Annotated in this window: 48 protein-coding genes and 2 tRNA genes; 31 read left to right on the forward strand and 19 right to left on the reverse strand. The window is 50.2% G+C overall.

Going from position 1 to position 57,671, the window contains the following annotated elements; all coding sequences use genetic code 11:
* Positions 1 to 127 precede the first annotated feature (127 nt).
* The 3 genes from J7619_RS20700 to J7619_RS20710 all read right to left on the reverse strand — a co-directional run bounded on the left by J7619_RS20700 (position 128) and on the right by J7619_RS20710 (position 1,793).
* A tRNA-Arg gene (locus tag J7619_RS20700) sits at positions 128 to 201 on the reverse strand.
* An 89-nt stretch (positions 202 to 290) separates the two neighbouring features.
* A complete protein-coding gene (locus tag J7619_RS20705) occupies positions 291 to 1,070 on the reverse strand; it encodes an enoyl-CoA hydratase/isomerase family protein (RefSeq protein ID WP_291203075.1) in 780 nt (259 codons plus the stop codon).
* A gap of 18 nt (positions 1,071 to 1,088) precedes the next feature.
* Positions 1,089 to 1,793: a hypothetical protein gene (locus J7619_RS20710; protein ID WP_291203078.1), complete on the reverse strand. Its 705-nt coding sequence runs from the start codon at positions 1,791 to 1,793 to the stop codon at positions 1,089 to 1,091.
* Positions 1,794 to 1,920: 127 nt separating this feature from the next.
* On the opposite strand from J7619_RS20710, the gene asnS reads away from it, so the two are divergent.
* The 5 genes from asnS to J7619_RS20735 all read left to right on the forward strand — a co-directional run bounded on the left by asnS (position 1,921) and on the right by J7619_RS20735 (position 9,592).
* Entirely contained in the window at positions 1,921 to 3,357 is a 1,437-nt protein-coding gene (gene asnS, locus J7619_RS20715) for an asparagine--tRNA ligase (protein WP_291203081.1), read from the forward strand.
* Positions 3,358 to 3,438: 81 nt separating this feature from the next.
* On the forward strand, positions 3,439 to 4,572 hold the full coding sequence (locus J7619_RS20720; RefSeq protein ID WP_291203084.1) for a T9SS type A sorting domain-containing protein: 1,134 nt from the start codon (positions 3,439 to 3,441) through the stop codon (positions 4,570 to 4,572).
* Positions 4,573 to 4,668: 96 nt separating this feature from the next.
* Positions 4,669 to 5,880: a serine hydrolase gene (locus J7619_RS20725; RefSeq protein WP_291203087.1), complete on the forward strand. Its 1,212-nt coding sequence runs from the start codon at positions 4,669 to 4,671 to the stop codon at positions 5,878 to 5,880.
* 62 nt (positions 5,881 to 5,942) lie between these two features.
* Positions 5,943 to 7,895 carry an NADH-quinone oxidoreductase subunit L gene (gene nuoL / locus J7619_RS20730; RefSeq protein ID WP_291203090.1) on the forward strand — a complete coding sequence of 651 codons (1,953 nt, stop codon included), beginning with the start codon at positions 5,943 to 5,945 and terminating at the stop codon, positions 7,893 to 7,895.
* 29 nt (positions 7,896 to 7,924) lie between these two features.
* Positions 7,925 to 9,592 (forward strand): NuoM family protein, encoded by a 1,668-nt coding sequence (locus J7619_RS20735; RefSeq protein ID WP_291203093.1) that lies wholly within the window; start codon positions 7,925 to 7,927, stop codon positions 9,590 to 9,592.
* 147 nt (positions 9,593 to 9,739) lie between these two features.
* On the opposite strand, the gene J7619_RS20740 is transcribed toward J7619_RS20735, so the two are convergent.
* The gene (locus tag J7619_RS20740) at positions 9,740 to 10,183 is read right to left on the reverse strand and encodes a hypothetical protein (RefSeq protein WP_291203097.1); all 444 of its coding nucleotides are present in this window, start codon (positions 10,181 to 10,183) and stop codon (positions 9,740 to 9,742) included.
* 231 nt (positions 10,184 to 10,414) lie between these two features.
* Between J7619_RS20740 and J7619_RS20745 the strand changes: the two genes are divergently transcribed.
* From J7619_RS20745 to J7619_RS20790, 10 genes are all read left to right on the forward strand, one after another.
* Positions 10,415 to 11,530, forward strand: coding sequence for an acyltransferase family protein (locus J7619_RS20745; RefSeq protein WP_291203100.1), 1,116 nt, complete (start codon positions 10,415 to 10,417; stop codon positions 11,528 to 11,530).
* Between the two features lie 124 nt (positions 11,531 to 11,654).
* Positions 11,655 to 12,365: an ATP-binding cassette domain-containing protein gene (locus J7619_RS20750; protein ID WP_291203103.1), complete on the forward strand. Its 711-nt coding sequence runs from the start codon at positions 11,655 to 11,657 to the stop codon at positions 12,363 to 12,365.
* A gap of 174 nt (positions 12,366 to 12,539) precedes the next feature.
* On the forward strand, positions 12,540 to 15,599 hold the full coding sequence (locus J7619_RS20755) for a glycoside hydrolase family 3 N-terminal domain-containing protein (RefSeq protein ID WP_291203106.1): 3,060 nt from the start codon (positions 12,540 to 12,542) through the stop codon (positions 15,597 to 15,599).
* Positions 15,600 to 15,676: 77 nt separating this feature from the next.
* Entirely contained in the window at positions 15,677 to 19,825 is a 4,149-nt protein-coding gene (locus J7619_RS20760; protein WP_291203109.1) for a T9SS type A sorting domain-containing protein, read from the forward strand.
* A gap of 72 nt (positions 19,826 to 19,897) precedes the next feature.
* Positions 19,898 to 20,350: a nucleoside deaminase gene (locus J7619_RS20765; RefSeq protein ID WP_291203112.1), complete on the forward strand. Its 453-nt coding sequence runs from the start codon at positions 19,898 to 19,900 to the stop codon at positions 20,348 to 20,350.
* Positions 20,351 to 20,414: 64 nt separating this feature from the next.
* Positions 20,415 to 21,023: a superoxide dismutase gene (locus tag J7619_RS20770; protein WP_291203115.1), complete on the forward strand. Its 609-nt coding sequence runs from the start codon at positions 20,415 to 20,417 to the stop codon at positions 21,021 to 21,023.
* 127 nt (positions 21,024 to 21,150) lie between these two features.
* A tRNA-His gene (locus tag J7619_RS20775) sits at positions 21,151 to 21,226 on the forward strand.
* Positions 21,227 to 21,477: 251 nt separating this feature from the next.
* Complete coding sequence (locus J7619_RS20780) at positions 21,478 to 21,765, forward strand: Arm DNA-binding domain-containing protein (protein WP_291203117.1); 288 nt, start codon at positions 21,478 to 21,480, stop codon at positions 21,763 to 21,765.
* Between the two features lie 71 nt (positions 21,766 to 21,836).
* Positions 21,837 to 22,316 carry a site-specific integrase gene (locus J7619_RS20785; protein ID WP_291203120.1) on the forward strand — a complete coding sequence of 160 codons (480 nt, stop codon included), beginning with the start codon at positions 21,837 to 21,839 and terminating at the stop codon, positions 22,314 to 22,316.
* Positions 22,317 to 22,438: 122 nt separating this feature from the next.
* The gene (locus tag J7619_RS20790; protein ID WP_291203122.1) at positions 22,439 to 22,855 is read left to right on the forward strand and encodes a tail fiber domain-containing protein; all 417 of its coding nucleotides are present in this window, start codon (positions 22,439 to 22,441) and stop codon (positions 22,853 to 22,855) included.
* A gap of 176 nt (positions 22,856 to 23,031) precedes the next feature.
* On the opposite strand, the gene J7619_RS20795 is transcribed toward J7619_RS20790, so the two are convergent.
* Genes J7619_RS20795 through J7619_RS20810 form a run of 4 tightly spaced genes read right to left on the reverse strand, consistent with a single transcriptional unit; the run spans position 23,032 to position 25,424 of the window.
* A complete protein-coding gene (locus J7619_RS20795; RefSeq protein ID WP_291203125.1) occupies positions 23,032 to 23,367 on the reverse strand; it encodes a tRNA-binding protein in 336 nt (111 codons plus the stop codon).
* Between the two features lie 60 nt (positions 23,368 to 23,427).
* Entirely contained in the window at positions 23,428 to 24,297 is an 870-nt protein-coding gene (locus tag J7619_RS20800) for a nucleotidyltransferase domain-containing protein (protein ID WP_291203128.1), read from the reverse strand.
* Positions 24,298 to 24,333: 36 nt separating this feature from the next.
* Complete coding sequence (locus J7619_RS20805) at positions 24,334 to 24,951, reverse strand: DUF3885 domain-containing protein (RefSeq protein ID WP_291203131.1); 618 nt, start codon at positions 24,949 to 24,951, stop codon at positions 24,334 to 24,336.
* Positions 24,952 to 24,995: 44 nt separating this feature from the next.
* A complete protein-coding gene (locus tag J7619_RS20810) occupies positions 24,996 to 25,424 on the reverse strand; it encodes an EthD family reductase (RefSeq protein ID WP_291203134.1) in 429 nt (142 codons plus the stop codon).
* 199 nt (positions 25,425 to 25,623) lie between these two features.
* Here J7619_RS20810 and J7619_RS20815 point away from each other — a divergent pair, with 199 nt between their 5' ends.
* Positions 25,624 to 26,232, forward strand: coding sequence for a gluconate 2-dehydrogenase subunit 3 family protein (locus J7619_RS20815; protein ID WP_291203137.1), 609 nt, complete (start codon positions 25,624 to 25,626; stop codon positions 26,230 to 26,232).
* Between the two features lie 14 nt (positions 26,233 to 26,246).
* Entirely contained in the window at positions 26,247 to 27,962 is a 1,716-nt protein-coding gene (locus J7619_RS20820; protein WP_291203140.1) for a GMC oxidoreductase, read from the forward strand.
* On the opposite strand, the gene J7619_RS20825 is transcribed toward J7619_RS20820, so the two are convergent.
* From J7619_RS20825 to J7619_RS20855, 7 genes are all read right to left on the reverse strand, one after another.
* Positions 27,963 to 28,814 carry a DMT family transporter gene (locus J7619_RS20825; RefSeq protein WP_291203143.1) on the reverse strand — a complete coding sequence of 284 codons (852 nt, stop codon included), beginning with the start codon at positions 28,812 to 28,814 and terminating at the stop codon, positions 27,963 to 27,965.
* Positions 28,815 to 28,819: 5 nt separating this feature from the next.
* Positions 28,820 to 30,931, reverse strand: a complete 2,112-nt coding sequence (locus tag J7619_RS20830) for a glycosyltransferase family 39 protein (RefSeq protein WP_291203146.1) — start codon at positions 30,929 to 30,931, stop codon at positions 28,820 to 28,822.
* Positions 30,932 to 31,142: 211 nt separating this feature from the next.
* Positions 31,143 to 32,090 (reverse strand): D-2-hydroxyacid dehydrogenase, encoded by a 948-nt coding sequence (locus J7619_RS20835; protein ID WP_291203149.1) that lies wholly within the window; start codon positions 32,088 to 32,090, stop codon positions 31,143 to 31,145.
* A gap of 10 nt (positions 32,091 to 32,100) precedes the next feature.
* Positions 32,101 to 33,255, reverse strand: a complete 1,155-nt coding sequence (locus tag J7619_RS20840) for an ATP-binding protein (protein ID WP_291203152.1) — start codon at positions 33,253 to 33,255, stop codon at positions 32,101 to 32,103.
* A 146-nt stretch (positions 33,256 to 33,401) separates the two neighbouring features.
* Positions 33,402 to 35,783 (reverse strand): M1 family metallopeptidase, encoded by a 2,382-nt coding sequence (locus J7619_RS20845; protein WP_291203155.1) that lies wholly within the window; start codon positions 35,781 to 35,783, stop codon positions 33,402 to 33,404.
* 28 nt (positions 35,784 to 35,811) lie between these two features.
* Entirely contained in the window at positions 35,812 to 36,438 is a 627-nt protein-coding gene (locus J7619_RS20850) for a HupE/UreJ family protein (protein WP_291203158.1), read from the reverse strand.
* Between the two features lie 133 nt (positions 36,439 to 36,571).
* A complete protein-coding gene (locus J7619_RS20855; RefSeq protein WP_291203161.1) occupies positions 36,572 to 38,065 on the reverse strand; it encodes a M14 family zinc carboxypeptidase in 1,494 nt (497 codons plus the stop codon).
* Between the two features lie 281 nt (positions 38,066 to 38,346).
* On the opposite strand from J7619_RS20855, the gene hisH reads away from it, so the two are divergent.
* The 13 genes from hisH (at position 38,347) to J7619_RS20920 (ending at position 50,204) form a co-directional block, all read left to right on the forward strand.
* Entirely contained in the window at positions 38,347 to 38,934 is a 588-nt protein-coding gene (hisH, locus tag J7619_RS20860) for an imidazole glycerol phosphate synthase subunit HisH (protein ID WP_291203163.1), read from the forward strand.
* 21 nt (positions 38,935 to 38,955) lie between these two features.
* Complete coding sequence (gene hisA / locus J7619_RS20865) at positions 38,956 to 39,678, forward strand: 1-(5-phosphoribosyl)-5-[(5-phosphoribosylamino)methylideneamino]imidazole-4-carboxamide isomerase (RefSeq protein WP_291203165.1); 723 nt, start codon at positions 38,956 to 38,958, stop codon at positions 39,676 to 39,678.
* Between the two features lie 3 nt (positions 39,679 to 39,681).
* A complete protein-coding gene (gene hisF / locus J7619_RS20870) occupies positions 39,682 to 40,455 on the forward strand; it encodes an imidazole glycerol phosphate synthase subunit HisF (RefSeq protein WP_291203168.1) in 774 nt (257 codons plus the stop codon).
* Between the two features lie 92 nt (positions 40,456 to 40,547).
* The gene (gene hisIE, locus J7619_RS20875) at positions 40,548 to 41,189 is read left to right on the forward strand and encodes a bifunctional phosphoribosyl-AMP cyclohydrolase/phosphoribosyl-ATP diphosphatase HisIE (RefSeq protein WP_291203171.1); all 642 of its coding nucleotides are present in this window, start codon (positions 40,548 to 40,550) and stop codon (positions 41,187 to 41,189) included.
* A 13-nt stretch (positions 41,190 to 41,202) separates the two neighbouring features.
* Positions 41,203 to 41,538 carry a phage holin family protein gene (locus J7619_RS20880; RefSeq protein WP_291203174.1) on the forward strand — a complete coding sequence of 112 codons (336 nt, stop codon included), beginning with the start codon at positions 41,203 to 41,205 and terminating at the stop codon, positions 41,536 to 41,538.
* Positions 41,539 to 41,598: 60 nt separating this feature from the next.
* Positions 41,599 to 41,937: a phage holin family protein gene (locus J7619_RS20885; RefSeq protein ID WP_291203177.1), complete on the forward strand. Its 339-nt coding sequence runs from the start codon at positions 41,599 to 41,601 to the stop codon at positions 41,935 to 41,937.
* Between the two features lie 97 nt (positions 41,938 to 42,034).
* A complete protein-coding gene (locus tag J7619_RS20890; protein ID WP_291203180.1) occupies positions 42,035 to 42,439 on the forward strand; it encodes a hypothetical protein in 405 nt (134 codons plus the stop codon).
* Positions 42,436 to 43,209: a geranylgeranylglyceryl/heptaprenylglyceryl phosphate synthase gene (locus J7619_RS20895; protein WP_291203183.1), complete on the forward strand. Its 774-nt coding sequence runs from the start codon at positions 42,436 to 42,438 to the stop codon at positions 43,207 to 43,209. The genes J7619_RS20890 and J7619_RS20895 overlap by 4 nt, the downstream gene beginning before the upstream one ends.
* A gap of 149 nt (positions 43,210 to 43,358) precedes the next feature.
* Positions 43,359 to 43,547, forward strand: coding sequence for a hypothetical protein (locus J7619_RS20900; RefSeq protein WP_291203185.1), 189 nt, complete (start codon positions 43,359 to 43,361; stop codon positions 43,545 to 43,547).
* Positions 43,548 to 43,581: 34 nt separating this feature from the next.
* Positions 43,582 to 44,229, forward strand: coding sequence for a hypothetical protein (locus J7619_RS20905; RefSeq protein WP_291203188.1), 648 nt, complete (start codon positions 43,582 to 43,584; stop codon positions 44,227 to 44,229).
* Positions 44,207 to 47,587, forward strand: a complete 3,381-nt coding sequence (gene porU / locus J7619_RS20910; protein ID WP_291203191.1) for a type IX secretion system sortase PorU — start codon at positions 44,207 to 44,209, stop codon at positions 47,585 to 47,587. Before J7619_RS20905 ends, porU begins: the two co-directional genes overlap by 23 nt.
* Before the next feature lie 103 nt (positions 47,588 to 47,690).
* Positions 47,691 to 48,845 carry a type IX secretion system outer membrane channel protein PorV gene (gene porV / locus J7619_RS20915; RefSeq protein WP_291203194.1) on the forward strand — a complete coding sequence of 385 codons (1,155 nt, stop codon included), beginning with the start codon at positions 47,691 to 47,693 and terminating at the stop codon, positions 48,843 to 48,845.
* Between the two features lie 78 nt (positions 48,846 to 48,923).
* Positions 48,924 to 50,204 carry a pitrilysin family protein gene (locus J7619_RS20920; protein ID WP_291203197.1) on the forward strand — a complete coding sequence of 427 codons (1,281 nt, stop codon included), beginning with the start codon at positions 48,924 to 48,926 and terminating at the stop codon, positions 50,202 to 50,204.
* Here the strand turns inward: J7619_RS20920 and J7619_RS20925 are convergent, their stop codons facing one another.
* Positions 50,205 to 51,533: a deoxyribodipyrimidine photo-lyase gene (locus J7619_RS20925; protein ID WP_291203200.1), complete on the reverse strand. Its 1,329-nt coding sequence runs from the start codon at positions 51,531 to 51,533 to the stop codon at positions 50,205 to 50,207.
* A gap of 180 nt (positions 51,534 to 51,713) precedes the next feature.
* On the opposite strand from J7619_RS20925, the gene J7619_RS20930 reads away from it, so the two are divergent.
* The gene (locus tag J7619_RS20930; protein WP_291203203.1) at positions 51,714 to 52,577 is read left to right on the forward strand and encodes a DUF1080 domain-containing protein; all 864 of its coding nucleotides are present in this window, start codon (positions 51,714 to 51,716) and stop codon (positions 52,575 to 52,577) included.
* Between the two features lie 124 nt (positions 52,578 to 52,701).
* Here J7619_RS20930 and murA read toward each other — a convergent pair whose 3' ends face one another.
* From murA to J7619_RS20945, 3 genes are all read right to left on the reverse strand, one after another.
* Positions 52,702 to 54,009, reverse strand: coding sequence for a UDP-N-acetylglucosamine 1-carboxyvinyltransferase (gene murA, locus J7619_RS20935; RefSeq protein ID WP_291203207.1), 1,308 nt, complete (start codon positions 54,007 to 54,009; stop codon positions 52,702 to 52,704).
* 45 nt (positions 54,010 to 54,054) lie between these two features.
* The gene (locus J7619_RS20940) at positions 54,055 to 54,777 is read right to left on the reverse strand and encodes a DUF4290 domain-containing protein (RefSeq protein ID WP_291203210.1); all 723 of its coding nucleotides are present in this window, start codon (positions 54,775 to 54,777) and stop codon (positions 54,055 to 54,057) included.
* A gap of 92 nt (positions 54,778 to 54,869) precedes the next feature.
* Entirely contained in the window at positions 54,870 to 57,638 is a 2,769-nt protein-coding gene (locus J7619_RS20945) for a C25 family cysteine peptidase (protein WP_291203213.1), read from the reverse strand.
* Positions 57,639 to 57,671: the final 33 nt, after the last annotated feature.

A 57,671-nucleotide genomic window follows, 5' to 3' on the forward strand; every position in this document is an offset into this window, starting at 1 on the left:
GTGGTCTCGTAGGGATTCGAACCGCCCGGCGGCCCGGCCCAAACCTCCTGATCCGTACCGCGGTGGCGGGCCACTCAGGTGCGATGCAAACAAAAAGCGCCATTCTGACGAATGGCGCTTAATTCTGTGGTCTCGTAGGGATTCGAACCCCAAACCTTCTGATCCGTAGTCAGATGCTCTATCCAATTGAGCTACGAAACCATTTCCGAATCGGACTGCAAATGTAGGGGATGAATTTTGTAGTCGCAAATTCTGGGAGATAAAATTAACAAATTTTTTCTCAGAAAATGTTATCTACCCTGAAAATCAGGCTTTCTTTTTCCTAAAAAAGCAGCAATACCTTCCCGCACATCCTGCGTACCGAACAGCATTTCCTGACTTTCGCGCTCGTTTTCCAGCATTTGCGGCAGGTTCGAATGCATCGATTGGTTAAATGCGTGCTTCATGGCACCGATGGCGCGGGTCGGGGCGTGGCGGTAGTAGGTTACGAGCTTTTCAGTTTCTTCATCGAGGGCCTCGCGGGCGACAACGTGGGTGAGCAGGCCTATTTGCCGGGCTTCCGCGGCGGAAATGCGACGGCCGGTAGAGGCCAAATCGAAGCTGCGGGCCAGACCGATCTGCCTGGGCAGGAAAAAGGTCGCTCCGGCGTCGGGCATCAGACCTATTTGCACGAACAGCAGGCTCAGGTATGTATCCTCGGCGGCTACGATTACGTCGCAGGCCAATGCGAGTGAGCAACCGGCCCCGACGGCCAGGCCGTTCATGCGGCATACCACCGGTTTGGGGAGGTCACGGATGGCGGTGATCATCGGCTCGTAATATTCTTTCAGTATCTCACCCGCGCCTTTGCCCGACGCGGCCGCTTCTTTCAGGTCGGCGCCGGAACAGAATGCCTTTTCCCCAGAGGCAGTGAGGAGTACCACACGGACGGAATCGTCATCGGCGGCGGTCTGGATGGCGCTGGTGATTTCGGTAATGAGCGCGGGGCTCAATGCATGGAATACGTCCGGGCGATTGAGCGTAATGCGGACTACGCCGTCGCGGTTTTCGAAAATGAGGTTTTGATACATGCCATGAAGTGTTTTGTATCAAAAGAAGAAATAAACGGTAGCGCTACTGACCAAAAGTCCGCAAAATACGCCGGCGGCGATCTGCGAGGGGGTATGGGCATTGAGTTGCAGACGGGCGCTCATAAGCCAGCCGCCGATCAGTATAGTCAGCAGCAGTGGGATAAGCAATGCGCTTTCATCGAACCGGATCATCAGGCCGGAAAGCATCCCGATAGTGCCCCCAATGCCGGTAGCGTGCGCACTGATTTTCCAGAAATAACTGACCATCGCGATCAGCATCAGCGACAATGTCACGCTGGCCAGAATGACGGAAATCTGTGGTGCGAGTTCGCCGATCGGTTGAAGCTGCCAGCCGAAAAGATATGTGGCCAGCCCGTAAATGATCACACAGGCGATGTACGGAATGCGGCGTTCGGCGGCATCTTCCACATACAGCGAGGTGATCATGCCCATCTTTTTAAAATAGAACATCATGATCGCCGGCGCGATAAACGTATTCAGCCAAAGCAATAGCAGCAGGCTCCCCAGCGCAGGCAGTTCGAATGCGCTCACACCCACGAGGTCGGGCGCAAGAAAAAAGAGCAATCCAAACAGGTATGTTGTGAGTATCAGCGGATGGAAAACCACCGACAATATGATGGCAAGTCTGTTATTCAAGGTAATGGGGTCTTTAATCAGGATGATGCGGGTAAAATTACGTTGAAAACCAGACTGTACAATCATTGGGTTCCACAGAAAAGTAAGTTACAGCGCTAGAATAGGTTTTCGAGGCTGAATTTGTAATTTTGCGCCTCATTCGTAAAAAACCGGGCATCTCCCGGCTGACATTTTAAAGATTGAATTGAACAAAATGGGACCGTTGCAAATCAAAGACATTTTACAGACTGCGCCTGAAAACCAATCGGTTGTCGTAAAGGGCTGGGTAAGAACAAAAAGAGAAAGCAAAAACGCGATTTTTATCGCGTTGAATGACGGGTCGACCATCAATAATATCCAGGTAGTGGCTGAACCCGGTCAGTTTTCTGCCGAACTGCTCTTGACAGTAACCACCGGGTCGTGCCTTAAAGTAACCGGTGAGCTGATCGCTTCGCAAGGTGCCGGGCAAACGGTGGAGGTAAAAATTTCCGATATCGAGGTTTACGGAACGGCAGATCCAGAGGAATATCCTTTACAACCCAAAAAACACTCGCTGGAATTCCTGCGCGAGATCGCTCACCTGCGCCCGCGTACGAACACGTTCAGCGCGATACTGCGCATCCGGCATGCATTGGCGTTCGCGGTGCACCAGTATTTCAATGATAAGGGCTTTTTCTACCTGCATACACCGGTGATCACGGCTTCGGACGCCGAAGGTGCGGGTGAAATGTTCCGTGTGACCACGCTCGACCTGAACAACCTGCCGCGTACGGAAGAAGGCGCAATCAATTTCAAGGAAGACTTTTTCGGTCGTGAAGCTAACCTCACCGTTTCCGGCCAGCTGGAAGGCGAGCTGGGCGCAATGGCCCTTTCGAAGATCTATACTTTCGGCCCTACATTCCGTGCCGAAAACTCCAACACAACCCGCCACCTCGCGGAGTTCTGGATGATCGAGCCGGAAATGGCGTTCTTCGAGCTGGAAGACAATATGGACCTGGCGGAAGATTTCGTCAAAAAAGTGATCACTTATGCATTGATCAACTGTAAGGATGATTTGAATTTCCTGCAAAATCGCCTGACGGAAGAAGAAAAGAACAAGCCGCAAAACGAGCGTTCACTGCCATTGCTGGAAAAACTGGCGTTTGTAGTGGATAACCCTTTCGAGCGATTGACATACACCGAAGCGATCGACATTCTTTTGAAATCGAAGCCGCATAAGGAAGGTAAATTCCAGTTCCCCGTCGGCTGGGGTATCGATTTATCGAGCGAACACGAGCGTTACCTGGTGGAAAAGCATTTCAAAAAGCCGGTAATCCTAACCAACTATCCGCGCGAGATCAAGTCGTTCTACATGAAGCTCGATGAAGATGGCAAAACCGTACGCGCCATGGACGTATTGTTCCCGGGCATCGGCGAGATCATCGGCGGCAGCCAGCGTGAAGAAAGCTACGAGAAACTCCTCGGTCGCGTGAAGGAGATCGGCATCGACCCTGAAAACCTGTGGTGGTACCTCGAAACCCGCAAATTCGGTACCGCACCGCATTCGGGCTTCGGTCTGGGCTTCGAACGCCTCGTGCAGTTCGTGACCGGCATGGGTAACATCCGCGACGTGATCCCATTCCCGCGTTATCCGAAAAGCGCAGAATTTTAATTCTACAAGCTGTTACCTTTTTCATGGCTTTACGTAAAAAGTAAAGCAGTTAGTGTAAGTTTTACTTTAAACAACACGCATATGAAAAGGAACATACCATTCTTTGAAAGCAGTATTGTGGCTACGGCCGCGATACTGCTTTTTGTTTTTAATGCAAATGCGCAGGAGCCGTTCCACGTCAAATGGACGATGGATTACACCCAGGCAGGCGTTTCGGACCACGCTAATTTCACCCCGACGGACGCCGTCCTTTCCGGCGGCCCGAACACATTTACATTGCCTACCGTTTACAGCGGGGGCGATGCCATCGTGGTTGGGTATATTGTCAGGCCCTGGCCGGTAGCTTTTTCAACCTCGCGGTACATGGAGTTCACTTTTACGGCTAATTCATTTAAATACAACATTACCTCGATCGGCTTCCGCCTGCGCCGCTCGAACAATGGGCCCAACAGCATTAAAGTCCGGACGAGTATGGATGGTTTTGCAGCCGATCTGAATGCGTTCGTGATCAGCAACAATGGGACATTCAATACCTACAACATCCCTGTGGTTTACAATACCCTTTCGAACAACACCTTCACACTCCGCATTTATGCGTATAATTCGATCGACATTCATGGGACATTGTGGTTTGACGAAATCTCCGTAAACGGGGACGTTCTGGCCATTATCCTGCCGGTTGACATTACCTATTTCAAAGGTCATTCGGAAAGCGGACAAACTGCATTGGAATGGGAAACGTCCTGGGAAAAGAATAGTAGGGAATTTGTGGTCGAGCGTAGCGGCGATATGAAAAACTTCACGGCGATTGGAACGGTAGTCGCCTCCGGTGAAACCACCGGAAGAATCTCCTACGCATTCATGGACAATAACCCACCGGCGGGAATCAGCTACTATCGGCTAAAACTGATAGACCGGGACGGACGCTTCACCACCTGCCAACCGATTTCAGTTTCAGACCCCAGGAAATGGGCCGACATTCGAATCGCGCCCAACCCGGCTTCTTCCAAAACTATCAGCCTCATCGCACCCAATGGCTGTGACGCAATATTGACCCTCCACACGGCATCAGGCGCATCGGTCCCGTTCCGGCGCGAAGACGACGCACTCGGGCATATTCATCTTATCCCTATACGTGCGCTCGTTTCTGGCATTTATTTTGTTACATACCAAAAGAGTGGTCGAAAAGAACATTTGAAAGTGTTGGTTCCGTAAGGCATTCTGCGCTTAATTTGTAAGAGTAAAGTATAGAAAATGCTTCCGACCCGTCGTTAGCATAACAACGTTCCTATTATTAAAGGCCAAAAGCCTATGTTGAAAAAAGTGCAGCCGAAAGTGTGGTGGATGGCCATTGCCGTCCTGGTTATTTTGTTGATATCCTGGGGATTAGTCCGAAAAAGCAAAACCGATTCCCCGGACGTGGCCGTGTCTGGCAAGTCTGTCAAAAACCTCGATCCCGTACCGGTAACGAATCCTGATGCCGAAACTGCGGAGAAAATCGAGAAGATTCAGGACATTTTCAAGCGCAAAAGGAACGCCGGCTTCAACGGCAACGTGCTGATCGTTCAAAAAGGCAAAATACTTTACCAGAATTCGTTCGGCTTCGCGCACATGAAGGCGAAAGATACCCTTACGGCCGACTCGCGTTTCCAGCTCGCGTCGCTTTCAAAGCCCTTTACAGCGGTCGCGGTTTTGAAACTGATCCAGGAAGGCCGTGTGGCGCTCGACGATTCGGTGCAGCGCTTTTTCCCCGATTTCCCTTACCACGGCGTGAAGGTGGATATGCTGCTAAGCCACCGCAGCGGGCTGCCGAATTACATTTATTCGTTCAACGACAGTGTACGCCACGGGCGGAAATATCCGGATAACCTTGATATCATGGATTGGTATGCCAAAGTGGTGCCTACCCCCACGCCTTACAATCGCCCGGGCCGGTCGTTCAACTATTGCAATACCAACTACTGCGTCCTCGCCGCGATTGTCGAAAAGGTGACGGGCGATTCATTCGGCAAATACCTGAACAGCCAGATTTTCACCCCATTGGGCATGCAGAATACCTACCTGGTAACCGACACGACCATTGCCGCAACGAAAAACCGGACCGACGGCCACCAATACGGGCGCCGGTTGGAAAAGGATTATTACGATGAGGTCGTCGGTGACAAGGGCCTCTATTCAACCACATTGGATATTTACCGGTTCTACAACGGTCTCACCAAAGGCCTGATCATCGAAAAGAAACTGCTCGACGAGGCATTCAAGCCCCGCAGCTTCGAGCGTGACGGTATCCGCAATTATGGTTACGGCTTCCGTATGCACATCAAGGAGGATCATACGCCCCGGTTCATTTACCACGGCGGCTGGTGGAAGGGTTACAACACCATGCTATGGGTATGCCCCGAAGACGACGCGGTGATCATTGTCCTCGGCAATACGTATAACCGCTCCACGTACGACCTGCGCGAACTCCTGGAAGTTGTCCACGGTTCGGTGACGATCGACGATATTGAGAAAGACATCTAGCACTGTTTGAATTCGGCCGCGAATTCAGGATATTTGCCGAAATTAAACGCATTCCCGCACTTATGCCCGACACCGCATTCCACTTACCTGCTTTTTTGCTGTTGGGCTTGCCGTTTTCGTGCTTTTTGTTGCTGTGGATTGGTGGAAAAAGTCTAAATAAATTCGCAGGCTGGATCGGGGTATTGGTTACCGCGGCCGGGTTGTTCATAAGTCTCACTTCCACAGATCCCGGGGCAGATCATTTCCTCCGTTTTCAATGGCTTACCATCGGTAGCCACTCGATAGAACTCTCTTTTCGCTTCGATACGCTTTCGACGATGATGCTCGTCATCGTGCATTTCGTGGCTTTGCTCGTGCAGCTGTTTTCGACCGCCTACATGCACGACGACCGAAATGTGAACCGCTATTTTGCATTCATTCAGCTCTTCCTTTTTTCTATGCTCGGCATTGTCCTTTCGGGGAGCTTGCTGGTGATGTACATTTTCTGGGAGCTGGTGGGCCTGTCGTCTTACCTGCTGATTGGTTTTTGGTATACTAAAAAAAGACCTGTATGGGCTGCGCAGAAGGCATTTGTACTCAACCGCATCGGTGACGCCGCCTTTCTGACGGGCATTCTCATGCTCTTCTACTATATCGGTTCTACGGACTTTGAAGTGCTTTCCCTTGAAATCGGCACGATACCTCCGGGCATTTTAACTGCGATAGGCATTTGTCTTTTCGGAGGATGCGTCGGGAAATCGGCCCAGTTCCCGCTTTCAGGCTGGCTACCAGATGCAATGGAAGGTCCGACTCCTGTCTCAGCATTGATCCACGCGGCTACGATGGTGGCGGCGGGTATTTTTCTTTTGGCAAGAATATCCTTTTTACTCACTGTCGATGCCCGACTGGTAATCCTCATTATTGGAGCCATTACCATGGTTACCGGCGCTGTGAAGGCATTAAAAGGGTGGGATATTAAAAAAGTGCTGGCCTATTCGACGATGTCGCAGTTGGGGCTCATGGTCATGGCTGTCGGTTTTGGAAGCTGGCAAACGGCCTTGTTCCATTTGGCGACGCACGCATTCTTTAAAGCCGGCTTGTTCCTTTCTGCCGGCTCGGTGATTCACGCGGTAACTCCGGGTAATGAGTTACCCGGTTATGACCCGCAGGATATGCGAACAATGGGCGGTTTGCGCAAAGCGTTGCCTATTACATTCATTTGCTACATGATTTGTGCAGCTGCTTTGGCAGGATTACCATTCTTTTCAGGCTTCCTTTCCAAAGATGCCATTATCACGGAAGGTTTCCTCTGGGCTTCGGAATTTGGCGCGTTGGGCTACTTGTTTCCTGTGCTGGTCATTGCGTCGGCCGGGTTAACCGCATTTTATATGACGCGTCAGGTTTGGGTGGTGTTCTTTGGAGCAAAACGCTTCCCCGCGAGCGTACACCCGCATGAGTCGCCCGTGGCGATGTGGCTACCCATGGCGCTGCTTTCGGCATTGTCGTTGTTCTTCTGGTTTTCGGTTAATCCGTTCAATGCGGAGGGCTGGTTCCTGCAATGGATCGGCAAAGCGCATGGCGAGCATTTGGTTTGGGTACCGTTCGTGGCGAGTGCCGTTACATTTGTTTCAATTTTCCTGGCCTATCGTGAAACGAGTACGGATAATCCGTTCAGCGTGAATGATCCGATACCGGCCGGAGAGCCCGCTCAGCGTCCATGGAACTGGTTGCGCGGCTATTCCCATGAGCAATATTTCCTCATTCCTTTTGACCTGACCGCGAAGTACCTCAAAGCCTTCGAAAAAAATATTGTCGACGCCCTCGTCGATCTGATTGCAAAAGGCAGCCTGGTGTTCGGGCACTTCATTGCCTGGTTCGACAGGATATTTGTCGACGGTGCGGTACACCTGGCCGTCTTCTCTATCCGCTCCGCGGGGCAGGCTGCGCGGAATATGCAGAGCGGCCGGATACAGTCGTATTACATCGTGACGGTAATGGGCGTCTTTTTGTTGATATTGTGGCTGGTTGCGATGTAATGCAGCCCGGCCGGTTAAATTAATGCTTGATGATTGATCATATACTCACCTTCTTAATTGCCATACCATTACTCGGCGCCGCTGCCGTCGCATTCTGGCCGGTCGACAGCCAGCATAATTTCCGGCTCATCGCGCTGGTCGCATTGCTGTTGGAGGTCGTGGTTGTTGCGGTATCCTATTTGTCATTTAGTAGTCAGGAGGCTGCGCTGCAACTTTCGGAAGTCCGCGATTGGATCACGCTCCCGATCGGTTCATTAGGAGTTGTTTCCATTGATTATGCGCTGGCTGTGGACGGAATCAGCTTTCCGCTGGTGCTGCTGGCGGTGGTGGTATTGCTGGTGGGCGTTATCAGTTCGTGGAATGTCAATCACAAATCGAGGGCGTATTTTGGCCTGTACCTGCTCCTCAGCGGGAGCGTCATGGGTTGTTTCCTTGCGCAGGATTTCTTCCTGTTTTACCTGTTCTTCGAATTCATGCTCTTGCCGATGTACTTCCTCATCGGCCTTTGGGGTGGTCCGCGGCGGGAATATGCCGCATTGAAATTCTTTATTTACACATTCCTGGGCTCCCTGCTGATCCTGATCGTCATGATCGGCCTCTACCTGTCCGTGATCGATCCTGTGGAAACCGCCAGAATGGTAGGCCTCATCGGCCCCGAAGACGCGGTGCATCCCGACATGATCCCGCAGATCCAGCAATGGCTTTTTGATGGGAAGATCGCGCCGGAGCAACTGATTCACACATTTCGTTTCACCTACCTCGCCGACCCCGGTAACTACATCCCGGGCTCGATCCTGAATGTCGCGTCCGAGTTTTTCATCGCCGACATTCCGGTGCGCCTGCTCGCATTCTGGTTCCTATTCATAGGTTTCGCGGTGAAACTGCCCGTCGTGCCCGTGCATACGTGGCTGCCCGACGCGCACGTGGAAGCGCCTACGCCCATCTCAGTCGTACTCGCGGGGATTTTGCTGAAAATCGGTGGTTACGGCTTCATCCGCATCGTCGACGGCTTCTTCCCGGCCGAAGCACTGTACAGCGCCATTCCGCTCGCCATTCTGGGGATGATCTCCATTGTTTACGGCGGGTTCAATGCGTTGGGGCAAAGCGATCTCAAAAAAATGATCGCTTACTCGTCTGTATCGCACATGGGGTTCGTTCTCCTCGGGATCGCCGCATTCACACCCGAAGGTTTCAATGGCGCCATTTACCAAATGGTTAGCCATGGTATATTGTCGGCAATGCTCTTCTTGCTCACCGGCGTACTCTACGACCGTACCCACGACCGCCGCATCGATCATTACCGCGGCCTGATCACCGTGATGCCGCAATACACCGTCGTGACCGGCATCGCGTTCTTCGCGTCGCTCGGCTTGCCAGGCTTCTCCGGCTTCGTCGGCGAACTATTCACACTCATGGGCGCATTCCAGTCCGACGTGCTGCCTGTCTGGATCCCGGCGATATCCACATTAGGAATCGTCCTTGCCGCCGGCTACTTCCTGTGGACCTACCAGCGCATGTTTTTCAGCTCGTTCTGGTACAAAAACGCTACCACACAAGTGCTCACCGACCTCACGCGGAGGGAAACACTCATGCTCGTACCGCTGGTGATCCTGACAATCCTTGTTGGTATTCTGCCGGGATTGTTATTCGATTTATCGGGACCTACGGTTGAGGCCTGGTTGGAAGGCTTGAAATGACGGGTCAGGTGTTGTTAAAGATTATCACGGGTGGTCAGGGATTGTCATTAAGTAACCGGCATTCCTAATATTTAAGGATTCAAATCCAAAAATATCATGATTATTTTGGATTTGAACCAAATTATGATGCTTGATAGTGCCTAAGAGTTACCTCCCAAACAACTGATCAAAACTAAATCTCCCTTTCTTGGACAATGCTTCCAGCGTTTGCTGCTGATCAGGTGTTAGTATCTCAATGATTTCAATGCGCTTTTCTTCGGCAAGGCGTTTGCGGTCGCTTCGCTTGTTGTCACCGCGGCGTTTCATTTTCCTTTCCATCCTTGCATAACGGCGGTCGATTTTCCTGAGTTGTTTCTGCTGACGCTTCGTGAGTTGAAGCTGGTCGGCGTACTTGTCCATGTTTTTTTCGAGCCGGCGGTTGTTGAGCTTGCTGTTGGTAACCGCTTCGTCGTTCTGGAAGGTATCGTCGCTACGGCGAACGTCGCCGTTACGACGGTCTCCACCGCGGCGGCTTTGGGCGAATGAGCTGGAAGTTGCAAGGCTGCTCAGAAACAGGCCGAGGGCGAAGATGAGCGTCAGGATTCTTTTCATGGGGGTGGCAATGGGTTAAAATTCGATGCTTATAACGGTGGCTCTGCCGGCCATTATATATCGTCCCGGTTTTTCATTATCCGCGAGACTTATAGACTTATTCAAATAAATATAGTTTTAGCTGGAAGCACGGATGGTATTTTTTACAATCTTTACAGTAGTTGCTATTGGTTTTATTTCAAACTCCATTCTATTTTCCAAATTTTATTTCCCTACACCCTGTTTTGTCAGATGAAAGATAGTGCTCCTTCACAAAGGTTATTGTCCCTGGATACGTTGCGTGGTTTTGATATGTTCTGGATTTCGGGTGGCGAAGAGATTTTCCATGTGCTCGCCAAGGCGACCGGCTGGTCCTGGGCGATATTCCTGGCCCACCAATTTACCCACCCCGAGTGGAACGGTTTCCGTGCTTACGACCTCATTTTCCCGACATTCCTCTTCATGGCCGGTGTTTCGACACCCTTCTCGCTCGGGAGCCGCCTCGAAAAAGGAGTACCGCCTTCGCAGCTGATCCGCAAGGTGATCCAGCGCGGCATTATCCTCGTCATTTTAGGGATCATTTATAACAATGGCCTTTTCGAAACGGAATGGTCGCAGATGCGCTACCCGAGCGTACTAGCACGCATCGGGCTCGCGGGGATGTTTGCACAGATCATTTACCTTTATTTCGGTTACCGCGCACGCTGGATATGGTTCGGCGGGTTGCTGATCGGCTACTACCTGTTCATGATGTTCTATCCCGTACCGGGCTGCGGCGCCGGCCTGCTGACCATCGATTGCAACCCGGCCAGCTACATCGACAAAATGCTGATCCCCGGTCGTCTGCACCTGACTATTCACGATCCGGAAGGGCTCGTTTCGACGATCCCGGCCATTGCAACCGGACTGATGGGCATCTTCGCGGGTGAGTTACTGCGTACGAGCGGCGAAGTCATTTCTCAGAAAAGCAAAGTCACCTACCTGGTATTTGCAGGAATAATCAGTCTGCTGGTATGCCTCGTTTGGGATTACTTCTTCCCTATTAACAAAAACCTTTGGACCAGCTCGTTCGTGCTCTGCGCCGGCGGGTTCAGCACATTGCTGCTGGCATTATTCTACTGGATCGTCGACGTGCTCAATTACCGCAAATGGACGCTGTTTTTCGTAGTAATAGGCATGAATTCGATCGTGATTTACATGGTAGGTCGGCTCATCGACTTCGGTTATACTGCCCGAGCATTGTTCGGCGGCCTGCTCAGCTATTTCCCGCATTCGGTGGAGATGGTAGGTGAAGTAATAGCATTTATCGCGGTACAATGGGCGTTTATGTATTTACTTTACAAAAATAAGTTATTCCTGAAAGTGTAATGGATGCTCAGGAATAGTCACGAATGGTCAAGAATAGTCAGGAGTTGTCATTGAGTCAGGAATAGTCCAACATTCAATCATTCACACATTCACTCATTCACTCATTCACACATTCAAAATTAGCATGATCGAAGTCACCAATCTGACGAAGGTTTACGGAACGCAGCGTGCGGTCGACGGGATTTCATTTACCCTCAAAAAAGGTGAAATCGTGGGTTTCCTGGGCCCGAACGGAGCAGGGAAATCGACTACGATGAAAATCCTGACAGGTTACCTCAAACCTACCGAAGGCGCGGCCAAAGTTTCGGATTTCGATGTAATGCAGCAACCTATGCCCGCACGCAGAGCTATTGGCTACCTGCCCGAGCATAACCCGCTCTACCTGGATATGTATGTGACGGAATTCCTGCTTTTTTCGGGAAAACTGTACGGAATGCATGGCTCGGCATTGAATGCGCGGGTCGACGAAGTGATTGCGATGTGCGGGCTGGTACCGGAGCGCAAGAAGAAGATCGGGCAGCTTTCGAAAGGGTACCGCCAACGTGTCGGACTGGCGCAATCATTTTTGCACAATCCGGATGTGCTCATCCTCGACGAGCCGACCACCGGCCTCGATCCTAACCAGATCCAGGAAATCCGCGAGGTGATACGCACGGCCGGGAAAGACAAAACGGTGCTTTTCTCGACGCACATCATGCAGGAAGTAGAAGCATTGTGCGACCGGGTAATCATCATTAATAAGGGAAAAGTAGTAAGCGACTCCTCATTGCAGGCGTTGCGCGATAAGGGCGATTCACTGGAAGATATTTTCAAAAAGCTTACGCAGCAAGTTTGATGTTCCGACAGTAATTACCAAGACGATATTCGGCCAGGCAAATATTAGAATTGCATTAAAACGATATTTTGCAGGACTCAAAGTGCCGGAAAATTGTTATTATTGTAACTTTTGATATTCACTTATTGAAGTTGTAAAACCTAACATTCCCTCGTTAAGTCAGTGTTTTCAGGTATGAAAAATTGGTGGTTCGGCCGGTTTCGTGTTGTAATGATTGTAGTGGCGCTGGTGGTGCTTACCTCCATGGCATCTGTGGCGTGGAAAATGATGGCAGTCCAAACGGTGGCTGTCAAACCTGTACCTGTTGCTGTTACCGAACCGAAGCACAAAGCCCCTAAAAAACACCTGGATCCGGTTATTGTCCTGCCCGAAAACCAATGGGTGGACAGTACCCTCAAATCCCTGAGCATCGAGCAGAAGATCGGCCAGCTTTTCATGGTGGCGACTTTCTCGAACCGCGACGAATCCCATTACAGATACATTGACAAGCTGATCAACGATTACCAGATCGGCGGCCTGATATTCTTTCAGGGCGGTCCGGTGGGCCAGGCGCAGCTTACCAACCGCTACCAATCGCACTCGAATATCCCGCTTTTCATCGGTATCGATGGCGAATGGGGCCTCGGTATGCGCCTCGACAGCACGATTTCCTTTCCAAAACAAATGGTCCTCGGCTCGATCCAGGACGATCAGCTGATTTACCGCATGGGCGATGATATCGCACGTCAATGCAAACGACTCGGCATTCAGATCAACTTCGCGCCGGTTTCGGACGTAAACAGCAATGCGGCCAATCCGGTGATCGGTATACGTTCATTCGGAGAAGACAAGGAAAATGTCGCCCGGAAGTCGATCGCATACATGAAAGGATTGCAGCACAACCGCATTATCGCCACCGCGAAGCATTTTCCCGGCCATGGTGATACCGATGCGGATTCGCATTTCACCTTGCCCGTGCTGACGCATTCACTGGAGCAACTCAATAACACGGACCTATACCCGTACCGCGAGATGATCGCGGATAGCCTCATGGGTGTTTTGAATGCCCATTTATACATTCCCGCACTGGACAACACACCCAACCAGGCCAGCTCACTTTCCGACAAGGTCGTTTACGGCCTGCTGCGCAAGGACCTCGGCTTCCGCGGGCTGGTGTTTACCGACGCCATGAACATGCGCGGTGTGCTCAAAAACGGCAAAGCAGCAGACGTGAACCTCAAAGCGCTCGTAGCAGGCAATGACGTGCTGCTTTACCCCGAAAGCATTGCGGAAACGGTATCGCGCATTAAAGACGCCATTAACACGAAACAGATCAGCGAGAAAATCATCGACGACAAGGTTAAACGCATTTTGCAGGCTAAATACTGGGCCGGACTGAGCAAATACCAGCCTGTCGACATCAACAACCTGTATGCCGACCTGAATAGCGAAAAAAGCAAAGAGTTGTACCGCGAACTGTGCGAGGCTTCGGTGACAGTCGTGAAAAACGATAATAATCTGCTCCCGATCGGCTCGGTGATAGACAACAATATGGCGTCGGTAAGCATTGGGGAGGGCAGCAGCGTGGCATTCCAGAAAATGCTTTCGACCTACAAACCCATGCGGAACTACTCGTTTTATGACGGACCGTCGTCGCAGGAGCAAATCACCGAAATGCTGGGGTATCTGGAACCCTACAATACCGTTATTGTTGACGTTCATGGTATCAGTTCCAAACCCGGCAGGAATTATGGCGTTACCACCGGTATGGTCGATTTTGTGAACCGGCTCAAACAGCAAAACAAGAAAGTCATTCTTTGCCTCTTCGGTTCTCCTTACAGCATTCAGTTCTTCCCTGCAACCGATGCGCTGATTTGCGCCAACCAGGACGGGAAGGATCAGCAGGAGATCGTACCGCAGATTATTTTCGGCGCATTGAGTTCGAAAGGCCGTCTTCCGGTTTCGGTGCTGGCCTATAAAACAGGCGCCGGTGTGAATACTACTTCCATCAACCGCATTGCGTTCGGCACACCGGAGAGCGTGGGTATGGATGGTATTTCACTTAAAAAAATCGATGAAATCGCCACAGCGGCGGTGAATGACCATGTTTTCCCCGGCTGCGAAGTATTGGTGGCCAGACAGGGCAAGATTATCTATGAAAAACAATTCGGGGGGCTCAGTTACCGCACCAACGACCGCGTCACGCCCGAGACGATTTACGATCTGGCTTCGCTCACGAAGGTTTCGGCCACATTGCAGGCTGTCATGCTGCTTTACGACCGGAAACAGATCAGTCTGGACGAAAAAGCATCCAAATACCTCCCGGAATTGGCGGGTACCTCTAAACAGAACTTCACGGTCCGTGACCTGCTCCTGCACCGCTCCGGCCTGATCTCCTTCTATCCGTCGCTTTGGGACAGAACTAAAACCAGCGCGGGAGGCCTATTGCCTGAATATTACAGTTCGAAACAAGATACCGCTTATTATTTGCAGGTGGCACCCAAACTGTTTGCCAAAGGTGCATTACGTGATTCTGTATGGAATTGGGTGGTGGAATCGCCTATGAACAACCGCCGCGACCGGGCAGGAAATTACGGTTATTTGTACAGCGACCTCGGCTTTTTGACGCTGCAAAAAATTGTTGAAAGGATAACCGGGCAATCGCTGGATATTTTTGTGGCTGCCAATATTTACGAGCCGCTGGGATTGCCCTACCTCGGCTTTAACCCGCTGCGCCGCTTCCCTGAAAAACAGATCGCCCCTACCGAACAGGATTACCGCTTCCGCGGGCAATTGCTGCAAGGAACCGTGCACGATCAGATGGCTGCTATTGTAGGCGGGGTTTCAGGCCATGCCGGCCTTTTCGGTACAGCCCGTGACCTGGCGGTTTTGCTTCAAATGAATCTCTGGAAGGGCAATTACGCCGGAAAGCGCTATTACGAGCAGGCAACCGTGCCATTCTTCTCGCGCATGTACGACGAGTCGCACCATCGCGGGCTGGGCTGGGACAAGGCACCGGCCGACGGCAACAGCTCCTATGTTTCGCCTCAAGCGTCGGTTAACTCATTCGGCCACACCGGCTTTACCGGCACAATGGTGTGGGTGGACCCGGAAGAGGATCTCGTGTTTGTGTTTCTTTCCAACCGCGTCAATCCCGATGCCGAGAACACGGCGATCACTACCCAGCGTACACGTCGGAAAATCCAGGACGTAGTGTACAGTTCATTGATTCAACGGAAAAGCCAGCTTCCTTAAATCACCTTCAGCGTATTTGAAAAATATCTCTAACTTTACCAGTCAAAAGGTTAGCGGAAAGATATTTAGACAGATACATGAAAAAAACATTTATTAAAGAAAGTTTCCTTACCATTTTCGCCACGCTATTCTGCCTGGCAGCTTCATTCGGACAAACGACTATTACTACCGGGACCATTACCCCTTCACCCGCTTGCGCCGGGGGAGACATTTCTGTCCCTTACACCACCACAGGTACAGTAGCTCCGTCTGTTGTGTTTGTTGCTCAACTATCCGATGCAGCGGGAGCCTTCGGCGCGACTCCGATAGAAATAGGTACTTCCACCACATCGCCGATTACAGCAACTATCCCTCCCGCAACCGCTGCGGGTGCCGGATATAAAGTCCGCGTAGTCTCCAAACTGGCGGCAGTCATTCAGATTACAGGTTCGGAAAGTGTTGCGCTGCCTATCAATGCTACTCCGGCTGCTCCTGCGGTCGTTTCTCCTGTAAATTATACACAAGGCAATACTGCAACGGCTTTGTCGGCTACCCCTGCCACTAACTTGCTTTGGTACGATGGTCCAACTGGCGGAACCGGCTCGGCTACGGCACCGACCCCGTCAACTGCAGCCGCAGGAACCACTAGCTATTATGTATCCCAAAAGCCTGCCGGATGCGAAAGCGCACGAGCTAAGATAGATGTGATCGTTGCTGCTTGTACACCACCGGCAAAACCTACTGTTACTACGCCTGTAACATACACTGTCAATGATGCGGCAGCTCCATTAACCGCGACTGCAATAACAGGTGCTACACTCAACTGGTACGGAACCAATGCGAGTGGCGGGGCCGCTTCGCCCACAGCGCCAACACCATCCACCACAGCGGCGGGAAACACTAGCTACTACGTATCCCAAACTGTTGCAGGCTGCGAAAGTGCCAGGGCGGAAATTGTGGTCACCGTCAATGCCTGTACGCCTCCGGCCGCTCCGACTGTTTCAAACAAATCATATACAGTAGGTGATGCTGCTACTCCGTTAACTGCAACCGGATCTAATCTGAAATGGTATGGAACCGATGCAACAGGAGGAACCGCTTCTACCACGGCTCCAACCCCTCCAACCACCACTGCCGGAAGCACATCCTACTACGTGTCTCAAACTGTGGGCGGATGCGAAAGTGCGAGAGCACAAATCGTGGTCACGGTCAATGCCTGTACACCACCGGCAGCACCAGCTGTTACCAATAAGTCTTACACAGTAGGCGATGCCGCCGCTCCATTAACTGCAACTGGAACAAATCTGAAATGGTACGGAACCAATGCAACTGGCGGAAGCGCTTCCACAACCGCGCCAACCCCTTCAACAGCAAGCCCCGGAAGTACATCCTATTATGTTTCTCAAACGGTTGGTGGATGTGAAAGTGCAAGAGCGCAAATCGTGGTTACGGTTAATGCATGCACACCGCCAGCAGCACCTGGCGTAAGCGACATTTCGTATTGCCTTGGTGCACCAACTGCCAGTCTTACTGCCACAGGCTCCAATCTGAAATGGTATGCTCAGGCATCAGGGGGTGCAAGCTCACCAACAGCGCCTAAGCCTTCAAGTGCAGTAGCAGGCGTAACTAGTTACTTTGTATCTCAAACGGTAGGCGCTTGCGAGAGTGCACGCGCTGAAATCAAAGTAACAATCAACGAGACTCCAGCTCCGACAGCCTCCTCGCCAGTTGAATACTGTTTAAATGAAACTGCTTCACCGCTAACCGCAACCGGTAGCAACCTTAAATGGTATATGTCGTCATCTGGCGGCACCGCATTGACCGGCACACCAACGCCTGTCACTACCGCAGCAGGCACAACCCGCTACTACGTCTCACAAACCGTAAATGGCTGCGAGAGCCCGCAGAGAAAAGAAGTAGCAGTGATAGTTAAAAATCCGTCGACCGCGCCTACTGTAACTGCAACGGTTAACCTTTGCCAGAACTCGTCGGCAACAGCTTTGACGGCCAACGGTACCGGCCTGAAATGGTACACCAGCGCAAATGGAGGCACTGCATTGAGTGGCGCTCCTGTACCCGTTACCACCGCTGTTGGTACGACAAGCTATTACGTGAGCCAAACCTCTACGGGCTTGTGTGAAGGTCCGAGAGCAAAAATCGATGTGGTAATTAAAGATACACCTGCGGCACCTGCCGTTACCCCCGTTGACTATTGCGTTGGTGCGAAGCCCGTTGCATTGACCCCTTCGGGCGCTGCTTATAAATGGTATACAGGACCATCCGGCGGTACCGGAACCACCACCGCTCCTACGCCTACCGCGACGACTGTTGGCACAACTTCCTACTATGTTACCCAATCCAACATATATGGAAGCCTTACCTGCGAGAGCCCACGCGCGAAGCTGGATGTGACTGTCAACGCAACCCCGGCCGCCGTGACCCCACTATCGGAAGCCTTCTGTCAGGAGCGTGCAGATAAAAATTATACATTCCCTACGCAAGCATCGGCAGGTAATACATTGAACTGGTATACAGCAGCTACCGGCGGAACTGCCAGCACGACAACACCTTCAATTAACCTGAAAGAAGCGAAAGAAACGACGTACTATGTGACTCAGTTGAGTAACAAGGGTTGCGAAAGCACCAACCGGGTTGCGCAAAAAATCCTCGTCAAACCTCTCCCGGGCCTGCCGGGTATTTCACAGTCCCTGATCGAATATTGCCAGTTTGTCGCTGCGAAACCGCTTGAAGCGACGGCTGCTGCCAATGCAACATTGAACTGGTTCGGTACTGACGCAACAGGAGGTACTTCGAGCCCCAGCGCACCGACCCCGTCCACTGCCGAAGGCGGAACGACATCTTACTATGTAGCTCAAACGCTGGCGGGCTGTCTCGGCGACCGTGCCAAAATCGATGTCAAAGTAAACACGACGCCGAAACCTACCACACAGACATACCTCGAATACTGCCAGAACGCGAAAGCGCCGGTATTGGACGCAACCGGAAGCATACTGAAATGGTACCGCGAAGCCAACAGCAACGATTGGCAGGGCGTTCCTTTCACGCCGTTTACGGAAAAGGTTCAGGACTACTCGTTCTACGTGACGCAAACCGGCTCCAATGGCTGCGAGAGCCCGAAAGAAGAGATCAAAATCCATATCAAATCATTGCCTTCTGCGACGATTTCGGGTAACCCGACCATCGACCTCGGGCAGTCAGCGACGATCAATATCAAGTTCACCGGCGACGGACCGTGGATTTACATCCTGTCGAACGGCTTGACCGATACTACCGATCAGGCCAACCACCAGGTGGAGGTTAAACCGAGTACCACCACGAGTTACCTGCTCACCGAGGTTTCCAATGCTTGTGGTAAAGGTCCTATCAACGGTCTGGCGGTTGTTACGGTAAAAGTACCGACCATCAACTCGGGAAGCCCTTCCGTTTCCGAAATTTGTGCAGGCAAGGCATTCACTGTTCCTTTCCAGCAGTCGGGTGATTTCCCTGCCGGCAATACCTTCAAATTGCAGGTGTCCAAGGAAAATACAGATGCCAAATTCTATACCATTGCCTCGACGGCCACCGCCAATTCCGTATCGGCGACATTCCCGGATTCAACCAAGGGAGGAACCTACTTCCTGCGCGTGATCAGCTCAGGTGCTAATCCGGATTTCACCGTAAAAGGAAGCGTAAGCGCGATCACGATCAATGCAAGCCCGCTGCCGGTCGCCACACTGACAGGAACGCAAACGATCCTGGTGGGTGAAACTGCCGACCTGAAAGCCGACATCACCGGAAAAGCGCCGTGGACTATCACATTGAACAATGGAACAAAAGATACGCTGATCACCGCGAACGCAACACCTTTCACTTTCAAACTGGCCCCTAAAACAACAACTACCTACGCGATTACCAAGGTGACCAACGGTTGCGGTATCGGTACGGGTGTGGGTACGGCGAGAGTGCAGGTTGACCCGATCCTGGGTGTAGAACCACCGGCCCCGGCCGATTGGGCAAAGGTGTACCCGACCGTGATCAACGGCAAATGTACCGTTGAAGTAACCGGTACCATTTCGCCGAAGCAAGCAAAAATCGAAGTGGTGGACCTCAACGGCCGCCCGCGTTCGACCACGGCTATCAAACAACAAAAAACGGAGGTGGACTTTGCTAACTATCCCGCCGGACTTTATTTGTTGCGCATCCAGAATGGCAATCTGAGCACCGTTCAACGAGTGATGAAACCCTGATCATTGATTCAATAAAATACCACGGGACATTTGTTGCATTGCAATGGATGTCCCGTTTTCTTTACCGGCCATATGGACATACAGGCAGACATTACCGATCACTACTTTATGGAAGAAGCCCTCGCGCTCGCCCATAAGGCATACGAAGAAGGCGAAATCCCCGTGGGCGCAATAGTAGTCGCCAAAGACAGGATCATTGGAAGGGGGTATAACCAAACCGAGCGGCTCAACGACGTCACCGCCCATGCCGAGATGATCGCCATTACCGCCGCCGCCGACCACCTGGGCTCCAAATACCTCACCGACTGCACACTGTACGTGACCCTCGAACCTTGCGTCATGTGCGCGGGCGCGCTCTACTGGACGCAGGTGAAACGCGTGGTCGTGGGCGCGATGGACGACAAGCGCGGATTTTCGAGGATCGGGCAACCGCTTCTGCACCCGAAAACCAGACTCGTAACGGGCATTATGGCGACGGAATCGCAGCAGTTATTACTCAAATTTTTCAGGGAGTTAAGAACATAAAGCGGCATTCTGCTGTTAGCCTATCTGTCAAAACAATTTTTTCAATCATTAAACTACACTGAAAATGGCATTTACACTTGATCCCTTACCTTACGCAAACAATGCTTTGGAGCCGCACTTCGATGCATTGACCATGGAGATACATCACGACCGTCACCACCAGGCATATGTTACCAACCTGAATGCAGCAGTAACAGGCACCGAACTGGAAGGCAAAACCATAGAAGAGCTTCTGGCTGGCATCAGCAAAGCACCGGCACCTGTACGCAATAATGGCGGCGGTCACTGGAACCACACTTTTTTCTGGAAATCACTTTCATCGAATGGCGGCGGCGAACCAACCGGCGAGCTGGGCAAAGCCATTACCGCGAAATTCGGTTCATTCCAGGCATTCAAAGATGAATTCAAAAAGGCATCCATCGGCCGTTTCGGATCGGGCTGGGCATGGCTTATCGTAAAAGAAGGCGGAGAAATCGCCATCACTTCAACTCCCAACCAGGACAACCCATTGATGGACATCGCGGAAGTAAAAGGTACTCCGGTGATCGGCCTTGACGTGTGGGAGCACGCATATTACCTGAAATATCAAAACAAGCGCCCCGACTACATCGACGCCTACTGGAACGTTGTAGACTGGAAAGCTGCTGACGCACTGTACACTGCGGCTAAATAATCAAGCTCCGGCTTGCGAAAGGGTTTGTGGTTCGCAAAAATTTTCCAAAATTTTCTTGCAAGCTGCAAACCTTTTCCTACTTTTGTAATCCGAAAACGGGGCAGTCCAGCGGGATTGTCAAAAAAATGGAGGTTGTAGCTCAGTTGGTTAGAGCGCCAGATTGTGGTTCTGGAGGTCGCGGGTTCGAGACCCGTCTCCCTCCCTTGAAAAAAGTTCAAAGTCAAACAAAATGCCTGTAAATCAATGATTTGCGGGCATTTTTGTTTTTCAGACTATGTCAAAAAATGCAAAAATTCTCATGTTTTCAGTGAGTCTTTCGTGTAGTTCACTCACTTTGAGAAAAAGACTCACTGGAAGCGGCATAACAAATTGATAGACAACATGTTCACCGCATTGGCATCTTGACTGGCAAGCGTGGTAGCTCAATATTTAACCACTTTTAAACGCTTGTGTTATGTTGGAGAAAACATTCGGCCTGCTTTTCTATTTAAAGCTCGCCAGAAATCAGAAGGGAACAGTTCGCTACGTTTACCTGAGAATCACCGTCGACGGCAAGGTTGCTGAGCTATCCACCAAGAAGTTATGGAACACCGAAAGGTGGAATTCCTCAGTCGGACGACCAGCCGGAAACAAGGAAGACGCCAAAACGCTGAATGCGTACCTGGATATGCTCACCGCCAAAGTTTACCAGGCTAAAAAATTCTTACTGAGGATGACAAAGAAATTTCCGCCGAAGGCTTGAAAAACATTCTCCTTGGCAAAAGCAATGAAACCCGCACAATCCTTGAAGTCTTCGAGCGCCATAACGAGTAGATGGAAGCGCTGGTCGGCCAGGAGTTCGCGCCACTCACTTTGAAGCGCTACAAGACCGCTAAGGAGCATACTGCCTCCTTTATCAAGTGGAAGTACAAGAAGGACGATATGGAGATCAAAGACTTGAATTTCGAATTCATTACTGAATTCAATTTCTGGCTCCGCAGCGCACGAGGTTGCAACCACAACTCGGCGATTAAGTACATGAGCAATTTGAAGAAGGTTGTTTTGATCTGCGTTAATAACAAATGGTTAAAGAAAGATCCTTTTCAGGGCTTCAAGCTGACCAAGAAGGACGTTGTTAAGAATCCGCTGTCTCGGGATGAACTGAAACGGCTTACTGAGAAAGTATTTGAAGTAGAGTGGATAAGTCAGGTGCGGGATATCTTTCTATTCTGCTGCTACACCGGATTAGCTTACGTCGATGTGAAGCAATTGAAGACGACAGACATTGTTGTCGGTGTGGATGGCGAGCCGTGAATTGACACCACGCGCCAGAAAACGGATGCGCCTACACGTATTCCGTTATTGCCTATTGCGTCGCCCGTCAGGAAAACTCCCCATCCGGCGTACAGCTCCAACCCAATGCTAATGCATGGTCGGTGATATCCGATTCGACAAGGAAAGAAAACTTTCGTACAACTAATGGGACCCTGTTTCTGGAAAAGATCAGCAGAATGCGGCTTGGAAGCTGGAACTACAAGGGTCAGGACGTGAAGCAATACCGCCATTACGGCCCCATGGCACAGGACTTTTTTGCAGCCTTCGGGCACGACGAACTGGGGACAATCGGGGAAGATAAGTCCATTAACCAGGCCGATTTTGATGGCGTAAACCTGATTGCAATCCAGGCTTTAATCAAAGAAGTAGAAGCTTTAAAAGCAGAGAACAAAAGCCTGAAACTGGCAGAGGCGTCCATGAAAGCCGAAACTCAGTCACTGAAAGTGAAAATGGAGCAATTTGAAAAGCAACTTTCCACATTAATGGGCTCGGGAAACATTTCGACCGTATCGAGATAAGGGGATCCTATGCAGATCCCTATAAGACCACAGAATAAGCGCCATTCGCAAGACTGGCGCTTATTTGTTTCTAAACCTGGGAGATCGCTTTCCCCCAGTCACTCGCAAAGTCAGTTTATAATCTGATTTTTTCGAAAATTTCATTAACATTTTGGCGCAGTTACGGTAAAATACCCTCAACACGTCCTACTCCCATTAGGCACATTGCCCTGAACGGTCGTCAGCACAATATCCTCCTCGGCATCGGCAAAGCCCGTCACCAAAAATTCCGACATAAACTTACCGATCTGTTTTTTCGGGAAGTTGATCACGCCGACAATCTGTCGGCCGGGTAGCTCGTCCAATTTGTAATGTTTCGTGATCTGCGCGCTGCTCATTCGAATGCCGAATTCGCCGAAATCGACTTTCAGCTTGTAGGCGGGCTTACGCGCTTCCGGAAACTTGGAAGCTTCCAGAATTGTACCTACTCTCAATTCCACTTCCTCAAAGTCTGCCCAGGTAATTTCTTGCATTTTAGTAGTTCAATGGTTTTATTTCAAAAAGCAACAGCATGAAACGTCTTCCTGTTCCGGTCAGCCTGTTGTGAACTGCGCAATTCGTTCAGCGCAAATGCGTTCCGTCAGATCTTTCAAAAGCTTCGCCCGGTAGCCAAGATATTCCAGTTCTGCTTTTTCAATTTTATAATGCATTTCATATCGGGCGTCGATATAGGCTTTTTTCAGAAGCTGAAACAAGCGCTCTTCCTCACCGGAAGTTCTTGGAAACACAATTGCGAAATCGGAGCGGAGTTTTATGGTCTGATTTATAAGTTCTTCAATATCATGAAGTTTTGGTTTGTAATCCGTGAAAACGAGTAGCGTTGTCGTGCATAGCCGTTCAGTAGTTTGGTGCAGCAAAAAGGCAGCTTCTTTGTAATAAGCCGGATTATCTTCTCCCTTTTGAAAGTACATTTCGAAGCCTTCCAGGAAATGGCTCGCGGAGGTAAACCAATGTCCAAACTGTTCCTTTGCTTTAATCTGCCTTTCTTCCGGCTGCATATTTTTTGGCTCCGACAGTTTGAAATTCCCGGAATCAAATAGCAGTATTCCTTCCTTCAAAACATCCACAAAAAAATAGGAGTTGCCTTCAATCTTGTCATTCACAAAGCCAATGCTGTGCTGGATAATACTGGTTTTCGTAATTTCTTTATTGGCCGCCAGCTCCTTATCCAGTTCACGCCATTTCTTATCTCTTTTGGCGGAAAGCCTGTCCTTCGTTATTACCAAAATGTCAAAATCGCTCACATACTCATATTTCTCCTGATAATCCTCCACCCATTCGCCCCGCGCGTAGCTGCCGAAAAGGATGATCATTTCGGCTGGAACTCTTGCCAGGACGATTTCGACGAGGTTTTGTAGTTCTGTTTGTTTGTGTAATGGCAGGTGGGACAGGGAGGATTTCATGGTGTGTGCAATTGGGATAAGTCTTGGTATGTCGGCTTATTCGAATGTTTTTTCGATTTGTTCCCTATCATATTCCAGTATCCAGGCATTATGTGACGTAAAGATTGGTCTGATTGTCTCCAAATCATTAGCGATTATGTCAATCCCTCTATCGTCATACATATTAAAAATCAGGTTCTTTGTAATATTGATAAAATAAATCTCCTTACATGACAGGGCTCCGACATCGTCAAGCCTGGGTTGTCGCGGCCAAAAGTCGGTATGTCCAATCGCCATCAAAAGGTTCGAATAATTTATTTCGCCGGCAGTTGTTTTTACAATAGCTAGGTTTGTTAAATCTAAATAATCATTTGGATTATAAACTCTACTTTCTTTTGAATAGCCGATATCTGCCTTTTTTAGATTTTTAAGCTGCTTGAAGGCGTAGTTGGAAAACCGTATCTTCCTCCGTCTGAATTTGTAGTCCCTTAAAATCAAAAATACGTCGTCTGAGGTGTTGAACGCAGATTCGAAGATTGTAGTGGCGCGTCGGGTCATTTCTTCGAAATAGTCATCGCTGGTGGTGCTGCCAACTTGTAAATCAAAGCGAATTCCATAAGCCCAGTTATAAAACAAAGGGACTCTGAGCTTTAAACCCTTGAAATTCTTCTTCAAAAAATTCAGATATTCTTGCGTTACGGTCACAACTTTACAGCCATTTACTTCACCACCTCACTCACCAAAATCACCGGCGCCACATCCGTATAATTAGCGAAATCCGCCCGGATGGCGTCCCGGTTTGGCGCGATGGCTTTTTGGTATTCGCTGAGGCTTTTTACGTAGAATGTACCGATGGCCATATAGGGTAGCGGTTGGTTGGGAATGCCGCTGGAAATACCCTTTTCAATGGTGTATTTGACCAGATTAGAGCCCAGAAACCCGGCTACCATGGGCATGTGCTTCGTTTCGTAATACTCCATATTGAAAGTCTTGCCCTCGGAGAAAGGGTACATGACGGATATCTTAACCAAACCTTTCTCGTCCATGGTAACGGTGTGCTTTTCAAATTTTCCAGGCGGCTTTTCGCGGTTGAATGAAACAAGGCAAATAGCTAACAGCAGGACCGGAACAATGAGTTTAAACTTCATGACTAATTGGTTTTAAGTTACAGAATGATTGAATTGTGTTGAAATATAGTTAATAAATCACATTTTCAGGCAGTTCCGGGGACTGTCGAAGCGTAGATTTTGAGATGTCAATTATGGGTAAACGCAAAGACTGCAAAGCTTTTAAGATCGCTCGCTTTGCCATATTATACAGTCAATCGTCCTACCAAAAGCCCAACCCATGAACAGAAGAACCGCCATTACCCACGTCGCAACCATGCTGGGAGGAGCATTTTCTGCTCCGACGTTGCTGGCCATGAAGCGGTGGGAAGACCGCCTGCCCTCCGAAAGCTTTCCCACCGGGTTCAGTTTGACCGAAAACCAAAAACTGATCGTTGCGGAAGTCGCGGAAGCGATTATTCCGAAGACGGCGACGCCCGGGGCTAAGGATGTGGGCGTGCCGGCGTTCATCGTGATGATGTTGCAGGATTGTTACAAAACCCCGGAGCACAAGAGTTTTGCGGAAGGGCTGATTAAGCTGGAAAAGCAGCAATTTCTAAGCATGAATGCTGATCAGAGAAATGCATTGCTGGTGCAGGTCGAAGCCGATTCCGTGGAGGAAATGAAAGCCTATCAGGTGCAGCAGACCAAAATGGGCGATAATGAAGACCGGGAACAAATGGCGGCGCAGGCAAAAGGGTTACCATTTTGGCGTCTGATAAAAGAGCTCACGATGTTGGGATATTTTACTTCCGAACAAGGAATTAAATCTTCTTTTGAATATGTGCCCATCCCGGGAAAGTTGGAAATGATCAAGATGAAACCCAACCAGAAGTCTTTCGCCTACTAATCGCCCGTCTCACCATGAACTTAAATTTGAAATCAGACAAAACACATACGTTCGACGCGATCGTAGTCGGTTCGGGAATGACGGGCGGTATGGCGGCAAAAGAATTGACCGAAAGGGGTTTGCAGGTGCTCATGATCGAGCGCGGACGGGAAGTAAAGCATATTGAAGACTACGACACGGCGATGAAAGGCCCGTGGGAGTTCGAACACAGAGGAAGGGTTTCGATCCATTCGGCCGAAGAATACTGGGCAAACAATCGTTTCGGGACGCTGGCTAATGAGGAAACCGGCCCGTTTTTTACGGATGATAAAAAGAACCCATACATAGAAAAGCGACCTTTCGACTGGATCAGGGCATATCACACAGGCGGGAAGTCCATGCACTGGGGCCGGCAGTCGTACCGGATGAATAAGAAGGATTTTGAGGCGAATGCGAAAGAAGGCATCGCGATAGATTGGCCGATCCGCTACGAAGATCTTGAACCCTGGTACACGCATGTCGAAAAATTTGTAGGCATCAGCGGTCAGGCGGAAGGCTGGGAGGTATTGCCCGACGGTCATTATCTGCCAGCGATGCCGATGAGCGCCCCCGAACGCTATTTCAGGGAAACGATGATGAAAAAACTGAACCGCCCTGTTACGATCGGACGCGTCGCCAACCTTACCAAGCCGCAACCCTGGCATACGGACCTGGGCCGTGCGTCGTGCCAGTATCGCAGCAAATGTGCCCGTGGATGTCCATATGGAGCCTATTACAGCTCATTATCGGGCTCGATACCGGCTGCGAGGAAGACAAACAAGCTGACGGTCCTTCACGACACCATAGCCAGCGAGATCATTTATGACGAAAAAACGCAGCGGGCCAAAGGTGTTCGGGTGATTAACCAGAACACGATGGCGGTGGAAGAGTTTTTTGCCAAGATCGTATTCCTGAATGCCGGTTCGATGAATTCGGCGGCGCTTTTACTGAACTCGAAATCCAACCGCTTTCCCACCGGGCTCGGCAACGATAGCGATCAGGTGGGCAGGAATATCATGGATCATCATCTGGGTGTGGGTGCAAATGCGACGGTCGAGGGGTTTGAAAACGACTATATTTTCGGGCAAAGACCTAATGCATTGTACATCCCGCGTTTCCGAAACTGGGGTGCCGATAAAAAGGACTTCCTGCGCGGGTACGGGTACCAGGGCGGCGCGAGTAAATCGGATTGGAAGCGGGGCATTACGATGAATGGCTTCGGCGCTAGCTTTAAAGAAGATATGTCGCACCCCGGCACGTGGACGATGGGCTTTGGAGGCTTCGGAGAAATCCTGCCCGATCCATCGAACCGGATGTTTCTCGACAAAGACAAGAAAGACAAATGGGGCATTCCGATGATCGTTTTCGATGCGGCTTTTGGAGAAAATGAACTGGCAATGCGAAAAGATATGATGGCGTCGGCAGTGGAAATGCTGGAAGTGGCAGGGTTCAAAAACGTTACGGGATTCAACAGGCAGGACACACATCCGGGCCTGGGCATCCACGACATGGGAACGGCGCGCATGGGTAAGGACCCGAAAAATTCTGCTCTGAATAAATTCAATCAGGTGCACGCCTGTAAAAATGTATTCGTCACCGACGGGGCGGCTATGGTATCGTCCTCCTGCGTAAACCCGTCCATTACCTATATGGCTATGACGGCAAGAGCTGCTGATTACGCTGTGAAAGAATTAAAGCGGCAGAACCTTTGATCAGTTCCGGTTCCTGCCCAGAATTACCAATGCAATCCCTCCCAGGATAGCAGCGGACGCGATCACCAGGCCGAAAGTCACGTGTTCGCCCAAAATAAAAACGGCGGCGGTCGAGGCGATGACAGGTACGGTCAATTGTACGGATGCGGCTTGCGTCGCTTTGAGCGAAGGCAGGATGCTATACCAGATCGCGTAGCCCACACCGGAGGAAATGCTGCCGGATATGATGGCCAGGATTGTCCCCTGGGAATCCATGGAGCTGGTTAATGGAAGGAAAAGCAATGAAAGTGGCGCTGCTTTGAGGAAATTGCCGGCGGTTGCAGTCAGCGGGTCGCCTTGTTTACGTCCCAGGAGTGAATATGCGCCCCAGGCTATTCCGGCAACGGCCATGAGTAATGCGCTGTACGGGTTGGGGGCGTGTATTCCGGGTGCCACGAGGATAATCAAGCCTCCGAAGGCAGTTAGCAATCCGATCCATTGTGTAATGCGTAAATGCTCGCCCTGATAGAGCCCGGTGATAATCATGGTTGCCTGCACCGAGCCGAACAGAAGCAGGGCGCCGGTTCCGGCGGGTAGATTTACATATGCAAAAGAAAACGCAATGGCATAAGTCAAGAGGCTGAGAGCTCCCTGCCAGCTACCTGCGTTACGAAGCGTGCGCTTGCGCAACACGACTATCATACTGAGCGTCAATGCTCCGGCCAGTAAGCGGATCATCGTGAAAGTGGCCGGATCCGTGGAGGTTTGGCTAAGCGCGATCCGGCATAGGAGTGAATTGGCTGCAAACGCCGCCATGGCCAACGCTACCTGGAGAATAATCCGTATGGTTATCGATCGAGTAGCTCGGGTCATTTCATTTAAAAAGGATATTTCTCACAACTGGTCTTTTTCAGCTCCACCAAATGCAGCAACTCGCTGGAATAGATGCGCGCAATATTGCCTTTGGGAATGAACGAGTCGATCAGCGTCGGGTCGTCGGAGAGAATGTATTCGTAACAGAATTTTTTCTTCGCGTTTTTCAATGGGGCCAGCTCCTTCATGTAACGGATATAGTCCATCTGGCCTGGGCGCTGCACGTCGTTATCGGTGGCACTCCAAAAATGGTAGTAACCGACATTTCTGCGGAACATTACACCTACATTGCGATCGGCCGGGATATGCGGGCGGAGTTCTTTAAAGCTGAGGTAATTGTCGGGGTTGCTCAGAAAATAGGCCCTGTCACGGTTCATGGACAGGATATTGGAAGTACGGTCCTGATCGTAATAGCCCGCTTTTTCCAATAATGCGAACACCTTGGTCCTTTCAGCATAGTCGGGCCATCTTTTCAATGGATGGCAGTTGTCCTTGCCCGGAAATTCGTAGTATTCGCTCAGGTATTTTTCATAAACCTTTCCTACCTCGGCACTGCTTTCGCAAATCGCGATGGGAATATGGCCCAATGCTTTTCGTGTGACAAAATTGATGGAAACGAGTTCTTTACTCGGGTTACCGTATACGAATGGCAGGGAAGAAATCAATAGCGGAATGATCAGGTAGATCGCCTTCCACCGGAATTTCAGCGAGTACACGCACGCGATCATGATCGCGCCCATTGCGAACAGGGGCATCTGTGTACGCGTGCTCCACAGCTGGAATTTCATTAATGTACAAAACAACAGGAAACCTAGTGCCGAGCAGGCCCAGAACCATTTAATGTCCCGGTTCAGGGGCAGAAACAGCAGAAGTCCCCCCATGACGACGATCAACCAGAAATGGACCGTGTTCGGGATCATATCCTCATGCACGGAGTATTTGACCGAAAACGGGTCGACGCTCAGATCGGGATCGTTGATGTCCACACCAATGGTTTCGTGAAATGCCCTGATCTTGCTATCCAGTGCCTGGTTGAAGCTCGTAATAGGCAAACCGATGTTCAGCCCCGCGTTTTTGATCACATTGGATAGGGTATACACAACAGAATGCTTCTTGGCAGGCAGTTCCTCGGAAGCGAATGGCGTATTCTGCAACGGGCTCATCACATGCCCGAAAAGCGAATAGTTGCGGTAGAAGAAAGGGGAATACGTTATGGCCATCAAAGCGAGGGCCACAGCCAATACTTTCATCGCGTACGCGAAGCGGTATTGCAGCAGGATACGGACACCGAAATAGACCGCAAACGGAATAGCAAAAATCAGGATCGTGTATTTTGAAAACCCTCCGAATGCCAGCGATTGCATCATGGCTACCAGCGCCAACGGTGATTTCTTTTCCAGTAATTCAAAACCGAAATACACGAAAGCAATGAAGAAAAAGCACCCGCAAAGGTCAACCTGGGTGCTGGTGCTCTCAAAAATCCCGATAGGCAAGGTGAGAAAGCAGATCGACGCCAATAGTTGCCCGTCTTTGCCGAGGCCGAATTTTTTCGCGATCAGGCCGATCCCGCAGATCGAGCCGATGAACGCACCGAATTGGATCAGTCCGGAGAACTGATCGGAACCCGACAGGAGCACGGTGTCCAGCACAATATATTCTGCAAATACATTGAGATACAGCTGCTGCAAATGCATGGTCGGGAAGTGATCGAGGTTGCCATTGTAGATCCAGATCAGTATCCGGTTCAAATGGTACATGTGGGAGTCAAAGTTGTTCGGAGCGGCATATATTGCCAGGAACAGTAGTGGCAGCATATAAAGCAGCGCCACCGCCGTGATGACTATTTTATGGGTGGTTCCCAATCCTGCCAGTCGGAGCGCACCCTTCAATGCGCCTAACTTTTTCAGATCAATTTTTTCGGACTTATGCAGGTAGTAAACCAGCGCGGACGCTCCTAATGCCTCCGCGATCCAGAAAACCAGCGCCGATGTGGTGTTAATGGCGTTGAGGAACGAGGCTGTTTCGTTGTAAATGAATACAATGCCCGCGTTGGTGATCAGCGACAGGATAAATGACCGGCGAAGGTTGGTATAAACGCCCGTTTCGGTGGAGCGCAAAAAAAAGATTGCAAAAATACAGGCAAACGAAATCGGGAGTAAACAAATACCCATATGCGAAGTGTAAACGAACTGGAAAATGTCAGATTCCGGACCCTGCGCGGCTTATGCGCCCCGGAGTGTGATTTAACGGTGCTAAGGTACGCGATTATTCGGGCCCGGAACAGGATTTGTTAGTGTACGCGCATCACACACGTATTTTGTGCCTGTTTCAGGAAACCACATTACGCGGGTTTCCTGACTGAAAACCTTCCAGATTGTCGGCGACCATTTGAAGCAATCGCTGGCGCGCCTCGAATGTCGCCCAGGCTACATGCGGTGTGATCACACAATTCGGCGCCGATAACAGTGGATTGTCAGCCTTTGGTGGTTCTATCGAAAGGACATCCAGCCCTGCTGCCGCGATAACGCCATTTTTGAGTGCATCCGAAAGGTCCTGTTCGTGAATGAGCGGCCCGCGACCGGTGTTGAGGATAATCGCAGCGGGCTTCATTTTAGAAAGGCTTTCCCGGTTGATAATCTCTTTCGTTTCGTCGGTAAGCGGGCAATGCAGGCTGATAACGTCGCTTTGCTGGAATATTTCGTCCAGTGAAACCATTTCCACGCCTTCCGTCGGCACGGGGTGCTTCCGGTATGCGATTACTTTCATGCCGAAGGCCGCTGCGATTTTCGCGACCTGTGAGCCGATATCCCCGAGACCGATCAACCCCATGGTTTTGCCGGCCAGCTCGTTAAGCGGTGTTTTCCAGTAACAAAAATCGACAGAAGCTGCCCAGTCACCGGCAAATACGCTCTGGCTGTGCGTCTCCACGCGGTTCACGATCGCCAGCAGCAATGCGAACGTCTGCTGCGCCACTGAGGCTGGGCCGTAGGCTTTCACATTGGTGACGGTAATGCCCTGTTTTCTGGCGGCCTCGATGTCGATATTGTTAAAGCCCGTCGCCATCACGCCGATATACCTGGCCTTGGGCAGCTGCGCAAGCGTGTCGCCGGAAAGCACTACCTTATTGACAAGCAGTATTTCGGCATCCTTGGCCCGTTCCACAATCTCGTCCTTCGCCGAACGGTCGTAAATAGTCACATTACCCAGCTTTTCAATAGGCGCCCAGTCCTGGTCACCGGGGTTCAAAGTATATCCGTCGAGAATTACAATATTCATGAATTTGTGTTTAGATGTTTTTCCAACTTGTAACTGTGTACTGCGTCCGGGACTGATTGGTACTACCGCCGTATATTAAAGTCTTTCTTCCGGCATTGTTTTCGGAGATTTCGTTGAAGTAATTAAGCCCCGAGAAATGCTCGGTCATAATGGTCTGTGTTGATTTGATTTCGAAAATATCGTACAGATTGCCGTTTTGGGTAAGTAAATCGACCTCGTGGCCGTTGGAGTCGCGCCAGAACCAGTAGTCTTTATGCAAATAGAGGTGCTCGTTTTGTTTGTAGATTTCGGCGATGACCAAATTTTCAAAGATGTTTCCACGTAACGTGCTCTCGGCAAACGTGGCTGTGTCCCGAATTCCCAGAAGATGACACAATAGACCGGTATCATAAAAATAGATTTTCGGTGTTTTGACAACCCGTTTACTGAAATTCCGGTAAAACGGCTGCAATGGAAACGTAATGTAGCTGCTTTCAAGAATAGACAACCAGGCTTTTGCCGTGGGTTGTGATATGCCGCATTCATTGGCAATCGACGACAGGTTCATCAATTGCCCGATCCGAGCTGCACAAAGGCTCAGAAATGTACGGAACTGTCGGAGATCGCGAATATTTGCAAGCTCGGTCACATCGCGTTCCACATATGTCTGAATGTAGTTGGCATAAAATATCGTCGGATCAATACTCCGGTCGTAAATAGCCGGGTAAAAGCCATTAAGGCATACTTCCGGGAATGTGTCAGCCAGCAGGTCTGCGGATTTCATTTCGGCGAAGTCGAACGGAAGTAATTTAAAAAGCACCACACGGCCGGCCAGGCTTTGGGTGATGTTATTAAGCAGCTGAAAATTTTGCGAGCCCGACAATATAAATTGCCCCATTTGCCGTGACTCATCTACTATTGTTTGAATGTATGAAAAGAGGCCGGGTACTTGTTGTACTTCGTCAAATATCACGTGTTCAGAATATTCGCGCAGAAAGCCAACCGGGTCGTCGGCCGCGAATGCCCGATTGTCCGGATTTTCCAGGGATATATACCGATAGTCCTCGAAAATGGTTTTAAGCATCGTAGTCTTACCCGACTGCCTGGGGCCTGTGATAGCAAGTACCGGATATTTCCCGGTATGCTGCCTGATAACCGCTTCAATATGGCGTGTTACGAATGTCATAAGTGATTTATTATCAATGCAAATATATGCCTATTTTGAAATTACATGAATTCTATTTTGAAATTGCATAGACTTTATTTTGAAATTGCATAAAAAAGCCCTTCCAAATCACACTTGGAAGGGCTTTGAATATGGTCGGTATAACGCTAATTCTTGGGATCGGTACTAATCTTTGCGCCGCCTGCACCTTGCATTTGCATCGGGTTAGGCGTTTTTTTCTGCTGTTGCTGCTTGAAGATCTGGAATCGGGTCGGTTGTGCGATGCGCGGGAACGAATTGTTCTCGGTGTCGATATCGGCGATCTGCTGGTACGGGTCGAGCGTCCATTGAACCACTTTCTTTTTGGTTGAGATCACCTTATTGATCTGCACATCGTTGAAACGCCAGATTTCCGCAGGGAACACGGCCACGGAGTCGGTGCCGTCTTCGAAGCCCATTTTTACGATCACCGGCATCGGTACACCGCCCTTGTTTTTGATAGACAATGTGTAAAAGTTGGTGTTCTCCTGGATCAGCTGGCGCTCGCCGTCGGTCAATGTCGCCAGGTATTGCTCGTACTTCTGCTTGTCGGCGTCGGTTACCTTAAACGGATCGTAACGGTTATAGAAATCGGCCATGGTCGAATCCTGGGCAACCACGGTTTCGCCTTTTGTTTTGGCGTCCTGGATTTTGCTCATCGTCATTTTCTTGCGTGCATCTTCCTTGCGGGCGATCTCCTTCTCGATAGCCGGGTTCTGTGTGTCGATGCTGAACCAATCGACAGTTACCAGGTCCTGGTCAACAGGCTCGGTGCCATAGAACCAACCCTTCCAGAACCAGTCGAGGTCCACACCCGAGGCATCTTCCATTGTACGGAAGAAATCGGCCGGGGTGGGGCTTTTGAAACGCCAGCGGGTGGCATATTCTTTAAATGCGTGGTCGAACAGCTCGCGGCCCATAACGGTTTCGCGGAGGATGTTCAGCGCGGTAGCTGGTTTCCCGTACGCATTAGGTCCCAGGCCGATTACATTCTCAGCCGAAGCCATGATCGGGCTCAGTACCGATTTGTCGGACGACATGTATTCGGTGATCTGGTTTGGCTCACCGCGGCGTGTCGGGAAATTGTAATCCCATTCTTTTTCGGCCAGGTATTGGCAGAATGTGTTCAAGCCTTCGTCCATCCAGGCCCACTGGCGCTCGTCGGAGTTGACGATCATCGGGAAGAAGTTGTGGCCCACCTCGTGGATAATCACGCCAATCATGCCATATTTCACAGCTTCGGTGTAAGTACCATCTTCTTCCGGACGTCCGCCGTTGAAGCTGATCATCGGATATTCCATCCCGCCGCCTGCTACCGAATGGCAGGAAATAGCCACAGGATAAGGATATTCAAATGTGCGTGCACCGTAGGATTTCAAAGTGTGGGCTACTGCGCGGGTCGAGTATTGCTCCCATAGCGGATTACCTTCTTTGGGGTACACCGACATACACCAGATCTTGCGGCCGCTTTTGTAAACATCGCTCTGCATCGCGTCCCAAATGAATTTCCGGCTGCTCGCGAAAGCGAAGTCACGTACATTATCGGCTTTGTAGATCCAGGTTTTCTTGCCGGGGTTCTTGTTTTCACGCTTTTCTGCCTTTTCCGCTTCCGCCTGCGTCACGATCATGACCGGGGTTTTGGACGTTTCTGCTTGCTTAAGGCGTTGTTTTTGCGTCGCGGTAAGTACCTGTGCGTAGTTCTGGCATTCGCCGCTGGCTGCTACCACGTGGTCGGCAGGGACAGTGATGGCCACTTTATAATTACCAAAAATCAATGCGAACTCACCCTGGCCGAGGAATTGCTTGTGGTTCCAGCCATTCACGTCGTCGTAAGGCGCCAGGCGCGGGAACCAGTGTGCGATAAAATAATTGGCATTCCCATCTTTTGGAAAAAACTCATAACCGCTGCGGCCGTAGTATTCGGTGATATTGTAATTCCAATCCACGCTGAAAACAAACGGGGTGCCGGGTTTCATGACGATCGGCAGGTCGATGCGCATCATCGTTCCGTTGATCGTGAATGGTAAAGCCTTGCCGGCTTTATCCTTCACGGCGGTGATATTGTAGCCATATTCCACCTTGGGATCCAGTGAAGAGCCGCGGCCGGTGTTCAATGCTGCCAGCTGAGCGGTACTCATCCCTTTTTCATTGACGGTACCCGTACGCGAAAGTGCCGCGATGCCGTCTTTTTTGAATAGGTTCTGGTCAAGCTGCATCCAGATGTATTTCAGGTCATCCGGGGATTGGTTGTAAAAGGTAATGGTTTCCGTACCCGTAATGCGGCGGTTGTCGTCGTCGAGCTCGGCTCTGATGTCGTAGTCGGCGCGTTGTTGCCAGTATTCCCGTCCGGGTGCACCGGAAGCAGTCCGGTAGGTGTTCGGAGTGGGCAAGGTGGTCCCGAGCTGTTCAAAACGGTCGTTGGCCTGGTAATTGGGGGAGGTAGGGAGCTGCTGTGCCATGGTGCATAGCGACACGAGCAGCATTAGTAACGGGAGCAGCGTTTTTTTCATAGATCGTTGGTCATAGATAGTTTGGTTGTTATGAGTTTACAGGCATGCCTGCGAGTGTGCGGAAAAGTTCGTTGTTCAGGATCAGCGAAAGCGCCATTCCGAAAATAATACCGGATAATATCTGTATCCAGCTCAATTTCTGGACCCTCAGGAGCTCGATCATCGCAAACGCGATGACTAATATAATAAACACGATAATGAGTTGCCCCAATTCGAGCCCGACATTAAAGCCGAGCAGGGGGTTAAAGATGTCCGCTTCATTGCCCAGCAATGCCTTCAGGTAGTTTGAAAAACCCAATCCATGGATCAGACCAAAGCCTAATGCAAGCGGATACCTGAATGCGGGCGCTTTCTCTTTGGGGGCATAGGAGTTTTTGGGAACCCTGTAAAAAAAATTGAGAAAGGCGGTGATCAGTATGGTAATCGGAATCAGCAGCTCGATCACGTCAGGATTGACATGGACATACCCCAATGTGGATAACGCGAGAGTGATAGAGTGCCCTGCCGTGAACGCGGTTACCAGCACAATGACTTTTTTCCAGTCTACCAGCGTGTAAACCGAACATATGGCCATGATGAAGAGAATGTGATCATAGCCGTTGGAATCAGTGATATGGTTGAATCCTAATTGAAGGTAAGCCTGAAACTCGGACATTAAACTAGGGTTAGGAATATGTGACGCCAGACAATTTAATTGTCAAGACAAAAATAGATAAACCCGAAGATATTTCTTTCGGGAGTGGAAACCAACAATGTGGTGAAAATGCTACAAGGCGCAGCCACGCCGTTTATTCCACAATTCCTTGTCCTTTTTCGGCGTCGAAGTCGTCCAGGTCGTGTACGAACCCGTTAATGACTGCATATTTCACTTTTCCGGCCTTTTTCAAGATGAATGTGGCGGTGGCACCCAGGCCTGGGGTTCCCGTCGGTACCGCTTGTCCGCTTCTGAGAATGTGTAATGGAGCGGTGGTGAAGTAAAGGCCTAACGCACGGGTGTTCGCGTCGGGTGCGAGGCGCACGTACGTGTAACCCTCTCTGAGCAGGTTCAATACATTCAGTTTGCTGATCTCACTCACATTTTTGAATGCGGTGGGATAAAGTTTACCCTTTTCGATGGTAAGACCTATGGCATCGAGTTCCTGGCTGCCGTATTGGGGGTGCAGGTCGCCAAAATCCTCGATCTTGCTGTAATAGAAGAACTTGGTGGCATTGGCATAGTTGACTTCGGTTCGGTTAATGCCCAGGTCGGCCGTAAACGATTTGCCCGATTGCCGGACGGTCGCATTGCGTACCACAAGATCATACACCCAACGGCCATTTTCGGGGATATTGTAATATTCCTCGCGATTTTCTTTAGTCAGTGAATTGTCGGAAATCTTGTCGAGCGCCGACAAAATAGCCATGAAGTTGAGCTGGCGGATATATTGTTTTTCAGGGTCGCCTACATAGCCCCCTGATTCGATCAATACCAATGTGGTACCCCATTTTTGCACATTATCTCCGAATCCCCGCGGTTCGTGGTCGTCGGAGTAGCGCGCCACCTGGCCGGGAATGAACTTTTGCAGGATCTTGTTCATGCCGACAATCAACTGCATCGAGCGCTCGCGCACGTCATTGATCGACAGTTCGTAGTCATAGGAAGTCGCCAGGAAGGAGATCGTTGCTACTTTCGGGCTGCGTCCAGCCGAATAACGCGGGCTCTGATCGTGGAGATTGAAGCCGTAGTCCGGTTTCAGGCGGTCCACAAGGCCTTTCAGGATTTGTGCTTCCGGTGTCTGGCGCGCAGCCGCGTCGCGGTTCATGTCGATACCCTGCATGGTCCGGCGCTGGTAACGTTCGGCGCCATCCGGATTGAGCATGGGGACAAAATAGAGGGTGGTATTGTCGAGGAGTTTTTTGCGTAGGTCGTCGAAACCATCGTTTCTGCCTTCGAGAAAGTTGAAAATGTCGAAGCTCGCCATGGTAGCGGTCGGCTCGTCGCCGTGCATTTGCGTCCAGAGCAGGACTTTCTTCTTCCCGTTCCCGATTTTGATCATCTGAATAGCCCTGCCTTCAAAGGATTCTCCGACTTTCTCGATCTCGTACATCGCATTGCCCTGCCGCTTTGAAATCAGCGGAAGAATGTCCTTTTGTTTGAAACGACGCTGGGTAAGGGAAGTTTCGCGGTAGGTTTCGTGGATTTTGAAAAGACGGTCGGCAAGTTCTTTGGATTGCGCCTGGGAATCAACGGTAATCAAGGTAATGAGCAGGAAAAATAGTGGCAGAATGATTGGTTTAGTCATGGTTCGGGGCCATTTGTTAACCGCAAGGTACGAAGTTTTCTCTAAGCAAATTTTAATGTAATATTTACGCGCTTTGTTGCCCGCTTATTGTAATTTTTGCTTACATTTGTGCCATGTTAACAGCTGAAACATATCATTTGCATCATAGCCTCTTGGCTTTCGGACGTCTAGGGTGATGTGTTTTTGCAAGTAGTGTTGTAATAAGGTTGAATACATAGTATCCCAGAAGCCCGATTGTTAAGATCGGGCTTTTTTGTTGTCGATTTCAAGCACTGAATGGTATGAAAACCGTCATTATCAAATACAATGCAGGCAATGTGCAGTCGGTTATGTACGCGCTCGACCGCATTGGCGCAAGCTACCTCTACACCGACGACGAAGCCGAGATCCGCTCAGCCGACAAGGTGATTTTTCCGGGTGTAGGTGAAGCCAGCACCACCATGAGCTACCTGCGCAATGTAGGCCTGGACAAGGTGATTCCTTCCCTCAAACAACCGGTATTCGGAACTTGCGTGGGCATGCAGCTCATGTGCCGTTTTTCGGAAGAGAACAATACCGAATGCATGGGTATTTTCGATGTGGACGTGAAGCGCTTCCCCGCCGATGCGGGCCTGAAAGTGCCGCATATGGGCTGGAACAATATCTCCGGCTACCAATCGCCGCTGACCGCAGGGCTTCCCGACAATGCGTACGTCTATTTCGTACACAGCTATGCGGCACCGATCTGCGATTATACCGTTGCCAGCTGCGATTATGCGCTGCCATTCAGCGCGATGCTACATAAGGACAACTTTTACGCGGCCCAGTTCCACTGCGAGATCAGTGGCAATGCAGGGCAGCAAATCCTCGAAAACTTTCTCAAACTCTGATAAAACAGCCTGCCCTAATCCATGATCCAGATTATCCCCGCTATCGACCTGATTGAAGGCAAATGCGTCCGCCTCACCCAGGGCGATTATGGTCAGAAGAAGATTTACAATGAAAACCCGCTGGAAGTAGCGCTGCAATTCGAAGATGCGGGCCTGAAAAGACTGCATTTGGTGGACCTCGACGGTGCCAAGGCCAAAAAGGTCATCAATTGGAAAGTGTTAGAGAAAATTGCTTCCAAGACTTCGCTGCACGTGGATTTCGGCGGAGGCGTGCAATCGGAGGACGACATTAAGATCGTGTTCGAAAGTGGTGCGAAGCAGGTTACCGGCGGGAGCATTGCCGTGAAACAACCGGATTTGTTCGAGCATTGGCTTAAAATTTACGGCGGCGACAAGATTATTCTCGGTGCGGATGCCAAAAATGAGAAGATCGCCGTGAGCGGCTGGGAGGAAGGTACCGCTATATGGGTGTACGATTTTGTGGAAGAATATGTCGAAAAGGGGGTGAAATATACGATCAGTACCGATGTGGCCAAAGACGGCCTGTTGCAGGGACCTTCTTTTGATTTATATAAAAACCTGCAAGACAAATGTCCCGACCTGAATATCATCGCCAGCGGTGGCATTGCAGGTATCGAGGATGTGGAGAAACTGGCGGAAATGAATATCTACGGCGTGATCATCGGGAAGGCTATTTACGAAAACCGGATCAGCCTGGCCGATTTACAGCGTTTTTCAGTTTAAAATATGCTTACGAAACGAATCATTCCCTGTCTGGATGTAAAAGATGGCCGGACGGTCAAAGGGGTCAATTTTGTGAACCTGCGCGATGCGGGCGACGCCGTGGAACTGGGTGCGATGTATGCGGCCCAGGGAGCCGACGAGCTGGTGTACCTCGACATTACGGCCACTGTCGACGGGCGTTCGACATTTATCGACCTTGTCCGCAGAGTAGCGCAGACCATTAATATCCCTTTTACCGTCGGTGGGGGCATTTCCTCGATCGCGGACGTGTCGGCGCTCCTGCATGCGGGCGCGGACAAGGTATCGATCAACTCGGCGGCGGTGCGTAATCCGGACCTGATCAATGAGCTGTCGCTCGAATTCGGCAGCCAATGTATCGTTGTCGCAATTGATACGCGCTATGTCGAAACGGAAAATGGTTTCGAGCACATCGTGCACACGCACGGGGGCAGGAAAGCGACCGAAATCCGGTCCATACCTTGGGCGAAAGAGGTGGAAGAACGCGGAGCAGGCGAAATCCTGCTTACCTCGATGGATACCGACGGCACGAAGAACGGATTTGCATTGGAACTGACTGCAACCATTTCAGGTAATGCAAATATTCCGGTAATCGCTTCCGGCGGTGCGGGTAATATGGCGCATTTTTACGATGTATTTACAGAAGGGAAGGCCGACGCCGGGCTGGCAGCAAGCATTTTCCACTTCCGTGAAATCGATATCCCGGATTTGAAAGAATACCTTAAAAACAAAGACCTGCCGATCCGGATGACCCGGTAGTGGCGCAGAGTTTTATCAAAATATACAGAACCGGCTGACCGGCAAGCCTTGGCGCTGCCGATAATCCGGGATGTTTTAATTCACAACCAAAAATGAGCGAGACGTTTTCATCCATTGATTTTAATAAATCGGCCGACGGACTGGTGCCGGCTGTTATCCAGGACGTAAATACCGGCAAGGTGCTGATGCTCGGCTATATGAACGCCGAAGCACTGGAAGTTACCAGAAAGCAGGGAACTGTTACCTTTTTCAGCCGCAGCAAGCAGCGCTTATGGACGAAAGGGGAAACGTCGGGCAATTTTCTGTTTGTAAATGACATCGCTGCAGATTGCGACGGCGACACATTACTCATTAAGGCTACGCCTGCGGGGCCGGTTTGCCACACCGGCGCGGATACCTGCTTTGGGGAAAAAAATAGCCAGCCTGAAATCTCGGACACACGTACAGGTGAAGCCGCATTCCTGAATTACCTGCAAAAAAACGTGATCCGCGAAAGAAAACTCAACCCGTCGGACTCGTCTTATACAACGAGCCTTTTTAAAAAAGGGATCAATAAAATCGCACAGAAAGTAGGGGAAGAGGCAGTCGAAGTTGTCATTGAATCGAAGGATAATGACGACAATCTTTTCAAGAACGAAGTGTCGGATTTGCTGTTCCACCTGCTCGTTTTACTGGAACAAAAAAACATTGACTTAGATGAGGTAATTGACGTACTTCGTAGCCGTCACCAATAAAAACCAGATCTATATGAAGCTACTCCTGCGTCTTATTATCAGTACTTTGGCGGTAATGGTTGCCGCAAATTTGGTGCCCGGGGTTGTTGTGGCCAGCACAGGCACAGCCATTATCGTGGCGATTGTACTGGGTATTCTCAATACATTCCTCAAACCGATCCTGCAAATCCTCGCATTACCCATTACGATCCTGACGCTGGGGTTGTTCTATTTTGTCGTCAACGTTTTCATTATTTACCTGGCTGCGTCGCTGGTCGATGGCTTCCGGGTCGACGGTTTTATCTCCGCATTGCTTTTCGGTTTGGTGATGTCCATTGTCTCCGCAATTCTTGGTATGTTTTTGGATTAATGTGAAAAAAGTCTGTTGTTCAGGCCTAAAAATGTTTCACATGATTTGAAATATACTGCTATGCTGAGTCAACTGGAAGAAATCAAGGACACCCTTTTTAAATATTTCGAAACCAGGATCGATCTATTTAAAATCGAGACCCGCGACAAGATCGAGCGGGCCGTAGTGATAGGGGTATATGCTGCCTTATTGCTGTGCATCGGCCTGACGATCCTGATTTTACTGGTCATATTGCTCGGCACATTCCTGAACAAGTGGCTACACAGCGACTATCTCGGGTTTGTGATATTGCTGGGCGTTTTCATGATCAAGCTGGCGATAACGATCATCTGGAAAGAAACCTGGATGAGACTGATCCGGAAAATAATCGTTCGTTTTGTCAGCATGAAGGAGGAATAATGCTTTTTGGCAGCTTTATTTGGCAATAAGTTTCCCTGAATTGCTATTTTTGGATTCCTTTTGAAAAATTCTCTGGCGCTATTTAAACAGATATGAAATGAGTTCTTCAATAGATTCTTCAGTAAAAATCACGAAGCCGTTTTCATCCGATACGGACAAGGAGAAAGAAGGTTTGTTGCAGGACGCCGATCTGTACCGCGACAAGCTGGAAACACAATGGAGCGGGCTTAAAAAAGAGGCTACGGAATATGGCAAGCAGGCACTGATCATCGGAGGGGTTATGGCAACGACATTCGTGGTCATGAATGCATTGCTGCCAAAAGGGAAAAAGAAAAAGGAAATTTTGGTCGAGCCGGTTGAGCCTGTTGAAAAGAAAGTCACCAAAATCAAAACCCAGTCTGCGGTCGGACAAGCCGTTCAAAGTTTAGCCTGGACATTGGCTGTGGGTTGGGCGCGCCAGAAGCTGAAACATTTTATTGAAGACGAACGAAAAACCGAATGAAAGCAGCGAAACATCAAATCGCAGACCTCCTTTCCGAACGTAAAACAGAAAAAAGGAAATCGTTTGCTGTTCTCCTTGATCCGGATAAAATTAACCTTTCCACATTCCCGAAATTCCTCGAATACGCGGCTGGGCACGGCGTTGACTTCTTTTTTGTAGGCGGAAGCCTCATTACCAACTACGCCATTGACAAGCTAATTGCCGCTATTCATGAATATACCAACATTCCCGCGATACTTTTCCCTGGCAGCAGCTTGCACATCGAGCCATCGGCTGATGCAATTTTGCTGCTTTCGCTGATTTCCGGCCGCAATCCCGAATTGCTGATCGGTCAGCACGTTATCGCAGCGCCATTATTGAAACGGAGCAACCTGGAAGTGTTGCCGACGGGCTATATGCTCATTGAAAGCGGTAAGCTGACGACCGTATCGTATATCAGCAATACCACACCGCTCCCTCGCGACAAGCCGGGCATTGCAGCCTGTACTGCGCTTGCGGGGGAATATCTCGGCCTTCGGAACATTTTCCTCGATGCCGGCAGCGGCGCTTTATTCCCTGTCCCGGCCGAGACCATCGCCGCGGTACGCGCCGCGGTGGACACACCGATCATTGTAGGCGGCGGTATCGATTCCTACGAAAAAGCCGACGCGGCACTGCACGCAGGTGCCGACGTGATCGTGGTGGGCAACGGTATTGAAGCCAACCAGGAGTTGTTGCCGGAAGTAGCTGCCTGTGTGAGGGCTTACAACGAAAAGTTGCAGAGCGTTTAGGGGTAATGGCAGAATTAATAGGACAAATTAAAGCGAATTAAGAATTTTCTAAGGAAATTTTAAGTTCTTGGAAAAATACAAACTCAAAATTTAGGAATATTCAATTCGATCATATTACCTTTGCATCGAACCTTAATTACACCCAAGAAATGAAAAAATTCTTTGCATTTGCGTTTGTTGCCGGGATGGTAGCTTTCGCTGCTTGTACTAGCAAACCTGCTGACGAATCAGCTGATACTACTGCTGTAACTGTTGAAACTCCTGCAGTTGATACTGCTGCTGTTGCTGACACTGCTGCTGCTGCTGACACTGCTGCTGCTGATACTACTAAGAAGTAATCAGACGTACAAGTCGAAAATCTTGAAAAGCCCTATGAAAGTAGGGCTTTTCTTTTTTTATTCGGGTATGAAAAACGTGTCTTTGGGTTCGTATGTGCCGGATGGAACGGCGGAATATTGCCAGGAGTTGTACCGCACCCACCGCTTTGATTTTTTCCTCTCACGCCCGCGCCGTACCCGCCTGGGCGATTTTACTGTAAAGCCCGGCATGGTTCCCCGAATCACGGTCAATGTCAACCTTAATCCTTACAGCTTTCTCATTACCTATCTGCACGAGGTCGCACATTGCGTGGTACATGAGAAATACAAGGGCCGCGGCCGCAGGAGGGTAGCACCACATGGTGCCGAATGGAAGCACGAGTTCAGGGAATTGCTGATACCTGTCATGCATGAAAGTATTTTCCCGAAAGACATTCTCGTTCACTTGCTTCGTTATGCTCAAAACCCCGCCGCGTCTACCGGTGGCGACCAAAAACTTTTTAATGCGCTTAGAAAATACGATGAGCAGGAATTGAATACCGGCAAAGTGTGCCTGTTTCAACTGGATGAAGGAACGAACTTCGTCTTCCAGAACAGGACTTTCACACGCGGAACGCTCCGGCGCACGCGCGTACTCTGCACGGACAAAGCCTCTCAGCGTCTCTACACGATCCCTGCTCATGCATTGGTTGAAGCATGCTGATTTCCGGAAAATGGCCTGCCAAACAGTTTTAAGCTGTCTCGCAGTCCTGATTTCTTTTATTGCTAATGCACAAAAATCGGTATTGTCGGAAGGGCAGTGGTTCAAACTGGCCGTGACGGAATCGGGTATTTACCGGGTGGACGCAGAGTTGCTTTCCAAAATGGGTGTGGACATAGCATCGGTGAAGCCTGCGGGCATTCGCATTTATGGAAATGGCGGCGGCATGCTGCCGCAATCCAATAAATCGGGCTATGTGAATGCGTTGACAGAGAATGCGATCTGGGTCAGCGGTGAGGAGGACGGGCATTTTGATAAAAGTGACGCCGTTTATTTCTATGCCGAAGGTCCGCATGTAATTCAATACGATGCTGCAAAAGAGGAACTTCGGCACCAGCTCAACTACTATTCCGATTCGAGTTTCTATTTCATCACTTTTACGGAAAGCAATGGACTGAGGATAAAACCCGCGGCGGGACTTTCAGTTTCTTCTTCCAAAACAATCAGCCAGTTTGATGATTACTGGTACCACGAAACGGAATCGTCCAATACGCTCAAATCCGGCCGCGAATGGTGGGGGGAGTATTTAGGCGGTTCTTCGGGTTTCAGTACCAATATAGCGATGCCGGGTGTGATACCTTCGTCGGATTTTAAACTCAGGACATCGGCAATCGGTGCGGCACAGGTTCCGACACGCTTCATTTGGCAGGTAAACGGTGGCGAGGTGGGCCAGGAGGCGATCGGTACAGTGAGCCCCGGCACGTATGATGTGAAGGCGCTGCGAACCGCGAATACATATATTGTGAAGAATGCACCCGCTTCGGGCAATTTTACTATTGGCGTAACCTACAATAGGAACGGGCAAAGCTCCGCAGAGGCTTACCTCGATTATGTGGGTTTGCAGGTTAAGCGGGAACTGAGGAATTATGAAGGTCAGCAAATTTATCATTTCCTGCCGCAGTCGGCAGATACCGTTACCTATCAGTTTGCCGGCTCTTCGGAGGGGTTCAGTGTTTGGGATATTACCAACCCGCTTACGCCAATTTCTATATCTCAGAAAGATGCGACGGGCGCTTTTCGATGGACAGCGCTGGGAGCGAAAACCCTTCAAAAATACATTGGTTTTGAACCGGGAGCGGCATTGCAACCGGTAAGCTGGCAAAGTGTCGCCAATCAGAATATCGCTGCATTGCCGACCCCCGACCTGCTCATCATCACGCCTGCTGCCTGGGCGGCCGAAGCCAACCGCCTTGCCGGGTTCAGAAATACGCGCGACGGCCTGGATGTACTCGTTGTTACCACCGACCAGATTTACAATGAATATGCTTCGGGGCGCCCGGATATCACGGCTATCCGCGATTTTGCCAGACAACTTTACCAGAAAACGCCCGGGAAGCTGAAATACCTTTTGTTGTTTGGCGATGCAACGTACGACTACCGAAATCTGGTCAATAACCAATTGCAGGCGCAGCGTGCCGCGTGGGTACCCGTGTATGAGAGCAGGGAGTCGCTGAACCCGGTTTATACGTACTCTTCCGACGACTATTTTGGCTTTATGGATGCAAATGAAGGCGATTGGAATGAGACGACAGCCGGTGACCATACGGTGGATATTGGCATTGGGCGGTTACCTGTGAAATCACTGGCAGAGGCGAAAATTGTTGTTGATAAGCTGATGCGTTACGAATCGTCGTTCGGGATATGGAAGAATAGCGTACGGTTTGTGGCCGACGACGGGGATGGAAATATCCACCAGCGCCACGCCGATCAGCTTGCGAACCTTATTCAAGGCAGGCTGTTTTCGACCAGATCGTTCATTGATGAGGTGCCGCAAACAACCACCGACGCCGGACAAAAGGCGCCAGCCATTAACCAGGCCATTCGAAATGCAATTGATAGCGGCACGCTGATATTGAATTACACCGGGCACGGCGGCACCAGCGGCTGGGCAGAAGAGCAGGTGTTGACATTAGCGGATATGCTTTCGAGTCGGGGAATGGACAATCTGCCCCTACTGATTACTGCTACCTGTGATTTTGGCCGTTACGACGACCCGGGCGTGGTTTCAGGCGCAGAGTTAATGGTTTTGAGCCCGAAAGGAGCGGCGGTAGGGGCGATCAGCACCACCCGGCCGGTTTATTCAAGTACCAATTTTGCCTTGAACAAAGCATTTTACGAAGCATTACTCAATGCAAAACCAGGCCAGCGATTAGGGGATTTTTTCAAATACACTAAAAACAATGCACTGGCCGGCAGCCTGAACCGGAATTTCACGTTGCTGGCCGATCCGTCGATGATACTATCGCCGGGAAGAAAGGGCGTCCGGTGGAGTTCGGCACCCGATACCCTGCGCGCTCTACAGAAAGTTACGTTGAATGCAGAAGTTTTCGATCCTGAAACGGGAAAGGTTGACGCGGAATTTAGCGGGACGGCCAGGGTGGTGATCTACGATAAGCCGATCGAGTTCCGCACACTGGGGAATGAGGGGAGTGCGGAAACCTATACCGAGTTCCGTAGCAAGCTTTTCGATGGAAAGGTGACCGTGACAAGCGGCCGTTTGCAATGCAATCTGCAAATGCCGAAGGATATCGATTATCGTGTCGGCCTCGGGCGCGCGAGTGTGTATGTAGTGAGCGGGGATAGCGCGGAGGATGCCTCGGCGCAGCTGGCTCTGATCGTCGGAGGAAGTGCTGTGCAACAAAAGGATACCATTTCGCCCAAGCTGGCGGGTTACCTCAATACCCCTGCTTTCCGGGATGGTGATACCGTTGAGCCCTCATCGATACTGGTATTGCACATGAGCGATGCGAGCGGGATCAGCATTTCGAGCGCCGGTATCGGGCACAACATTACGATGACTTTGAATGATACGCTGACCGTCGTTTTAAACGATTATTATGTAGCGGATCTGGATAATTATCAATCGGGTAGTATCAATTATCCGTTAAATAATCTGCCTACCGGAAAATATATTGTCCGTGTAAAAGTCTGGGATACGTATACTAACTTTTCTGAAATAGCGTTCGGGTTTCTAGTAGGTCCCGCCAAGGGAATAGCGCTCAACACCTTTAATATTTACCCTAACCCATTTCAAAAAGACCTTGTGTTCGAGCTCGGGCACAACCGGGTAAATGAGGACGTCGAATTAATTTTTAATATATTGCTGGTTAATGGGCAACGTTTGGGCACTTACAAAAAGCTTTACTATAACAGCGAACCGGTTATCAGGGAAATGCTGGACGTGACGCAGTGGCTGGGAGCAGTGCCGGTGGATCAATCCCTGGTTTATCATTTAGTGATCAGATCGTTAAAAGACAATTCTACCGATCTGAAAGCCGGTAAGTTAATCAGGTCTCCTTAAGATAATAAAACTTATCAAATTTTTAGTAATAACTATCTTTCATTGTATTTTTGACCCTTTAAAGAAGCTGATACAGGCACTTCCTATCGCAAATCCAATTTCTATGAAACTTTTTTTTGTTACATTATCCTCACTATTCATTTTAACATCAGGTACGCTTTTCGCTCAGGATTCCACAAGGAGGATACCGGCATCACCACTTTCCTTTTTGACATTTGCCCCTGATGCTAGAAGTGCAGCAATGGGAGAAGCTGGTGTAGCACTCAGCCCGGACGCGAATTCAACTTACTGGAATGCAGCGAAGCTACCTTACAATACCAAAGATTTTGGCGCTTCCGTTTCTTACACACCATGGCTCCGTTACCTGGTTGACGATATGTGGCTTGGCTATCTTTCTGTCTACAAGAAACTGGGCGACCGTCAGGCGGTTGCGTTTTCTGCCAACTACTTTAATAACGGTGAGCTGGATTTGCGGGATGCGGTAGGTAATAATATCGGTTATTTCAATTCACGTGAAGTGGCCATCAACGGAACCTATTCACGTCAGCTCGGCAGAAACTTCTCAATGGGTCTGACATTGAAATATATCTCTTCCAACCTTGCCGGAAATGCGGTAATCAACAATGTTTCATTGAGTCCTGCACGCGTAGCAGCCGGTGATATCAGCGCTTATTATAAGAAAGAGTTCAAGAATGAAGATACCGGAAGCGAGCTTATTTGGTCGTTGGGGGCGGTACTTTCCAACCTCGGTGGTAAAATCAACTACGGCTCGGGCACGGATACTGAAAACTTCATTCCTACCAACCTGAAAATCGGTACCGGGTTGTCCTACACCGGCGACGGAAGAAACCGTTTCAATTTCATCATCGATTTCAGCAAACTGATGGTGCCAACGCCGAATGGTAAAACGAACGTGAATACGAAACCGTTGCTGAACGGCGTGTTCGGTTCATTCTCGGACGCTCCGGACGGGTTTAAAGAGGAAATCCAGGAAGTGGCGATAGCGACTGGTCTGGAATACTGGTACAATAATATCTTCGCTCTGAGAGCCGGGTATTTTGGAGAAAACAAAAACAAAGGCGACCGTCGCTTCTTCACTGCCGGTGCAGGTCTTCGTTTCGCGGACAAATGGGGCGCCGACTTCGCTTACATGTTCCCGACAACACAAGGAAGCCCGCTCGCGCAAACATTGCGTATCACTTTGTCGCTCCAATTGAACAAAGCTGAGAAGCTGGACGTAGGGGACAGCGAAAACTAAGCCTTAACAGAAATTTAATTATTCGGAACGAATGGCGTTATTGCAACGTCATTCGTTTTTTTATACTCACCACAGCCCATGTCACTGGACCGTACTATTGCCCCTGATTTCAAAATCATTCAAACTGTAAGCCTGCCGGAACCTCAAACCTATACCCTCGATAATGGGATCGCACTGCATGTGATCAATATCGGGGAACAACCGGTGGTGCGCCTGGAATGCATTTTCGAAGCAGGTAACTGGTATGAAAGCGAAACAGCGGCGTCCTATTTTGCGGTCAAAATGCTGACCGAAGGTGTGGAGGGAATGACATCGCAGGAGATCAACGAGGCATTCGATCAACTGGGGGCATTCACTGAACTCACCCACACATCCGACCGGGTGGGAATTGTGGTGTATTGCCTGTCTCGTTTTCTGCCCGAAGTGCTGCCGCTGGTTCAAAAGCTGATCCGCAATGCGACCTTCCCGGAAAAAGAGTTTCAGGAGCTGAAAAATATTACGGTGCAGAACCTGAAAGTGAATAAGGAGAAAACGGCTTATCTGGCTACGACGGAGTTCAGGGCACGGCTGTTTGGTGCGAGCCATCCGTACGGGCAAAGCCAGAGCACGGAGGAAATCGACGCACTGGGCATGGATGCCGTGCGGACTCATTACGAGCGGTTCATTCGTGATGGTAAGTTCACTACGGTGTTGGCCGGGCAAGTTACTGAAGCCGATGTGCAGCACGTGAATGCGACTTTGGGCCAAAATTCCTTCGATGCCGATTCCGGTAAGATTTCCTTCACTGCTTCCGAATCCTATCAGGGCGGAGAGGCAATCGTCGAGCGCCCGGAAAGCGTACAATCGTCGATCAGGATGGGCCGGGTGCTTTTTAACCGCCATCATCCCGATTATTTCAAAATGCTGGTCACAAACGAGATTCTTGGAGGCTATTTCGGGTCGAGGCTGATGAAGAATATCCGGGAGGAAAAAGGCCTTACCTACGGCATTTCCTCACACCTGGTGACCTTGCGTAACGAGGGTTACCTGATGATCGGGACGGATGTGAAAAAGGAATTTACCCAGCAAACCATCGACGAGATCAAAAAGGAAATATACCGGCTGCAAACCGAGCCCGTGGGTGCGGAGGAATTGCAGACTGTCAAAAGCTTTATGGCCGGGGAGTTTGCCGGGTCGTTGAATACCGCATTCGAGGTCGCCGACCGGCGTAAAATATTGCTGCTGGATAGCCTGCCCGCCAATTTCTTCAATCAATACATCGACCGCATTCACGCCACTACCGCGGAAGATGTGATGGCGATGGCAAATAGCTATCTCCGCCCGGAGGATATGGTAACGGTGATAGCAGGAGGTAAATAGTTATTGATTAGCCTTGTCCAGGGCATCCTTGTAGGTTTTCAGGCAGCGTTCCCGTGCCTCCTTGTGGTCGACCATCGGAGCAGGGTAGGCGTCGGTACCAAATTCCGGGACCCACTTTTTGATATACTCCATTTTAGGATCGAATTTCTCTGCTTGCGATACCGGGTTGAATATCCGGAAATACGGTGCGGCATCGGTCCCTGATCCCACTGCCCATTGCCAGCCGCCATTGTTTGCTGCTAGGTCGTAATCGAGCAGTTTTTCTGCGAAATAGGCCTCGCCCCAACGCCAGTCGATGAGCAGATGCTTGGCCAGGAAGCTGGCTGTAACCATCCGTGCCCGGTTATGCATGAAACCTGTTGCATTGAGCTGTCGCATGCCGGCATCTACCAGCGGGTACCCGGTCTTGCCTTCACACCATTTCCTGAAATCGTCTTTGTCGTAACGCCATTTAATGAAATCGTATGCTTTGCGAAATGCCTCACCCTTGCCTACATGCGGGAAGTTGAAGAGGATTTGCTGGTAGAAATCCCGCCAGATCAACTCGTTCAGAAAGGTCTCACTATGCCTGCGCGCCTGACTTGTGAGCTCCCGAATGCTCACGGTACCAAAGCGCAGGTGAATGCCCATGCGGCTGGTACCTGCCAGTGCGGGGAAGTCGCGGTCTTTGTTGTAATCTTTCAGCAAAGCATGGTCGATATGATCCGAAGGGAATTTAAACTCGACCTTTTCAAATCCCATGTCTTTCAATGCAGGGAATGCGGAGCCGCTCCATTTTAGAAAGTGCCTGAAATATTTTTGAGTAGGGTATGATTGGAGGTAAAAATCAGTCAGCTTTTCTTTCCATGCCCGGCTGTAAGGCGTAAAAACGGTGTACGGCGTTTTCTGGCCCGTCAGTATTTCCTGTTTTTCAAAAATGACCTGGTCTTTGCAGGTTTTGAAAACAATGCCTTTTTTCTTCAAAATCCTGTAAACTTCCTTGTCGCGGTCGGTGGCGTAGGGTTCGTAATCGGTGTTGGTATACACTTCGGCGATGTCGTATTCATCCGCGAGCCTTTCCCATATTTTTGCAGGGAAACCGTATTCGACCAGTATATCCGCCCCCTTTTGTTGCAACTCCCGTTGGATATTGGAAACTGCTTCGTGTATGAACGTCAGCCTTGCATCTTTCTTTTCTTCCAGGTCATCGAGGATATTCCGGTCGAAAATGAAGAGCGGCACAACCGGATATCCCGAGCGCAGTGCATAGTAAAGCCCTGCGTTGTCGTGCAGCCGAAGGTCGCGGCGAAACCAGAATAGCACGATTTTGTCTTTAGTTTTTAGGGACATGCAGCAGTTTTTGGTCGTGGACGAAGGAGATAGTGATATAACTTAACTACGAAGTAAGTCCATTTTTGGATGATGGGGATTTTCAAATCTTTTATATTTACTGCCGGAGTGTCGGAACGCCGGACGCCTTTAAAAGATCACCCATACCGACGCAACACAATCTTAACTTAACCTGTATTCATGAAATTACAACTCACGATCCTGTTCAGCCTCTTGTGCCTTACGGTTTTCGGTCAAAAGAATAATGCCGACAAGCAGGAATGGAAACAGCTCTTTAATGGAAAAAACCTGGATGGCTGGGATATCAAAATCCGCGGCTACGAACTGAACGACAACTTTAACAACACCTTCCGGGTGGAGGATGGCAAAATGGTAGTTCGTTACGACAAATACGACGATTTCGCACAGAAATACGGGCACATCTTCTACAAGGGCGATTATTCCTATTACCGCATTGCGGTTGAATATCGTTTCGTAGGCGAGCAGGCACCTAAGGGCGAAGGCTGGGCATGGCGGAACTCCGGTATCATGGTGCACGGGCAACCTGCTGCGACAATGGGTAAAGACCAGGATTTTCCGGCGTCGATCGAAGTGCAGCTGTTGGGAGGAAACGACAAAACCCGCACGACCTGTAACCTTTGTACGCCCGGTACCAATGTCGTGATCGACGGTAAGCTGGTTACCCAGCATTGTGTCAATTCCAAATCGAAAACCTACAATGGCGACCAGTGGGTGCGCGCCGAAGTGCTCGTACTCGGTGATTCACTGATCCAGCATTTTGCAAATGGGGAAATGGTACTCGAATACAACAAGCCGCAACTCGGCGGAGGTAATGTAAGCGGCGATATCGATCCGGCGATCAAGATCGCAGGCAAGCTGCTGGATCACGGTTCGATTTCATTGCAAAGCGAAAGCCACCCTGTGGAGTTCAGAAAAGTGGAAATCCTGGATTTGAAAGGCTGCATGGACCCGAAAGCGACCAATTACAAGTCTTACTATGTAAAAGCGGACAATAGCAAGTGCAGCTACGGGAAGAAGAAATAAGCTAAAACGAAGAATGTCACCCTGAGCGAAGTCGAAGGGCCATGCACGATGTTTGCGGTATGGACTGTCTTCGACTTCGCTCAGACTGACATTGGCACATTCAGTCTAAAGAAATTCACAGTATTTATAACCTCACAATCTCCGCGCCAATCGCGTTTAAACGCGTGTCGATGTTCTGGTAACCGCGGTCGATTTGCTCGATATTGTCGATAATACTCACGCCTTTGGCCGACATTGCTGCGATCAGCAATGCAACCCCGGCGCGAATGTCAGGCGAAGTCATGCGAATGCCGCGGAGCTGCGTCTCGCGGTTGTGGCCGATTACGGTGGCACGGTGCGGGTCGCAAAGGATAATTTGCGCACCCATTTCGATCAGTTTATCCACAAAGAACAAGCGGCTTTCGAACATTTTCTGGTGAATCAGAACGGTTCCCTGTGCCTGCGTGGCCGTCACGAGCACGATACTCAGCAAGTCGGGTGTGAAGCCGGGCCAGGGGGCATCTGCTACGGATAGCGTCGAACCGTCGAGGTAGTTTTCAATGCGGTAGCGTTCCTGTGCGGGGATGAAAATGTCATCACCCCGGAATTCCATTTGAATACCCAATCTTTTGAAAACATCGGGAATAATGCCCAGCTCCGGAATGCGGCAGTCTTTGATGGTAATCTCCGATTGCGTCATGGCTGCGAGGCCGATGAAGCTACCGATTTCGATCATATCCGGGAGCATAGTATGCTCGGTACCTTTTAGTTCGCTTACGCCTTCGACTACCAGCAAATTGGAAGCGATACCCGAGATTTTAGCACCCATGCGGTTCAGCATTTTACAAAGCTGCTGCAAATAAGGCTCGCAGGCTGCATTGTAAATGGTGGTTGTGCCTTCGGCCATCACGGCAGCCATCAGAACGTTGGCCGTACCGGTTACCGAAGCCTCGTCCAGGAGCATATAAGTGCCTTTCAGGTTGGCAGCATCCACGCGGTAGAACCCGCCGTCTTCTTCATCATAACTGAATTCCGCACCCAGTTTCTCGAAACCCAAAAAATGGGTGTCCAGTCTTCGCCGGCCGATCTTGTCGCCACCGGGGCGAGGGATGCGTCCTTTGCGGAAGCGCGCCAGCATAGGGCCGAGCAGCATCACCGAGCCGCGCAATGCAGCCGCTTTCTGACGGAACGAGTCCGATTCGAGGTAATCGAGGTTGATATCGTCGGCTTCGAAGCGGATGGAAGTTTCGCTCAGCCTTGTGCGGCGTACACCCAGATCACCCAGGAGGTTGATCAGCTGGTTTACGTCACGGATATTCGGGATGTTGTGGATCGTAACGGGCTCTTTGGTCAGGAGCACTGCACAGATGATCTGCAATGCTTCGTTTTTGGCGCCTTGCGGCACGATTTCACCCTTGAGACGACGATCCCCGGTAATTTTGAATGATGCCATAGAAGATTTTGGGCAATTGAGACGGTATAAAATGAAACCTGGATGTTACATTCCAGGTTTTTTGCGGTTGTTATTCCGGTTGTTGTTATTGTTGTTGTTCCGGTTCTGGAACTTGTTGTTCCGGTTGCGGTTCTGATTGCCCTGGTTGCCGCCGCCCTGCCTATCGGAATTGTGGGACTGGGCTTTGAAGTTATTCCCGCCAGTCTGGTTCACACGGTTGCGCTCCTGGTTGTTGTTGCGGTCTTTCGGTGCGGCATCGATCGGCCCCGATTTGCGGATGTAATCGATTTCCTCCTTCAAACGGCCTTTGCTAAGTTGTTCCAGCTGGGCGAGCAAGACGTTGTCTTCGGGATTATCCTTGTTCCACGCATTGAAAAACGAGCGCATCAGGCGGAAAATGTAGGAAACGAATGCAAGGCGGTCTTCCGGATTTTCAGTCTGTGACGCTTTTTCCAGAAGCAGATCGATATTGCGGCCGTAGTGGCGGAATTGCAGGTTTTGCTGGTTGTAGTCGACGCGGAGCGGCTTTTTACCCAACGCTTCTTTGGATGGCGGGGGGAAAGGGCTGTCGACATCCAGTTCGAAACCGGAAATAATGTACAGGTCGTCCCACAACTTGTTGGTATAGTCCTGGTTATCCCGCATGTTGGGATGTATCTGACGCATGAGCTCAACCAGGATGTGCGCATAAAGTGTGCGCTTCGCCTTATCCTCTATCTTGACGATGTGGTCGGCCAATTTTTGTACGTTACTGCCGTATTCTTTCAATGGGATATCTTTTATATAATGGACAAAAATAATAAGTTTTTGTGGAAACAAAATGAGGTACAACGGTAAAACAGGCATTCTGCGACGCTGGCTCAGGGAGCGTAAAGCAAATGGCCCCGCATACTTTCGAGGGGGAATGTAGCATGCAGCCCGGCTTCGGGGCGATGGACGGTGTAGTGGTAAACTCCGGCCGGAATTCCGGGGGAATGTGTGGCCGGACGCCAGAACCATTCACAGCGGCCAACATTACAATACAACAGTTTCCGGAAAACCGTTGTTCCCAGCGGGTTATAGATATTTATTTCAAAGCCGGCGGGAAGCAGTCCCCGGTTTTGGATTGTAAACCTGAACCACTGGCCCGACGGATTAGGAGAAACGGTTGCCTCTATGGACCCGGGCTGGTCAGCCACTTCGAAATGAATCTGATACGGCGGCGGCGACTGCCCCGTTTTGTCACGGCATTGGATGGTCAGCAGATATTTGCCAGGGTGTAGCGTAGGTTGAAAAGTGATTTCATAGAAATCCCCTGCCCAGTTCTTCCCAATGGCGGAACTTAATGGCATTCTGATGTCGGTACATCCGGCGCAAAGCCTCTTAAGCCACACGGCCAACATGGTTGTGTCATTGTCGGCGTCCGGAAGGTTTTCGTCGAAGATTTGAACCCGGATGACCGGTTTTCCGGAAATGGTGTCTCCATTGCGGATTTGTCTTCCGTCGATGGAAACCTGCATAAGCGGAGGCTGGTCGGTCGCGACCGATTGGCTGTCGAGGTCGGTGAGCAGCGAGGGAAAAATGCGGATGGCCGGATCGCCATGTAATGTCATTTGTTGCACGGTAATGCTATCCAGCATGTTGGGGTCACGCGCCAGGTTCCGCCGGATTGCTTCCTGTTGGATAATGCCAAACGGCTTACTCGTGAATGCTGCGTCTGCCAGGACTTCATAAAGTATTTCAGTATAACGCTTCAAGGCGGTGGACGGACCATTGAAAGTATGAGCCAGAAAGAGTACAGCCCCGCTTTCGGGCGCAAAGATCCAGTCGGAGCTCAATGTATGGGTTGAATAAAAGATGCTCCCTGCCGCGCAGCCATTCACGATCACCGCCGGATAGCGCGGATGGTTCTGGTAATTCCGTGACGGATCGCTCGCATGGCCGATGTCGATGTCCGTGACGTCGATAGCGGAGTGGCCAAACAAGGTTATCAGCCCAACCCCTGCATTGACTTGTTTATCAACATGGACCTGTTCGACTGCGTTGTCCGTGAGCTTTGAAATCGTGGTGACGTTATCGGCGAGAAACGTATTTTCAAGTTTCTTTTCAAATGACCGCAGGTACGTTCGGAACACATTCAACTCATCCCTCGACCTGCCGCCGCTTAAATGCAGTATCCGTTTCCGCCATGCCGCCGATGCAGGCTCGGCTTCCATTGCCTGTACTTTGCGGAGGTAGTTGAGCAGTTGCCCGGAGTTTAGTGCATTAATGCGCCCGATCGGGACGAGCGGATTCCAGTCGCCGTCGGCATTGACGAGCGCGATGTCGGAGCCTGGCCAACCCGCATTGGGTACCATGTCTACTTGCCACGAATCCTCCATTTTTCGGGCTTTCTGAGGATCGATGGATCTCCCAGCGAGCAATACGAATTGTAAATTTCCCTTATCGTGTAGCCACCGGACTGTGTTGCGGATGCCTTGCGGGCCGGGCTGTCCGGCATTGAACTGGTCGTAAAGTTCATGGCTGTAAACGACCGAGGTTTTATAACCGCCACCGGCCTTCGAAATTCGATAACGCGCATATTCAGCTACTGCGTCGAGCCCGCGTGCCGGTACACGCATGAGTGGGTGTGTAATGATGAGGTAATCAGTTTCCGGATCAATATAAGTGAACTTTACGATGCGCGGAGGCAAGGTTTTCATGTGCCCGGGCGCGATGCGCGGGCCTGCCTGCGGGTAGTGTATGCGTACATACGAGAGCGATACGTGCCCGCCCATCGGTATGAGTGTAAGGGTCAATACACCGGCGCTATCAAAATCGGTGGTTTGAAGTTGTATCTGAAAGCGTCGCGTTTGACGATTATTTACACTCAAATCTGCCAATTTTCTTTTTGAATGATTGCTCCACAATGCAACCGAATGCCCGCCCGGTGCCCAGCCTGCGAGCATGATTTCAAGGTCAGTATCCGCTGCTCGTTCTCTTACCAGCTTTTTAGTTTTAAAAACCATTTCAAAAGAGTTGCGAGGCGCTATTTCGGGGCCGGTCCAGCCTTCTCCTTCATCATATTCAGTCAACAATGACCCGGTTTCGTAGCTGCTTTCCGGCGGGAAGAATCGGCCGGGCAGGTAATGGGACATAAAAAGTTGCGTTGACTCTTCCCAATGGAATGCGGCGCTGTCGATAATAGTGCCAGGTATGGGGAAGTTCGTCCTTAATCCGCGCTTGCCATTTTGCCAGGTCAGAAAATAGGCGGTGGTATCGGAATAGAGGTTATAGTAATGATGCGGCATTGCACGGGGTTTTGCGTAAAGCGCAGTATCCGCATAACCATCATTCTTTTTACCTGAAAACAGCAAATACCCCTCGTGCCCTAATCTGCCCGACGAATCACCCACTACTTGCAATGGTACTTCGCCACCGTGCTCGAATAGCTGAATGCCGGAGGTCAGGATTGAATCAAGGGGGAGGCCTTCCCGCGCGAGGTCAGCGGCAGTGATTTTGTAAATGCCGGTTTCGGTAACCGGGATGCGCAGGTAAGTCTGCCTGTAGTCGATCCACTCATTGCCGTAGTGTTGCTGGGCATTGCATGGGGCATGGCCGAAAACGAAGCATAAGACCAGTAGTGTGTGTGCGGATGTCCTTGTCATCATGATTGAGTTTTTGACGCACAAGGAGGAGCCGGC

Source organism: Dyadobacter sp., assembly GCF_017744695.1.
Lineage (GTDB): Bacteria > Bacteroidota > Bacteroidia > Cytophagales > Spirosomataceae > Dyadobacter.

Excerpts from the sequence above, each read along its gene's own strand:
- J7619_RS20705 (WP_291203075.1), bottom strand. The coding sequence starts at position 1,070 with ATGTATCAAAACCTCATTTTCGAAAACCGCGACGGCGTAGTCCGCATT.
- J7619_RS20710 (WP_291203078.1), bottom strand. The coding sequence starts at position 1,793 with ATGATTGTACAGTCTGGTTTTCAACGTAATTTTACCCGCATCATCCTG.
- asnS (WP_291203081.1), top strand. The coding sequence starts at position 1,921 with ATGGGACCGTTGCAAATCAAAGACATTTTACAGACTGCGCCTGAAAAC.
- J7619_RS20720 (WP_291203084.1), top strand. The coding sequence starts at position 3,439 with ATGAAAAGGAACATACCATTCTTTGAAAGCAGTATTGTGGCTACGGCC.
- J7619_RS20725 (WP_291203087.1), top strand. The coding sequence starts at position 4,669 with ATGTTGAAAAAAGTGCAGCCGAAAGTGTGGTGGATGGCCATTGCCGTC.
- nuoL (WP_291203090.1), top strand. The coding sequence starts at position 5,943 with ATGCCCGACACCGCATTCCACTTACCTGCTTTTTTGCTGTTGGGCTTG.
- J7619_RS20735 (WP_291203093.1), top strand. The coding sequence starts at position 7,925 with ATGATTGATCATATACTCACCTTCTTAATTGCCATACCATTACTCGGC.
- J7619_RS20740 (WP_291203097.1), bottom strand. The coding sequence starts at position 10,183 with ATGAAAAGAATCCTGACGCTCATCTTCGCCCTCGGCCTGTTTCTGAGC.
- J7619_RS20745 (WP_291203100.1), top strand. The coding sequence starts at position 10,415 with ATGAAAGATAGTGCTCCTTCACAAAGGTTATTGTCCCTGGATACGTTG.
- J7619_RS20750 (WP_291203103.1), top strand. The coding sequence starts at position 11,655 with ATGATCGAAGTCACCAATCTGACGAAGGTTTACGGAACGCAGCGTGCG.
- J7619_RS20755 (WP_291203106.1), top strand. The coding sequence starts at position 12,540 with ATGAAAAATTGGTGGTTCGGCCGGTTTCGTGTTGTAATGATTGTAGTG.
- J7619_RS20760 (WP_291203109.1), top strand. The coding sequence starts at position 15,677 with ATGAAAAAAACATTTATTAAAGAAAGTTTCCTTACCATTTTCGCCACG.
- J7619_RS20765 (WP_291203112.1), top strand. The coding sequence starts at position 19,898 with ATGGACATACAGGCAGACATTACCGATCACTACTTTATGGAAGAAGCC.
- J7619_RS20770 (WP_291203115.1), top strand. The coding sequence starts at position 20,415 with ATGGCATTTACACTTGATCCCTTACCTTACGCAAACAATGCTTTGGAG.
- J7619_RS20780 (WP_291203117.1), top strand. The coding sequence starts at position 21,478 with ATGTTGGAGAAAACATTCGGCCTGCTTTTCTATTTAAAGCTCGCCAGA.
- J7619_RS20785 (WP_291203120.1), top strand. The coding sequence starts at position 21,837 with ATGGAAGCGCTGGTCGGCCAGGAGTTCGCGCCACTCACTTTGAAGCGC.
- J7619_RS20795 (WP_291203125.1), bottom strand. The coding sequence starts at position 23,367 with ATGCAAGAAATTACCTGGGCAGACTTTGAGGAAGTGGAATTGAGAGTA.
- J7619_RS20800 (WP_291203128.1), bottom strand. The coding sequence starts at position 24,297 with ATGAAATCCTCCCTGTCCCACCTGCCATTACACAAACAAACAGAACTA.
- J7619_RS20810 (WP_291203134.1), bottom strand. The coding sequence starts at position 25,424 with ATGAAGTTTAAACTCATTGTTCCGGTCCTGCTGTTAGCTATTTGCCTT.
- J7619_RS20815 (WP_291203137.1), top strand. The coding sequence starts at position 25,624 with ATGAACAGAAGAACCGCCATTACCCACGTCGCAACCATGCTGGGAGGA.
- J7619_RS20820 (WP_291203140.1), top strand. The coding sequence starts at position 26,247 with ATGAACTTAAATTTGAAATCAGACAAAACACATACGTTCGACGCGATC.
- J7619_RS20825 (WP_291203143.1), bottom strand. The coding sequence starts at position 28,814 with ATGACCCGAGCTACTCGATCGATAACCATACGGATTATTCTCCAGGTA.
- J7619_RS20835 (WP_291203149.1), bottom strand. The coding sequence starts at position 32,090 with ATGAATATTGTAATTCTCGACGGATATACTTTGAACCCCGGTGACCAG.
- J7619_RS20840 (WP_291203152.1), bottom strand. The coding sequence starts at position 33,255 with ATGACATTCGTAACACGCCATATTGAAGCGGTTATCAGGCAGCATACC.
- J7619_RS20845 (WP_291203155.1), bottom strand. The coding sequence starts at position 35,783 with ATGAAAAAAACGCTGCTCCCGTTACTAATGCTGCTCGTGTCGCTATGC.
- J7619_RS20850 (WP_291203158.1), bottom strand. The coding sequence starts at position 36,438 with ATGTCCGAGTTTCAGGCTTACCTTCAATTAGGATTCAACCATATCACT.
- J7619_RS20855 (WP_291203161.1), bottom strand. The coding sequence starts at position 38,065 with ATGACTAAACCAATCATTCTGCCACTATTTTTCCTGCTCATTACCTTG.
- hisH (WP_291203163.1), top strand. The coding sequence starts at position 38,347 with ATGAAAACCGTCATTATCAAATACAATGCAGGCAATGTGCAGTCGGTT.
- hisA (WP_291203165.1), top strand. The coding sequence starts at position 38,956 with ATGATCCAGATTATCCCCGCTATCGACCTGATTGAAGGCAAATGCGTC.
- hisF (WP_291203168.1), top strand. The coding sequence starts at position 39,682 with ATGCTTACGAAACGAATCATTCCCTGTCTGGATGTAAAAGATGGCCGG.
- hisIE (WP_291203171.1), top strand. The coding sequence starts at position 40,548 with ATGAGCGAGACGTTTTCATCCATTGATTTTAATAAATCGGCCGACGGA.
- J7619_RS20880 (WP_291203174.1), top strand. The coding sequence starts at position 41,203 with ATGAAGCTACTCCTGCGTCTTATTATCAGTACTTTGGCGGTAATGGTT.
- J7619_RS20885 (WP_291203177.1), top strand. The coding sequence starts at position 41,599 with ATGCTGAGTCAACTGGAAGAAATCAAGGACACCCTTTTTAAATATTTC.
- J7619_RS20890 (WP_291203180.1), top strand. The coding sequence starts at position 42,035 with ATGAGTTCTTCAATAGATTCTTCAGTAAAAATCACGAAGCCGTTTTCA.
- J7619_RS20895 (WP_291203183.1), top strand. The coding sequence starts at position 42,436 with ATGAAAGCAGCGAAACATCAAATCGCAGACCTCCTTTCCGAACGTAAA.
- J7619_RS20900 (WP_291203185.1), top strand. The coding sequence starts at position 43,359 with ATGAAAAAATTCTTTGCATTTGCGTTTGTTGCCGGGATGGTAGCTTTC.
- J7619_RS20905 (WP_291203188.1), top strand. The coding sequence starts at position 43,582 with ATGAAAGTAGGGCTTTTCTTTTTTTATTCGGGTATGAAAAACGTGTCT.
- porU (WP_291203191.1), top strand. The coding sequence starts at position 44,207 with ATGCATTGGTTGAAGCATGCTGATTTCCGGAAAATGGCCTGCCAAACA.
- porV (WP_291203194.1), top strand. The coding sequence starts at position 47,691 with ATGAAACTTTTTTTTGTTACATTATCCTCACTATTCATTTTAACATCA.
- J7619_RS20920 (WP_291203197.1), top strand. The coding sequence starts at position 48,924 with ATGTCACTGGACCGTACTATTGCCCCTGATTTCAAAATCATTCAAACT.
- J7619_RS20925 (WP_291203200.1), bottom strand. The coding sequence starts at position 51,533 with ATGTCCCTAAAAACTAAAGACAAAATCGTGCTATTCTGGTTTCGCCGC.
- J7619_RS20930 (WP_291203203.1), top strand. The coding sequence starts at position 51,714 with ATGAAATTACAACTCACGATCCTGTTCAGCCTCTTGTGCCTTACGGTT.
- murA (WP_291203207.1), bottom strand. The coding sequence starts at position 54,009 with ATGGCATCATTCAAAATTACCGGGGATCGTCGTCTCAAGGGTGAAATC.
- J7619_RS20945 (WP_291203213.1), bottom strand. The coding sequence starts at position 57,638 with ATGATGACAAGGACATCCGCACACACACTACTGGTCTTATGCTTCGTT.